47 protein-coding genes, 1 tRNA gene and 1 pseudogene are annotated in these 55,042 nt (G+C 65.8%); 20 read left to right on the plus strand and 29 right to left on the minus strand.

Features of this window, described 5'->3' with window-relative positions; all coding sequences use genetic code 11:
- The first annotated feature begins 214 nt into the window (after positions 1–214).
- Entirely contained in the window at positions 215–1,732 is a 1,518-nt protein-coding gene (locus tag V7066_RS17280; RefSeq protein WP_334184228.1) for a DEAD/DEAH box helicase, read from the plus strand.
- A gap of 102 nt (positions 1,733–1,834) precedes the next feature.
- On the opposite strand, the gene V7066_RS17285 is transcribed toward V7066_RS17280, so the two are convergent.
- Positions 1,835–3,169, minus strand: a complete 1,335-nt coding sequence (locus tag V7066_RS17285; protein WP_334184229.1) for a hemolysin family protein — start codon at positions 3,167–3,169, stop codon at positions 1,835–1,837.
- A gap of 193 nt (positions 3,170–3,362) precedes the next feature.
- Between V7066_RS17285 and V7066_RS17290 the strand changes: the two genes are divergently transcribed.
- A complete protein-coding gene (locus tag V7066_RS17290) occupies positions 3,363–4,037 on the plus strand; it encodes an OmpA family protein (protein WP_334184230.1) in 675 nt (224 codons plus the stop codon).
- Positions 4,038–4,280: 243 nt separating this feature from the next.
- Here V7066_RS17290 and V7066_RS17295 read toward each other — a convergent pair whose 3' ends face one another.
- Complete coding sequence (locus V7066_RS17295; RefSeq protein WP_334184231.1) at positions 4,281–5,075, minus strand: 3'(2'),5'-bisphosphate nucleotidase CysQ; 795 nt, start codon at positions 5,073–5,075, stop codon at positions 4,281–4,283.
- 164 nt (positions 5,076–5,239) lie between these two features.
- Here V7066_RS17295 and sucC point away from each other — a divergent pair, with 164 nt between their 5' ends.
- The 3 genes from sucC to V7066_RS17310 all read left to right on the plus strand — a co-directional run bounded on the left by sucC (position 5,240) and on the right by V7066_RS17310 (position 8,468).
- Positions 5,240–6,442 (plus strand): ADP-forming succinate--CoA ligase subunit beta, encoded by a 1,203-nt coding sequence (gene sucC, locus V7066_RS17300; RefSeq protein ID WP_334184232.1) that lies wholly within the window; start codon positions 5,240–5,242, stop codon positions 6,440–6,442.
- A 322-nt stretch (positions 6,443–6,764) separates the two neighbouring features.
- Positions 6,765–7,511, plus strand: a complete 747-nt coding sequence (locus V7066_RS17305) for an electron transfer flavoprotein subunit beta/FixA family protein (protein ID WP_334184233.1) — start codon at positions 6,765–6,767, stop codon at positions 7,509–7,511.
- A gap of 27 nt (positions 7,512–7,538) precedes the next feature.
- Positions 7,539–8,468, plus strand: coding sequence for an electron transfer flavoprotein subunit alpha/FixB family protein (locus V7066_RS17310; protein ID WP_334184234.1), 930 nt, complete (start codon positions 7,539–7,541; stop codon positions 8,466–8,468).
- Between the two features lie 99 nt (positions 8,469–8,567).
- Here the strand turns inward: V7066_RS17310 and V7066_RS17315 are convergent, their stop codons facing one another.
- From V7066_RS17315 to V7066_RS17340, 6 genes are all read right to left on the minus strand, one after another.
- Positions 8,568–9,116 carry a GNAT family N-acetyltransferase gene (locus V7066_RS17315; protein ID WP_334184235.1) on the minus strand — a complete coding sequence of 183 codons (549 nt, stop codon included), beginning with the start codon at positions 9,114–9,116 and terminating at the stop codon, positions 8,568–8,570.
- Positions 9,113–10,333, minus strand: a complete 1,221-nt coding sequence (locus V7066_RS17320; RefSeq protein WP_334184236.1) for a DUF445 domain-containing protein — start codon at positions 10,331–10,333, stop codon at positions 9,113–9,115. The genes V7066_RS17315 and V7066_RS17320 overlap by 4 nt, the downstream gene beginning before the upstream one ends.
- A gap of 97 nt (positions 10,334–10,430) precedes the next feature.
- Positions 10,431–13,871, minus strand: coding sequence for an efflux RND transporter permease subunit (locus V7066_RS17325; RefSeq protein ID WP_334184237.1), 3,441 nt, complete (start codon positions 13,869–13,871; stop codon positions 10,431–10,433).
- A gap of 14 nt (positions 13,872–13,885) precedes the next feature.
- Positions 13,886–15,115, minus strand: a complete 1,230-nt coding sequence (locus V7066_RS17330) for an efflux RND transporter periplasmic adaptor subunit (RefSeq protein WP_334184238.1) — start codon at positions 15,113–15,115, stop codon at positions 13,886–13,888.
- Positions 15,116–15,485: 370 nt separating this feature from the next.
- On the minus strand, positions 15,486–15,785 hold the full coding sequence (gene sciP, locus V7066_RS17335) for a CtrA inhibitor SciP (RefSeq protein ID WP_334184304.1): 300 nt from the start codon (positions 15,783–15,785) through the stop codon (positions 15,486–15,488).
- A gap of 2 nt (positions 15,786–15,787) precedes the next feature.
- Entirely contained in the window at positions 15,788–16,120 is a 333-nt protein-coding gene (locus V7066_RS17340; RefSeq protein WP_334184239.1) for a hypothetical protein, read from the minus strand.
- 186 nt (positions 16,121–16,306) lie between these two features.
- On the opposite strand from V7066_RS17340, the gene mnmA reads away from it, so the two are divergent.
- On the plus strand, positions 16,307–17,479 hold the full coding sequence (gene mnmA, locus V7066_RS17345; protein ID WP_334184240.1) for a tRNA 2-thiouridine(34) synthase MnmA: 1,173 nt from the start codon (positions 16,307–16,309) through the stop codon (positions 17,477–17,479).
- Positions 17,480–17,625: 146 nt separating this feature from the next.
- Here the strand turns inward: mnmA and V7066_RS17350 are convergent, their stop codons facing one another.
- Positions 17,626–18,081 (minus strand): hypothetical protein, encoded by a 456-nt coding sequence (locus V7066_RS17350; protein WP_334184241.1) that lies wholly within the window; start codon positions 18,079–18,081, stop codon positions 17,626–17,628.
- 32 nt (positions 18,082–18,113) lie between these two features.
- On the opposite strand from V7066_RS17350, the gene V7066_RS17355 reads away from it, so the two are divergent.
- Positions 18,114–19,295, plus strand: a complete 1,182-nt coding sequence (locus V7066_RS17355; protein WP_334184305.1) for a serine hydrolase domain-containing protein — start codon at positions 18,114–18,116, stop codon at positions 19,293–19,295.
- 69 nt (positions 19,296–19,364) lie between these two features.
- On the opposite strand, the gene V7066_RS17360 is transcribed toward V7066_RS17355, so the two are convergent.
- From V7066_RS17360 to V7066_RS17400, 9 genes are all read right to left on the minus strand, one after another.
- Positions 19,365–19,781, minus strand: coding sequence for a DUF3035 domain-containing protein (locus tag V7066_RS17360; protein WP_334184242.1), 417 nt, complete (start codon positions 19,779–19,781; stop codon positions 19,365–19,367).
- A 4-nt stretch (positions 19,782–19,785) separates the two neighbouring features.
- The gene (gene lspA / locus V7066_RS17365) at positions 19,786–20,319 is read right to left on the minus strand and encodes a signal peptidase II (protein WP_334184306.1); all 534 of its coding nucleotides are present in this window, start codon (positions 20,317–20,319) and stop codon (positions 19,786–19,788) included.
- An 8-nt stretch (positions 20,320–20,327) separates the two neighbouring features.
- The gene (gene ileS, locus V7066_RS17370; RefSeq protein ID WP_334184243.1) at positions 20,328–23,306 is read right to left on the minus strand and encodes an isoleucine--tRNA ligase; all 2,979 of its coding nucleotides are present in this window, start codon (positions 23,304–23,306) and stop codon (positions 20,328–20,330) included.
- A gap of 146 nt (positions 23,307–23,452) precedes the next feature.
- The gene (locus tag V7066_RS17375) at positions 23,453–24,385 is read right to left on the minus strand and encodes a bifunctional riboflavin kinase/FAD synthetase (protein WP_334184244.1); all 933 of its coding nucleotides are present in this window, start codon (positions 24,383–24,385) and stop codon (positions 23,453–23,455) included.
- Positions 24,386–24,397: 12 nt separating this feature from the next.
- The gene (locus tag V7066_RS17380) at positions 24,398–24,883 is read right to left on the minus strand and encodes a dihydrofolate reductase (protein WP_334184245.1); all 486 of its coding nucleotides are present in this window, start codon (positions 24,881–24,883) and stop codon (positions 24,398–24,400) included.
- Between the two features lie 7 nt (positions 24,884–24,890).
- Complete coding sequence (locus V7066_RS17385; RefSeq protein WP_334184246.1) at positions 24,891–25,955, minus strand: 5-(carboxyamino)imidazole ribonucleotide synthase; 1,065 nt, start codon at positions 25,953–25,955, stop codon at positions 24,891–24,893.
- 142 nt (positions 25,956–26,097) lie between these two features.
- Positions 26,098–26,586 carry a 5-(carboxyamino)imidazole ribonucleotide mutase gene (gene purE, locus V7066_RS17390; protein ID WP_334184247.1) on the minus strand — a complete coding sequence of 163 codons (489 nt, stop codon included), beginning with the start codon at positions 26,584–26,586 and terminating at the stop codon, positions 26,098–26,100.
- A 1-nt stretch (position 26,587) separates the two neighbouring features.
- Positions 26,588–27,274, minus strand: coding sequence for a 2,3-diphosphoglycerate-dependent phosphoglycerate mutase (gene gpmA / locus V7066_RS17395; RefSeq protein ID WP_334184248.1), 687 nt, complete (start codon positions 27,272–27,274; stop codon positions 26,588–26,590).
- A gap of 77 nt (positions 27,275–27,351) precedes the next feature.
- Entirely contained in the window at positions 27,352–27,642 is a 291-nt protein-coding gene (locus tag V7066_RS17400) for a hypothetical protein (RefSeq protein ID WP_334184249.1), read from the minus strand.
- A gap of 59 nt (positions 27,643–27,701) precedes the next feature.
- Here V7066_RS17400 and V7066_RS17405 point away from each other — a divergent pair.
- The 4 genes from V7066_RS17405 (at position 27,702) to V7066_RS17420 (ending at position 32,579) form a co-directional block, all read left to right on the plus strand.
- Positions 27,702–27,776, plus strand: a tRNA-Thr gene (locus V7066_RS17405).
- A gap of 187 nt (positions 27,777–27,963) precedes the next feature.
- The gene (locus tag V7066_RS17410; RefSeq protein ID WP_334184250.1) at positions 27,964–30,774 is read left to right on the plus strand and encodes a TonB-dependent receptor; all 2,811 of its coding nucleotides are present in this window, start codon (positions 27,964–27,966) and stop codon (positions 30,772–30,774) included.
- Positions 30,774–31,883: a phytase gene (locus V7066_RS17415; RefSeq protein WP_334184251.1), complete on the plus strand. Its 1,110-nt coding sequence runs from the start codon at positions 30,774–30,776 to the stop codon at positions 31,881–31,883. The genes V7066_RS17410 and V7066_RS17415 overlap by 1 nt, the downstream gene beginning before the upstream one ends.
- 54 nt (positions 31,884–31,937) lie before the next feature.
- The gene (locus V7066_RS17420; protein ID WP_334184252.1) at positions 31,938–32,579 is read left to right on the plus strand and encodes a lytic transglycosylase domain-containing protein; all 642 of its coding nucleotides are present in this window, start codon (positions 31,938–31,940) and stop codon (positions 32,577–32,579) included.
- 57 nt (positions 32,580–32,636) lie between these two features.
- On the opposite strand, the gene V7066_RS17425 is transcribed toward V7066_RS17420, so the two are convergent.
- Positions 32,637–33,518, minus strand: a complete 882-nt coding sequence (locus V7066_RS17425; RefSeq protein ID WP_334184253.1) for a UTP--glucose-1-phosphate uridylyltransferase — start codon at positions 33,516–33,518, stop codon at positions 32,637–32,639.
- A 149-nt stretch (positions 33,519–33,667) separates the two neighbouring features.
- On the opposite strand from V7066_RS17425, the gene murA reads away from it, so the two are divergent.
- Positions 33,668–34,951: a UDP-N-acetylglucosamine 1-carboxyvinyltransferase gene (gene murA / locus V7066_RS17430; protein WP_334184254.1), complete on the plus strand. Its 1,284-nt coding sequence runs from the start codon at positions 33,668–33,670 to the stop codon at positions 34,949–34,951.
- Between the two features lie 59 nt (positions 34,952–35,010).
- Positions 35,011–35,232 carry a hypothetical protein gene (locus tag V7066_RS17435; protein ID WP_334184255.1) on the plus strand — a complete coding sequence of 74 codons (222 nt, stop codon included), beginning with the start codon at positions 35,011–35,013 and terminating at the stop codon, positions 35,230–35,232.
- A gap of 93 nt (positions 35,233–35,325) precedes the next feature.
- On the opposite strand, the gene V7066_RS17440 is transcribed toward V7066_RS17435, so the two are convergent.
- A complete protein-coding gene (locus V7066_RS17440) occupies positions 35,326–35,556 on the minus strand; it encodes a ribbon-helix-helix domain-containing protein (protein WP_334184256.1) in 231 nt (76 codons plus the stop codon).
- A 77-nt stretch (positions 35,557–35,633) separates the two neighbouring features.
- Here V7066_RS17440 and V7066_RS17445 point away from each other — a divergent pair, with 77 nt between their 5' ends.
- The gene (locus V7066_RS17445) at positions 35,634–35,960 is read left to right on the plus strand and encodes a YnfA family protein (protein ID WP_334184307.1); all 327 of its coding nucleotides are present in this window, start codon (positions 35,634–35,636) and stop codon (positions 35,958–35,960) included.
- A 46-nt stretch (positions 35,961–36,006) separates the two neighbouring features.
- Here the strand turns inward: V7066_RS17445 and phbB are convergent, their stop codons facing one another.
- Both phbB and V7066_RS17455 read right to left on the minus strand, forming a co-directional pair.
- A complete protein-coding gene (gene phbB / locus V7066_RS17450; RefSeq protein WP_334184257.1) occupies positions 36,007–36,729 on the minus strand; it encodes an acetoacetyl-CoA reductase in 723 nt (240 codons plus the stop codon).
- A gap of 137 nt (positions 36,730–36,866) precedes the next feature.
- Entirely contained in the window at positions 36,867–37,637 is a 771-nt protein-coding gene (locus V7066_RS17455; RefSeq protein ID WP_334184258.1) for a hypothetical protein, read from the minus strand.
- Between the two features lie 326 nt (positions 37,638–37,963).
- Here V7066_RS17455 and V7066_RS17460 point away from each other — a divergent pair, with 326 nt between their 5' ends.
- From V7066_RS17460 to V7066_RS17480, 5 genes are all read left to right on the plus strand, one after another.
- Positions 37,964–38,431: a DUF3576 domain-containing protein gene (locus tag V7066_RS17460; RefSeq protein ID WP_334184259.1), complete on the plus strand. Its 468-nt coding sequence runs from the start codon at positions 37,964–37,966 to the stop codon at positions 38,429–38,431.
- Positions 38,432–38,507: 76 nt separating this feature from the next.
- Positions 38,508–41,039 carry a leucine--tRNA ligase gene (gene leuS / locus V7066_RS17465; RefSeq protein WP_334184260.1) on the plus strand — a complete coding sequence of 844 codons (2,532 nt, stop codon included), beginning with the start codon at positions 38,508–38,510 and terminating at the stop codon, positions 41,037–41,039.
- Complete coding sequence (lptE, locus tag V7066_RS17470; protein WP_442947342.1) at positions 41,036–41,548, plus strand: LPS assembly lipoprotein LptE; 513 nt, start codon at positions 41,036–41,038, stop codon at positions 41,546–41,548. Before leuS ends, lptE begins: the two co-directional genes overlap by 4 nt.
- A 34-nt stretch (positions 41,549–41,582) precedes the next feature.
- Complete coding sequence (gene holA, locus V7066_RS17475) at positions 41,583–42,641, plus strand: DNA polymerase III subunit delta (protein WP_334184261.1); 1,059 nt, start codon at positions 41,583–41,585, stop codon at positions 42,639–42,641.
- A gap of 146 nt (positions 42,642–42,787) precedes the next feature.
- Entirely contained in the window at positions 42,788–44,188 is a 1,401-nt protein-coding gene (locus V7066_RS17480) for a sugar transferase (RefSeq protein ID WP_334184262.1), read from the plus strand.
- Positions 44,189–44,290: 102 nt separating this feature from the next.
- Here the strand turns inward: V7066_RS17480 and V7066_RS17485 are convergent, their stop codons facing one another.
- The 3 genes from V7066_RS17485 to V7066_RS17495 are packed head-to-tail and all read right to left on the minus strand — an operon-like array spanning position 44,291 to position 46,097.
- On the minus strand, positions 44,291–44,812 hold the full coding sequence (locus V7066_RS17485) for an LptA/OstA family protein (RefSeq protein WP_334184263.1): 522 nt from the start codon (positions 44,810–44,812) through the stop codon (positions 44,291–44,293).
- Positions 44,809–45,456: an LPS export ABC transporter periplasmic protein LptC gene (gene lptC / locus V7066_RS17490; protein WP_334184264.1), complete on the minus strand. Its 648-nt coding sequence runs from the start codon at positions 45,454–45,456 to the stop codon at positions 44,809–44,811. Before lptC ends, V7066_RS17485 begins: the two co-directional genes overlap by 4 nt.
- Before the next feature lie 17 nt (positions 45,457–45,473).
- Positions 45,474–46,097 (minus strand): ribonuclease D, encoded by a 624-nt coding sequence (locus V7066_RS17495; RefSeq protein ID WP_334184265.1) that lies wholly within the window; start codon positions 46,095–46,097, stop codon positions 45,474–45,476.
- Positions 46,098–46,162: 65 nt separating this feature from the next.
- Between V7066_RS17495 and V7066_RS17500 the strand changes: the two genes are divergently transcribed.
- Entirely contained in the window at positions 46,163–46,852 is a 690-nt protein-coding gene (locus V7066_RS17500; RefSeq protein WP_334184266.1) for a uracil-DNA glycosylase, read from the plus strand.
- 26 nt (positions 46,853–46,878) lie between these two features.
- Here the strand turns inward: V7066_RS17500 and V7066_RS17505 are convergent, their stop codons facing one another.
- From V7066_RS17505 to V7066_RS17520, 4 genes and pseudogenes are all read right to left on the minus strand, one after another.
- Positions 46,879–47,187: a putative quinol monooxygenase gene (locus tag V7066_RS17505; RefSeq protein ID WP_334184267.1), complete on the minus strand. Its 309-nt coding sequence runs from the start codon at positions 47,185–47,187 to the stop codon at positions 46,879–46,881.
- Between the two features lie 146 nt (positions 47,188–47,333).
- Entirely contained in the window at positions 47,334–48,767 is a 1,434-nt protein-coding gene (locus tag V7066_RS17510; protein WP_334184268.1) for a glutamate synthase subunit beta, read from the minus strand.
- A 17-nt stretch (positions 48,768–48,784) separates the two neighbouring features.
- On the minus strand, positions 48,785–53,422 hold the full coding sequence (gltB, locus tag V7066_RS17515) for a glutamate synthase large subunit (RefSeq protein WP_334184269.1): 4,638 nt from the start codon (positions 53,420–53,422) through the stop codon (positions 48,785–48,787).
- Positions 53,423–53,673: 251 nt separating this feature from the next.
- Positions 53,674–55,042 (minus strand): annotated as a pseudogene (locus tag V7066_RS17520) (hypothetical protein); the annotation flags it as partial.

Raw genomic sequence — 55,042 nt, forward strand, 5'->3', positions numbered from 1 at the left:
CAGTGCACACTAAATGCCTCCTGACAACCGGCGCGTAGGGTTCTTCCCTGCCGCAATCCGTGAGCAGCGTGAGGTCCCGATGCGGACCGGCCCGGACGAGCGGTTGTCCTTTTGAACCAGCTTCCTTCTTCACGCAGGGTCGCCCGTAACGACACCTTGCTGTGTGCGCGGGCCAATAACCTTCCGCGTGCCCCGCACCTTGTGAAAGTGACACATGTCCTATTTCTCCGAACTTGGTCTGGCCGAGCCGATTCTCCGTGCGCTCGCGGCCAAGGGCTACACCGATCCCTCGCCGATTCAGCGCCAGTCGATTCCGGCGCTGCTTGAGGGCCGTGACATTCTCGGCATCGCGCAGACCGGCACCGGCAAGACCGCCGCGTTCTCGCTGCCTTCGCTGCACCGCCTCGCCAGCGATCCCAAGCCGCGCCAGAACGCCGGCTGCCGCATGCTCGTGCTCTCGCCGACCCGCGAACTCGCGGCCCAGATCGCCGAGAACATGCGCGGCTATGCCAAGTTCCTGAACCTCTCGGTCCAGTGCATCTTCGGCGGCGTGCCCGCCGGCAAGCAGGCCCGTGCGCTGGAGCGCGGCACCGACATCCTCGTCGCCACCCCCGGCCGCCTGCTCGACCTGATCGACAGCCGCGCGCTGACCTTGCGCCATGTCGAGATCTTCGTGCTCGACGAAGCCGACCAGATGATGGACCTCGGCTTCATCGTCCCGCTGAAGCGCGTCGCCGCGCTCCTGCCCAAGCAGCGCCAGAGCCTGTTCTTCTCGGCCACCATGCCGCAGGCGATCGCCGAGCTGGGCAAGCAGTTCATCAACAACCCGGTGAAGGTCGAGGTCGCCCCGCAGTCGACCACGGCCGAGCGTGTCGAGCAGTACGCCACCTTCATCAACCAGGCCGAAAAGCAGGCGCTGCTCACGCTGAGCCTGCGTGACGGCCTGGCCGAAGACGCTGCCGAGAAGGCCGAGCACGGCGCGATCGACCGCGCACTGGTCTTCACCCGCACCAAGCACGGTGCCGACCGCGTGGTCCGCCACCTCGTTGCCGCCGGTATCCCGGCCGCCGCGATCCACGGCAACAAGAGCCAGGCCCAGCGCACCGCCGCGCTCGGCGGCTTCCGCCAGGGCACAATCCGCATCCTCGTCGCCACCGACATCGCCGCGCGCGGCATCGACGTTTCGGGCGTTTCGCACGTCTACAACTTCGAGATCCCCAACGTGGCCGAACAGTACGTCCACCGCATCGGCCGCACCGCGCGTGCGGGCGCTGACGGCGTGGCGATCAGCTACGTCGCGCCGGACGAGAAGCCCTATATCCGCGACATCGAGAAGCTGACCCGCGTGAAGCTGGCCACGCTCGGCCTGCCGGAAGACTTCCAGAAGCAGGCCGCGCGCCTGCCCGCGCCTTCGCGTCAGGCTCCGGCCGCGCCGCAGGGTAACGGTCGTTCGCGTGACGGTCAGCGTCAGGGCGAAGGCCGCCGCGACGGTCGTGGCGGCGGCAACCGCAGCCAGCAGCCGCGCGGCGATCGTCGTGACCGGCCCCAGGGCGAGCGGTCGGGCGAAGGCCGCGGTGACGAGCGCCGTCGGGACGACCGTCCGCGCAGCGATGCGCCGCGTGGCGATCGCCGCGAGCACGGCGGCGAAGAGGGCGAGCGCAAGCGCCGCTTCCGTCCGCGCGGTGGCAAGACCGTCGGCACCCACAAGGGCGCCGTTCGCCGCGCCGGTTGATCCGATAAGGAAAAAGGCCGGCTTTCAAAGGGCCGGCCTTGCAGAATCGTTCCCTGTAACGATCGAGACGGCCCCCATGCCACCGGCATGGGGGCCGTTCCTTTATGCCTCTCCGGCAACTCCGTCGTCTCCGCCATTTTCGTCGATGCGGGAGACGAGAATCTTGTCGATCTTGAGGCCGTCCATGTCGACGACCTCGAAACGCCGGCCCTGGTCGATGAAGAACTCCCCTTCCTGCGGGACTTTCCGGAGCGCGGCGAGAATGTAGCCGGCGACGGTCGCATATTCGCGGTCGTCGGGCAGGGTCATGCCGAGGCGGTCGGCCAGCGCATCGGCGGGCATCGCGCCGGAGACCAGCAATGAGCCGTCGCCGCGTTCCACCACCATCGGCGCGTCGCCTTCGTCCTGATGGCCGACGAACGCGCCGGCCAGCGCGGCCAGCATGTCCGAAGTGGTGACGAGGCCTTCGAGGTGGCCGTATTCGTCATGAACCATCGCCATCGTCACTTCCGCCTGCTGCAGCTTGCGCAGCGCGTCCATGGCGTCGAGCTGGTCGGGGATGACTTCGGCCTTCTTCATCATCGCGGCAATCTCCACCGGACGCCCGGCGACGAGTGCGGCAAGGACCTCTCGCACCTTGAGAATGCCGACGATAGTGTCGGGCGAACCTTCCTCGGCGACCGGCAGCATCGAATGCGGCGAAGCCTCGATCTTGGCGCGCAGGGCGTCCTCACCCGCGTTGACGTCGATCCAGTCGATCTGGTTGCGCGGTGTCATCAGTTCGCGCACCGGCCGTTCGGCCAGGCGCATGACGCCGGTCATCATCGCGCGTTCCTCTTCCTCGATCACGCCGGAGCGGGTCGCCTCGGCAAAGATCATCTGCAGCTCCTCGGCGGTCAGCTGTTCCTGTCCGCCGCCGCGGATCGAGAAGAGGCGCAGGATCAGCGCGGAGGACGTGTCGAGCAGCCAGACGAACGGCGCCATGATCCGCGCCAGCCACGCCATCGGCCGGGCCATGACGATCGCCACCGGCTCGGCCATGCGCAGGGCAAGCTGCTTGGGGACCAGTTCGCCGACGACGAGGCTGGCGAAGGTCGTGGCGATGATGACCAGCGTGAAGCCCGCCTCTCCGGCAAAGCGCGCGGGCACGCCCAGTGCCGCCAGTCTTTCACCCACCGGCCCGCCAAGGCTGGCGCCCGAATAGGCACCGGCGATGATGCCGATCAGGGTGATGCCGATCTGTACCGTGCTGAGGAACTTGCCGGGATCGGCCGCCAGCTCCAGCGCGGTGCGGGCGGCGCCGCTGCCCTTGTCGGCCGAGACCCTGAGCCGGGCGGCGCGTGCGGACACGATGGCCAGCTCGGACATGGAGAACAGGCCGTTGATCAGGATCAGGCCGGCGATGATGAAAAGGTCGATCCAAGGAAAAGGTGTCACAGCACCCGTCGTTAGCAGAATTTCCCGCAACCGCGAAGGAAACCTGTGAACGCCGTTTGGACAGAACCGACGTAACCGACCGCTGCGGGAACAGATACGGGCAGCAATCGTTTCGCCGGGATCAGCCATCTGCTATTCATGTCCACTACCACACAGACACCCGTGGAAGTGTTTCTGAACAGGAGGGAAGACCATGAAGAAATCACGCCTGATGACCTCCGCCTTTGCCGCGCTCTCGCTGGTTGCGGTCTCCGCCTGCGTTACCGATCCGAACACGGGTGAGCGCAAGGTTTCGCGCACCGCCATCGGTGGGGGCGCCGGTGCGGGTCTCGGCTATCTTCTGGGCAGCGTGATCGGCGGCAAGACCGCCCGCATCGTCGGCGCCGGCATCGGCGGCGTGGCCGGCGGCGTGGTCGGCTACCAGATGGACAAGCAGATCAAGGAACTGAAGGAAGACACCGCCGGTTCGGGCATCGACGTGACCCAGGAAGGCGACGGCATCCTGCTCAACCTTCCGGACGTGACCTTCGCCGTCAATTCCACCGAGATCAGCCCCTCGTTCCAGGCCGCGCTCGACAATGTCGCGCAGAGCATGACGAAGTATCCGGACAGCCTGATCGACGTCTACGGTCACACCGACTCGACCGGATCGGACGCCTACAACCTCGATCTTTCCAAGCGCCGCGCCGATTCGGTGGCCCGCTATCTGATCATGCGCGGCGTTTCCTCTGCGCGCATCCAGACGCAGGGCATGGGCAAGAACTATCCGGTGGCGGACAACACCACCCCCGAAGGCCGCGCCAAGAATCGCCGTGTCGAAATCAAGATTACGCCGGTCACCAAGGACGAGGCCGCCGCCGCGCGATAATCGTAATAAAGTGTTTCCGCTGGGAAGCGGGATCGGGAAAGGGGTCGGCCTTCGGGTGCGGCCCCTTTTTTCGATTTTTCGTCCGACCTGACGGTCGGGTAAAGCCGCCTTCCGGCGACTTTACCCGGCACCAGCCCCATTTGGTTTCAGGCGCCCCCACCCGACCCCCCATCAGAATACATTAGTGGGAGGTCGGGTGGGGGCGTGGGCCGGTGCCGCTTCCGGGCGGTAAGCCCGGAAAAATCAAGCCGAATAGCGTTCAGCCCGATCCGCCAGGCGTTCGACCGCCGCCGCGTGAATCACGGGCGAACTCACCAGCACCCCGAAAGCCCGCGGGTCGTGCTTGTTGTAGTTGAGCGGCTGGCCGAAGGCGTCGGTGACAGCCGCTCCGGCCTCGCGGGCGATCAGCCCGGCGGCGGCGATGTCCCACTCGTAGCCCCAGCGCAGAGTTGCGAGCAGGTCCGCCTCGTCGGCGGCGACCATCGCCATGCGCAGGGCGATCGAGTTAGGCTGATCCACCAGCACGAGATCGGCATCTTCCGGTGCCAGCTTCTTCGCCGGAACCCGCGCGCCTGCCAGAGTCTCGCGGTGGCTCGCGCGCAGCGGTTCTCCGTTGCGCCAGCTGCCCTTGCCTGCCTCGCCGTACCAGAACTCGCCTCCGGCTTCCCGCGCCCGCGCCGGGGCGTGGAGCAGGCCAAGCAGCGGACGCCGGGTGTTCACCAGTGCTACAGAGACCGCCCAACCCGTGCGTCCGGCGATGAAATCGCGCGTTCCGTCGATCGGATCGACCAGCCAGACGAGTTCGTGATCCTGACGCGCCGGGGAATCTGCAGTTTCTTCCGAAAGCCATCCGGCCGAGGGCAGCAGGCCGGAGAGTTCCCGCTTGAGGAAGGTATCGACCGCGATATCGGCGGCGCTGACCGGGCTTCCAGGGATTTTTTCCCAGTGTTCACAGCGGTTCCCATCCCCCGGCCAGTCGGCCATGGCGATGCGTCCAGCCTCCCGGACAATGGCTTCCAGTCTGTCGCGATCGATCATGCGCGAGTCGTTCTCGTTAATCGGGTGTTTCAATGTCCCGCGCGACCCCATTGCGCAGGGAACGGGACTTTTCAAGCGCGCAGGGATGTGCTTATGCGGCCGGGATCAAGTTCGGGGCTACCCACGCCTTTTCACGGACACTCCAGCAGAAAGCGATTTCAGCGATGAACATTCACGAATACCAGGCGAAGGAACTGCTTGCGAAGTTCGGCGTCGGCATCCCTGCCGGCATTGCTGCCCTCACCGTCGAGGAAGCGGTTGCCGCCGCCAAGCAGCTCCCCGGACCGCTCTATGTCGTGAAGGCCCAGATCCACGCCGGCGGGCGCGGCAAGGGCAAGTTCAAGGAACTCGCCGCTGACGCCAAGGGCGGCGTGCGTCTCGCCAAGTCGGTCGAGGAAGTCGAAGCTTTCGCCAAGGAAATGCTCGGCAACACCCTCGTCACCGTGCAGACCGGTGAAGCCGGCAAGCAGGTGAACCGCCTCTACGTGACCGACGGCGTCGACATCGCCTCGGAATACTACCTGTCGATGGTCGTCGACCGCGCTTCCAGCCGCGTCGCCATGATCGTCTCGACCGAAGGCGGCATGGACATCGAGGATGTTGCCCACAACACCCCCGAGAAGATCACCACCGTCACCATCGACACCGCTGCCGGCTTCCAGGCCCACCACGGCCGTGCCGTTGCCTACGCTCTCAAGCTGACCGGCGACCTCAACAAGCAGGCGCAGAAGATCGCAAAGCAGCTCTACGAAGCCTTCGTGGCTCTCGACTGCGACATGCTCGAAATCAACCCGCTCGTCGAAACCAAGGACGGCAACCTGCTCGTCCTCGACACCAAGATGAGCTTCGACTCGAACGCTCTGTACCGTCACCCCGACGTGCAGGCCCTGCGCGACGAGACCGAGGAAGATCCGGCGGAAGTCGAAGCCTCGAAGTACGACCTGGCCTACATCAAGCTCGATGGCGACATCGGCTGCATGGTCAACGGCGCCGGCCTCGCCATGGCGACGATGGACATCATCAAGCTCAACGGCTCGTTCCCGGCCAACTTCCTTGACGTTGGCGGCGGCGCCACCAAGGAAAAGGTGACCGCGGCGTTCAAGATCATTCTGCGCGATCCGAACGTGAAGGGCATCCTCGTCAACATCTTCGGCGGCATCATGAAGTGCGACGTCATCGCCGACGGCATCGTTGCCGCCGCGAAGGAAGTGAACCTCTCGGTTCCGCTCGTCGTTCGCCTCGAAGGCACCAACGTCCAGCAGGGCAAGGACATCCTGGCCAACTCGGGCCTGCCGATCGTCCCCGCCAACGACCTGGGCGATGCCGCCAAGAAGATCGTGGCAGAGGTCAAGAGCGTCGCCGCCTGATAGGCGCCGTTTCTTGGGTCTCACGCGATCCCGTATCGGATAATGCAACGGCGGGGGTCTTCCGGACCCCCGCCGTTCGCATTTGAAGATCGGGTGAAGTGCGCCTTCGTGCCATCATAGTAATTCTCAGGCTGCCGTTTCTGCCGGGGCGATGCGCTTTCCCGCGGATTTGCGATATGGCACGCGCTGTGATCCCACCTCGGGCTCATCTCGCCGCCAGCAGGGCTTGACGCTTACGTCAATTGCCTATTAGGCGGGCCTTGAGTGGATTTAATCGAGCGGCTAAACAGGCCGCGCCTGAAACTGAAGAGGACCCGATCAGATGAAGATCCTCGTGCCCGTGAAGCGGGTGATCGACTACAACGTAAAGCCGCGCGTGAAGGCGGACGGCACGGGTGTTGACCTGGCCAACGTCAAGATGAGCATGAACCCGTTCGACGAGATCGCGGTGGAAGAAGCCATCCGCATCAAGGAAGCGGGCAAGGCTGAAGAGATCGTTGCCGTTTCGGTCGGCCCGGCCAAGGCGCAGGATACGCTGCGCACCGCGCTCGCCATGGGCGCCGACCGCGCGATCCTGATCGAGACCGATACCGAGGTCGAGCCGCTGGCCGTCGCCAAAATCCTCAAGGCGATCGTCGCCGAAGAGAATCCGGGTCTCGTGATCCTCGGCAAGCAGGCGATCGACGACGATTCCAACCAGACCGGCCAGATGCTCGCCGCGCTGCTGGGCCGCCCTCAGGGCACTTTCGCCAGCAAGGTCGAGATCGATGGCGATCACGTTGCCGTGACCCGCGAAGTCGATGGCGGTCTGGAGACCGTCAAGCTCGCGCTGCCCGCGATCGTCACCACCGACCTGCGCCTTAACGAGCCGCGCTACGCTTCGCTGCCCAACATCATGAAGGCGAAGAAGAAGCCGCTCGATGTGAAGACCGCCGCCGATTACGGCGTCGACATCGCCCCGCGCCTCAAGACCCTGAAGGTCTCGGAGCCGCCCGTCCGCTCGGCAGGCGTCAAAGTCGCCGATGTCGATGCGCTGGTTGCAAAGCTCAAGGAACTGGGCGTCGCCTGAGGGCACAGCCCGGGAAGGACTATGACTATGAAGACGCTCGTTTGGGTCGAACACGACAACGCGTCGGTCAAGGACGCGACGCTCCACACCGTCACCGCTGCCGCCAAGCTGGGTGAAGTTCACCTCTTGGTTGCAGGCGCGGGCTGCCGCGCTGCTGCCGAAGCCGCCGCGAAGATCGCCGGTGTCGCCAAGGTCCACCTGGCCGACAACGCCGCCTACGAACACGCGCTGGCCGAAAACGTCGCCCCGCTGATCGTGGACCTCATGGGTCACCACGACGCCTTCCTGGCGCCCGCGACCACCACCGGCAAGAACGTCGCCCCGCGCGTCGCCGCGCTGCTCGACGTCGCGCAGCTGTCGGACATCCTCTCGGTCGAGGGCGAGAAGACCTTCACGCGTCCGATCTACGCTGGCAACGCCATCGCCACCGTCGAATCGAGCGATGCCAAGCTGGTGATCACCGTGCGCGGCACCGCCTTCGAGAAGGCCGCTGCCGAGGGCGGCTCGGCTGCCATCGAAGACGTCGCCGGAGCCGGTGACGCGGGCCTCTCCAGCTTCGTGGGTGCCGAACTCGCGAAGTCGGAACGTCCGGAACTGACCAGTGCCAAGGTGATCGTCTCGGGCGGCCGCGCGCTGAAGGATTCGGAGACGTTCGAGCAGGTCATCCTGCCGCTCGCCGACAAGCTCGGCGCCGCTGTCGGTGCTTCGCGCGCCGCAGTCGATGCGGGCTATGTGCCGAACGACTACCAGGTCGGCCAGACCGGCAAGATCGTGGCACCGGAAGTCTACATCGCGGTCGGCATCTCGGGAGCAATCCAGCACCTTGCGGGCATGAAGGACTCCAAGATCATCATCGCCATCAACAAGGACGAGGACGCCCCGATCTTCCAGGTCGCCGACGTCGGCCTCGTGGCGGACCTGTTCACTGCCGTGCCGGAACTTACCGGCAAGCTCTGATCGGTACCGACAATCGCATAACGGAAAAACCCCGGCGCATTGCTGCGCCGGGGTTTTTTGTGCCCTCAGAGGGCATGATCGAGGTCTGTCGAGACAGTTCTATCCGGGCTGCCGCTCATAAAGATTGATGACGTTACTATGGCGGTCCTCGGGTTCATGGCTGTCGTAGAGCGTGAACCCCAGCGCGGCGGCCACGCGTTCGGACCCCACGTTGCCCTTCTCGATCATGCATGCGATGCGGCGTTGGCCGTGGACATGATCGAACCATTCCAGCGCGGCGCGCATGACTTCCTTGGCAAGGCCGATGCCCCAGTGATCCTGACGGACGATCCAGCCCGCTTCGGGCACGTCATCCATGCCCTTGCCGAAACCGCGCCAGGAGTGGAAGACGCCGCAGTTGGCGACGATCTCGTTCTTCCCGCGCAGGCGGATCGGGAAGGTGCCGTATCCGCGCAAGGCCCAGGACCCGGCATTGCGTTCAAGGCGTTCGTAGACGGGTTTCGCTTCGGAACTGGCGTTCCCGAGGAAGCGGCGCGTCTCCTCGTCGGCGAGCAAGCGGATCATGTCTTCGAGATCGCTTGCCTGGGGCTTCCACAGTTCGAAGCGCTCGGTGACGAGGAGCGGGCCGTCCAGCGTCGCCACGCTCATAGCCACTGGTCCACGACGTGGATGCAGACGCCGAACAGGCCGCCGACCAGGGTTCCGTTGATGCGGATGAACTGGAGGTCGCGGCCGACCGCGCCCTCGATACGATCCGTCACGGTGCGCGAGTCCCAGCGTTTCACGGTTTCCGACACGAGCCTCACGATTTCCCCCCCATAGCGCGACACCACGCCGACCAGCGTGCGCCGGGCGAAGCGATTGACCATGTACTGTAGGCGGGCGTCTTCGCCGAGTGCCAGCCCCAATTGCGCCAGACTCTCGCCGAGCGCGCCGGACAGCGCCTTGTCGGGATTGCGCACGGCCTTGAGCAGGGCGCTGCGGGTGCGCTCCCAGGTGCTGTCGAGCCAAGCGCCGACGGCGGGATTTTCGAGCAGTTCGGTCTTGATCCGCTCGACCTTGGCCTGAGTCTCAGGCCTGTTGCGGAGGTCGTCGGCGAGGCGGGTGAGGGCCTCGTCGATCCGGGCTCGCAAGGGGTGGTCGGGCTGGACGATGACTTCGGCGAGCAGGCGATAGGCGCCGTCGAGCACGCCGTTGGCGAGCCGCTCGTCGAGCCCGGTCCAGCGCATGATGGTGTTGGCGCGCTGGTGAATCATGTCGCGGATCATCGGCTCGTTGGCCTCGATGGCCTCGCCGATCTTGCGCAGCACGCTTTCGAGCAGGGGCAGGTGGCGCCGATCGGCAATGGCGTTCGACAGCATCTGGCCGAGCAGCGGGGCGGCCTCGACTTTCTCGATCTGGCGGCGGAGGCCCGCCTTGACCATGCCGCCCATCTGCTCGGGGTCGAGCGATTCCAGCACGTCGCCCAGCAGATTCGCTGCACCCGCGCGGATGCGGGACTGTTCCTCGCGCGCGGGGTTGGCCAGGAAGCCTCCGGCTGCGGCGGCGAGGTTGAAGCCCCGAAGGCGGCGGGCGACGACCTGGGGGGTCAGGAAATTGTCCCGCAGGAACGTCGCCATCGAATCGGCGATGCGGTCCTTGTTGTCGGGGATGATCGCCGTGTGCGGAATCGGCAGGCCGAGCGGATGACGGAACAGGGCGGTCACCGCGAACCAGTCTGCCAAGCCGCCGACCATGGCCGCTTCGGTGAAGGCGATCGCGTAGCCGAGCGGCCCGCTCCATTCCGGATGGAGTACCGAAACCCGCCGGAGGACGACGAAGGCTGCCGCCATGAACAGCAGCAGCCCGGTCGCGAAGATCCGCATGCGTCTGGCCCGATCGCTCACGACCGGGCCGGACCGGAAAAAGTCTTGCCGTGCCACGGGGATGCTACGCTTGAAGGCCGGCAATGTTCCTCCGATGCTATTCGGCAGCGATAGGCTGCGGCACGGCCACCGGACCATGCTCGCCGTGACCATGGGCGTGATGCGGCTCATAGGTCAACAGCTTGCGGCGCAGCCACGGCCCCAGACGCTTCTCGAAGCCGTCCGCGAGGCTGAAGGCGGCGGGGACGATCACCAGGGTCAGCGCGGTCGAGAGCAACAGGCCGCCGATGACGGTGATACCCATCGGTGCGCGCCAGGCGGCGTCGCCCGAGAGCGAGATCGCGGTCGGCACCATGCCCGCCGTCATCGCGACCGTGGTCATGATGATCGGCTGGGCGCGCTTGTGGCCGGCGTCCATGATCGCGGTGAGCTTGTCGACGCCCTTTTCCATCTCCTCGATGGCGAAGTCGATCAGCAGGATCGAGTTCTTGGCGACGATGCCCAGCAGCATCAGGATGCCGATGTAGACCGGCATCGAGATCGGCTGGCCGACGATCACCAGCGCCAGCAGGCCTCCGAGGGGGGCCAGCAGCAGCGAGGCCATGTTGACCAGCGGCGAGACGAAGCGGCGGTAGAGCAGCACCAGCACTGCGAAGACCAGGAAGATGCCGCTGATGACGGCGACGATGAAGCTGTTCACCATTTCCGCCTGCCACTTGTCCTCGCCGACGGGGGCGTTGGACACGCCGGTCGGCAGGTTCTTCATGATCGGCAGGTTCTGGATCTGCTCCATGATCGGGCCCTTGACCTGCCCGGTGCCGAGATCGGCACCGACGAAGATGCGGCGCGACTGGTTGTAGCGCTGGATCTGCGTAGGTCCGGCGCCGAAGCGGATTTCGGCGACGCGCTTGAGCGGCACCGAGCCGCCGCTGGCGGTCATCACCGGCAGGTTCTCGATCGTCGAGTAGTCCCGGCGCGAGGCGCGGGCGAGGATCACGCGGATCGGCACCTGACGGTCGCTGAGCGAGAACTTGGCGGCGTTCTGATCGATCTCGCCCAGGGTGGCGATGCGGATCGTCTGGCTGAGCGCGGCGGTCGTCACGCCGAGCTGCGCGGCGAGGTCGAGCCGCGGCAGGACGACCAGTTCGGGGCGCTGGAGGTCGGCGGCGATGCGCGGGGCGACGACGCCCGGAATCGTGCGCATCTGGTCGGCCAGCGTCTGCGCGGTCTTCTGGAGCAGTGCGGAATCGCTGCCCGAGAGCATGACCGAGATGTCGCGGCCGCTGCCGAAACCGCCCGACTGGGTGGCGAAGGTCACGCGGGCATCGGGGATGTCCTGAAGCTGCGGGGCCATGCGGCGCTCGAACTCGATGCTCGTCGCCTTGCGCTGGTCGGCGGGCTTGAGCGCGATGTAGAGCGATCCCTTGCCTTCGCGTGAGGCTTCCAGGATGTGCTGCACTTCCGGCTGGCTTTCCAGCAGGCGCGTCACCTTGTCGGCGACGGCGGCGGTCTGCTCGATCGTGGTGCCGGGCACCATTTCGAGATTGACGGTGCTGGTGTCGTTGTTGGTGTTCGGCTGGAACTGCGAGGGCAGGCCGGCCAGCAGCGCGAAAGTCAGCACCAGTGCATAGATACCGGCGCAGAAGGCGAAGAACCGGTGGTCGCGCATCCGGGCCGCGACGCGGTCGGAGAAGTAGCGATACCAGTCGCCGAAGCGGCCCATCGCGCCCAGCAGCAGCTTCAACGCCTTGCCCAGCGCAATGACCACGGCGGGGATCGCCAGCGGGGCGACGACTGCCGCCAGCACCAGCGCGGCCCGGTCGAGACCGGCCTTGGCGAGCACTGCCTTGGCGCCCATGAACAGCAACGAGGCGGCGGTGAGACCTGCGCCGAGGACGGCGAGGACCGCCACGGTCGCGACGAGGTAGTACCACCAGCGTGCGGGTGTCTTGACGAGGCGGGCCTTCAGGCGGTGCGCCTCGCTGGAATCGAGCGTCCAGGCCAGGATCTTCAGGTAGAAGTCCATGGCCTTGCCGCCGCCGTGCTCGGCATGGCCGTGGGCCTTGAGGAAGTAGGCGGCGACCATCGGCGTGATAAGGCGCGCGACGGCGAGGCTCATCAGCACCGCGGCCACGACGGTCAGGCCGAAGGCCTTGAAGAACTGACCCGGAATGCCCGGCATCATGCCCACCGGCAGGAACACCGCGACGATCGAGAACGTGGTGGCGACGACCGCGAGGCCGATTTCGTCCGCCGCGTCGATCGAGGCCTGATAGGCCGATTTGCCCATGCGCATATGGCGCACGATGTTCTCGATCTCGACGATGGCGTCATCGACGAGCACGCCCGCCACGAGGCTGAGCGCCAGCAACGAGAGGAAGTTCAGCGTGAAGCCGAGCAGGTCCATGAACCAGAAGGTCGGGATCGCCGAGAGCGGGATGGCGAGGGCGGAGATCATCGTCGCGCGCCAGTCGCGCAGGAACAGATAGACGATGACGATGGCCAGCACCGCGCCTTCGACCAGCGCCTCCATCGAACTGGTGTACTGCCCCTTGGTGTAGTCCACGTCGGAGAACAGGCGCGTGATGTGGATGTTCGGGTTGTCCTTGCGGATCTTCTCCAGCGCCTTTTCGGCACCGTCGTAGACCGCCACGTCGGAAGCCCCGAGCGCGCGGGTAAAGCCGAAGGTCACGACCTCGCGGCCGCGCAGCTTGGCGATGCGGGTCTGCTCGGAATAGCCGTCGTAGACTTTGGCGATGTCCGAGAGCTTGACCTGCCGTCCGCCGCCGACATTGATGCGCGTCTGCGAGAGATGGTAGGCGTCCTGGGCATTGCCGAGCACGCGCACGGACTGGCGCGATCCGGCGATTTCCGCCTGGCCGCCGGCCGCATCGGTGTTCACCTGGCGCAGCACGCCGTTGATGTCGTTGGCGGTGAGGCCGAGCGCGATCAGGCGCTCGGGATCGACCACGACGCGGATCTCGCGATCGACACCGCCGTTACGCTCCACCGAGGCGAGGCCCTGGATCGAGAGCAGGGTCTTGGAGATCGTGTCGTCGACGAACCAGCTGAGCTGCTCCATCGTCATGTCGTCGGCGCTGACCGCGTAATAGGCCAGGTTGTCGCCGTTGGCCTCGATCTTGGTGACGATGGGTTCCAGAATGCCATCCGGCAACTGGCCGCGAATCTGGTCGACCGCGTTCTTGATCTGGTTGGTGGCGACGTCGGGATTGGTGCCGACCGAGAAGAACACCAGCGTGGTCGAACTGCCTTCCGAGGCGGTCGACTGGATTTCCTCGATTCCCGGCACCGAACGCACGGCGCCTTCGACGATCTGGGTGATCTGCGTCTCGATCTCGGTCGGGGCGGCGCCCGGCTGCGAAATCTGGACATGGACGCCGGGGAATTCGACGTCCGGCATGTTGTTCACGTCCATGCGCATGAACGAGACCACGCCGGCGATCATCACGCCGATGAAGAAGACGATCGGAATGATCGGATTGCGGATCGACCAGGCCGAGATGTTGCGAAGGCTCATCGCGCTCTATCCGCTCAGTCGGCCGCTTTGGTCAGCCGGGGCTTGACCTTGTCGCCGTCGTTCAGGAACCCACCGGCGCGCAGGACGACCTTTTCGCTGCCGTCGAGGCCCGACTTGACCGTGATGCCGCGCGCCGTGACCAGCCCCGTCTGCACCGGACGGCGGTGGACGACGTCCTTGGCGTCGACGACGTAGACGAACGAGCCCTTGTCGTCGTTCTGGATGGCCGATTCCGGCAGGAGCGGGGCAACCGTCTGGCCGCTGTTGATCACTGCGCTGGCGAAACCGCCGGGACGCAGCGCGGCATTGTAGGCGAGGGCGATGCGGGCAATGCCCTGGCGGTTGGTGGCGTCGATCACCGGCGCGACCTGCCAGACCTGTCCGGTGAAGCTTTCGTTGCCGCCGGTGGGCGTCACTTGCGCTTGCACACCGACATGCAGGCGGGCGAGGTCGTCCTCGCTGAGCTGGGCGAGCAGTTCCATCTCGCCGCCCTTGGCAAGGCGGAACAGCACGGAACTGCCGCCACCGACGACCTGGCCAAGCTCGACATTGCGTTCGAGCACGAGACCGGCGGCCGGGGCGACGATGTTGAGGCGGGCAGTCTGCGCTTCGAGCTGACCGAGCGTGGCGCGGGCGACCTTGACCTGTGCCACGGCGGAATCGCGCGTGGCGGTCAGGCGGTCGACGTCGGCGGCCGAGATGAAGCCGCGATCCACCAGCTTGAGCGCGCGGTCGAGGTTGGCCTGGGCGAGGCGGGCGTCGGCCTGGGCCACGGCGATCTGCGCCGACTGGCCGGCCTGCTGCTGCGACTGGACCGAACGGTCGATCACGGCAAGTACCTGGCCCTGCGAGACCCAGTCGCCCGGTTCGACGAGGACGGCGCGTACCTGGCCGCCTTCGCCGACCGAACCGACCGGCATCGGGCGGCGGGCCGCCAGCGAGCCGGTGGCGGTGATGGCGCCTTCGACCGAGGCGCGGCCGGGCACGACGACGGTGACGGCAGGCATCTGGATGTCGGCGGCACCGGCCTGCTTGGCCTCGCCGCCGCCGCGCACGGCGAACCAGATGCCGGTGGCCAGCACGACCGCGGCGATGATGGCGATCGGCCACCAGCGACGCGAGCCGCCATCCTGCTCTTCCGCGCCGTCGAGCGGATTGCCGCCCAGATCCGCGCCGCCCAAGGTCGCACCTGTTGCTGCCAACCTCTCGTTCTCCGTCACGTCGATCCTGCTGTCGTAATTCATCGTGTCACCGCAAAAACTGCGATTGCCCCCAGTCCCCAATGCCTTGTCCGGAACCGGTTTCTCGCGACCCCGAGGGGTGCGCCGGGTGGCCGGAAGGCACGATCTGCCGCCGGAGCGCGGACACGTCGATCCGCGCCGCTGCAACGGCCAAATTTCCTGCGAAAGGACATATACCTGCGATGGACGGGTGGCAATCAGCAGTCGCTCTGACGCCGACCCTGATCGACCAGCGTCGACGGCAGTAACGGGCGGCGGTTTTCGTCCGGTTCCGAGAAAAGGTTGCTGGAAAAGCAGCCGGATACGAAAAACGGCGACGAACCCGAGGTTCGCCGCCGCTTGTCAGTCCTTTCGGACTTGATAGGCAGTGCACTCAATACTTCTGCTGGCGCTCGTAGAGATCGCGGTAGTGCTGGATCCGCGTGACCCGCAGACCCTGCATGCCGGAACGATCCACGGCGCGCTGCCAGGATGCGAATTCCTCCAGCGTCAGCTGGTAACGATCGCAGACATCGTCGATCGACAGCAGGCCGCCGTTGACGGCCGCCACCACTTCCGCCTTCCGGCGCACGACCCAGCGCGTGGTGTTCGCAGGGGGGAGCGTATCCAGCGTCAATGGTTCGCCGAGCGGCCCGATTACCTGGGCAGGACGGATTTTCTGGTTTTCGATCATCATCACCCTCGTACGCCGGTGCTTGGAATGCCGGCGACGGAAAGGACATTGGCCTGCGCTGGCTTGCGATTGCCTGAAGTATTTGGGTTAACAGGTATTGAGACTGGCGCATACGTATGAATCACATATGCGACCGAGCCCGCAAAACTGCCGAAGCGGTGGAGTCTGGCCGAAGCGGACGTGTCGTCGAGGGCCGTGCGCAGATCGTGCGCGGCAAAGAACCGGGAACGCAAGGAAAACCAGTCTATTGGCAAAGGGACCGGTATGAACTCCTCGCCGGCGCGACCCGACGCATGTCCCGCTTTGCAGGTTTCATGATCATGAGCGATGTTCATACGGACCGCTTGTAGCGAGGCTTGGTAAAGGGAGAGTAAGGGCCGTTTTTACCTTTTCTTAATAAATCTTAACGCCGCTTTCGGCATGAGCCTTAACGGTGCCGGGAAAATCCGCTGGAACGGGGCGGGGCAGGCAGATGTCGGGAAAGGTAGGAATCCGGTGCATTCGCCTGTATGGGGCGCGGCATGACCGCCCTTTCCGATCTTGAAGGACTGGTGGCCGGCCTCGACCCCGCCACGCTGTTCCAACTGCCTGCGCCGCTTTCGGCGCGCCGCATCGTCGTTGCCATGTCCGGCGGCGTCGACAGTTCCGTCGTCGCCGCGCTGGCCGCCGCGACCGGCGCCGAGACGATCGGCGTGACGCTCCAGCTCTACGACTACGGCGCCGCGACCGGCCGCAAGGGCGCCTGCTGCGCCGGCGACGATATCCGCGACGCCCGCGCCGTCGCCGACCGCCTCGGCATCGCCCACTACGTCTTCGACCATGAGAGCGCCTTCCGCGAGGAAGTCGTCGAGCGCTTCGCCGACGACTACATGGCGGGCCGTACGCCGATCCCCTGCATCCGCTGCAACATGGGTCCGAAGTTCACCGACCTGCTGACGATGGCACGCGACCTCGGCGCGGACTGCCTCGCCACCGGGCATTACGTCCGCCGCGTCGAGGGGGCTGCCGGTTCCGAACTGCACCGCGCCTTCGATCCGGCGCGCGACCAGAGCTATTTCCTCTACGGCACGACCGAGGCGCAGCTGGACTTCCTGCGCTTCCCGCTCGGCGGACTGCCGAAGAGCGAGACCCGCCGCCTTGCCGAAGCCGCAGGGCTGCGCGTCGCCGACAAGCCCGACAGCCAGGACATCTGCTTCGTGCCCGATGGCGACTATGCCAAGATCGTGCGCGCGGTCCGGCCCGAAGGCGAGGCGCCGGGCGATATCGTCCATGCCCTGACCGGCGAGGTTCTGGGCACGCACCGGGGCATCATCCATTATACGGTGGGCCAGCGCCGGGGTCTGGAAATCGGCGGCCAGCCCAAGCCGCTCTACGTCGTGCGCATCGATGCGCCGGGGCGCCGGGTCATGGTCGGTCCGCGCACTCTGCTGGGCGTCGCTGCCGCCACCGTCACCGAGACCAACCGCATCGGCCAGCTTCCCGATGGGCCGCTCACCGCCAAGGTCCGTTCGCTGGCCAAGCCGGTGCCGATCACCCTCGAAGGGCCGTTCGGCGAGGGTGCGGAGACGACGATCCGTTTCGAGAATCCGGAATATGGCGTGGCGCCCGGCCAGGCGGCCGTGATCTACGCGGGAGACCGGGTGGTCGGCGGCGGCTGGATCGAGGGAACCGAGGCCGCCATCCCGCTGGATTGAGGGCGACGTTTCCAAAGCCCAATTACCTTCGTCCTTGCGAGGAGGCAAAGCCGACGCGGCAATCCAGAGCGGTGTAGAACTGCCCCTGGATTGCTTCGCTACGCTCGCAATGACGATGGAAGGGGCGCGAGGCGGCTATGTGCCGCTCAGTTCGTCCAGGGTTCGAGCTGGCAGCCGCGGTCCGGCGAGAAAGTCGCGGTCTGGCTGGCGAGCAGGGGCACGCTGGCCTTGACCGTGCGGGCATCGGCATCTTCGGAGAGCCAGATCAGCGAGCCGGTGCGGCCAAGGCCCGCAACGGCGATCTGGCCCTTGCAACTGCCGAGGTCCTGCTGCGAGATGAAGCGGCAGGCGCAGGCGGCCCGTGCGCCGTAGGAAGTGCTCACCAGTGCCTCTGCGCGCAGGCCCCTCCACGAAAAGCCCAGCAGCAGCGCCAGAGCCAGCAGGACGAGGATCACGATGTTGCGCACCCAGCGGGTGGGCTGGCGGCTGTTCAGGTCTCGACTCCTGCGGTGAGGGTCAGTGCCACCGGGGCCATTGCCATCGCCGCCTTCGCCACGACCGTCTCCGCTGTCCCCGGTCCTGTATGTCGTGGCTGTTGCCATATTCCCGCGCCTCGCACATCACACCGCGCGTCATGCCGGTGCGCCGTCCTCCCCTTATCCTCGCCCTTTCCGTCCTGCCAGCCCTGGCGCTGACGGCGCTGGCAGGCTGTGGACAGGATGCGCAGCAAGGCCCGCCGCCGCCCAGTGCGGAGTCGCAGGCGGCGGTCAAGGATGACGGCGGTGCCTCGCGCGCGGCGCTCGGCCGGGCCATCGACGGCCTCTTCGCCGAGGATGTCGGCCGCACCCAGGCTCTGATCATCATGAAGCGCGGGTCGATCATCGCCGAGCGCTACGGCGAGGGAATCAAGCCGGAAACCCGGCTTGAGGGCTGGGGCATGGGCGAATGCGTCACGGCGCTGATGGTCGGCCAGCTGATCAGCGACGGGCGGCTGCGGCTGAACGAATCGGCGCCGATCCCGGACTGGCAGCGCCCCGGCGATCCGCGCGGCGAGATTACGCTCAAGCAGCTCCTCCAGATGCGCTCGGGCCTGCGTCATTCCGAATCGGTCGCTTCGGCGACCGGCGGTCCCCAGGTTCCGATGGCGCGGCAATCCGATCGCATGCGGATGCTCTACCTCGACGGCCGCGACGACATGGCCGCCTATGCCGAGGCGCAGCCGCTGGAAGCACCGGCGGGCGCGCGATTCGTCGAAAGCGCGGCGACGTCGGTGATTCTCTCCGATCTCGCGGCGCGGGTTCTCTCGCCGGACCACAATCCGGATCGCCGCCGCAAGGCCGTGGGCGACTATCTGCGCAACCGGGTCTTCGCGCCGATCGGCATGGATTCGGCCACGGCGGGGTACGACCGGGCGGGCACGATGATCGGATCTGCCGCGGTCCATGCCTCGGCGCGCGACTGGGCCAAGCTGGGCGAGTTCCTGCGCCACACCGGCTCGATCCAGGGCGCGCAGATCCTGCCGCGCCGCTGGGTGCAGTTCATGCTCGAATCCTCGCCGCGCAATCCGGGCTACGGTGCGGGGGTCTGGCTGAACAAGGCCAAGGCGAAAGGCGGGGCAGCGGGCGAGGAAGTGCTGTTCCCCGGCATGGCGCCCGCCAACGTCTTCGCTTGCGTCGGTGAATATGGGCAATACGTGATCGGCTCGCCCGACCAGTTGCTGACGGTGGTGCGCCTGGGCGAGAGTGATCCGCAGCAGGAGCGGCTGGTCCACGACCGGCTCGGCAAGCTGCTGGCGATGTTCCCCGGCGGAATCTGAAAGAGATACGAAAAGGGCCGGAGCAGCGAATGCCGCTCCGGCCCTTTTTCACGTCGATCGAAGCGGGAATCAGCCCTCGATCGTGGTCTGCGCGTCGCGCCCGTCGCCTTCGGGGGCGGCGAGGATCGCGCGGGTCACCTGACCCTTGGCGACCGTGTAAGTGGTCGGATCGCCGACGGTCGAACGGATCGACGGATCGGCCGGGCCGGCCATGCTGAGGGTCGACTTCTCGATATCGCTGCGGGCCTGCGGGCCGCCGAACAGGGCATCGAGCGCCTGCTGCTGCACCGAATCGTCGGCGGGGCGAGGCTGGCCCTGCTTCGGCGGGGCAAGGGTGAAATCGGGCGGCACCACCAGCGGCGACTGGCGCTGCACGGCGAACTCGTCGGGACCGGCGTGGTTCAGCAGGCCGGTGCTTCCGCAGCCGGACACCAGCGCCGCGCCCGCGGCCACGAGAATCAGGGCTCCGGTCTTCTTCATGGGCATCAACTCAAATCTCCGGGGCGGCGCCAGGCGCCGTGTCATGTCCGCCATTCGTTTCGGGCTTGTCGCGCGAAAGGAGGGAGCGGGCAAGGATAATCAGGACGCCGACCGTGATGGCGACGTCGGCGATGTTGAAAATGAGGAACGGACGCCATTCGCCGAAGTGGAGATCGGCATAGTCGATCACGTAGCCCATGGTGAAACGGTCGCGGATATTGCCCAGCGCGCCGCCCAGCACCATGGCGAGGGCAGCGATCTCGCCCAGCTTGCGCTCACGCAGCATCCAGATGAGGACGAAGAGCGCGATCAGGCCGGTCATCGCCACCAGTGCCCAACGGCCCTCGGGCGAATCCGCAGTGAACAGGCCGAGCGAAACGCCGAGGTTCTTGGTCCAGCGCAAGTTGAAGAACGGCGCGAGCTCGATCACGCCCACGTCGCGCAGCTTCAGGCCGGTGACGACCCAGGCCTTGAAGCCCTGGTCGATCATGAAGACGACCGCGGCGATCAGGAACCCGATCAGGCGTTTGCGCCAGACGGTCATGGTGCCGGTCACGCCGGGGTCTCCAGCGCGCCGACCACGTCGTCGCAGCGGTCGCAGAGGTCGCCGTCTTCCGAGACTTCGGGAAGGTGGCGCCAGCAGCGGCCGCACTTGTGGTCGGTGGAGGGGGTGACGGTCACGTCGTCTCCCTGCCCACGCGTGACTGTCGCGGTGATGAACAGTTCGGCCAGATCGCCCTCAGGGGCGGAGGCGGGAACCGTGACCGTGGCGGCGAGGCTGGAGCCGACGATCTTCTCGCGGCGCAGCGGTTCGATCGCTTCGGTCACCTTCACGCGCAGGGCACGCAGCTCTGCCCAGCGGGCGGCATCGGCTTCCACGGCGGGAACTTCCGGCCATTCGAGCAGATGCACGCTCTCGCTGTCGGGGAAGCGGCTCTGCCAGACTTCCTCGGCGGTGAAGACGGTGACCGGCGCGGCATAGCGCACCAGGGCGTGGAACAGCGTGTCCAGCACGGTGCGATAGGCGCGGCGCTTCGGGTCCGAAGGGGCGTCGCAGTAGAGGCAGTCCTTGCGGATATCGAAGAAGAAGGCCGAGAGGTCTTCGTTGCAGAAATCGAGCAGGGTGCGGACATAGGTGTTGAAGTCGAAGTCCGCGACCGCCTTGCGCAGCGTGGCGTCGACGCCCGCCAGCAGCGAGAGCACGTAGCGCTCCAGTTCCGGCATCTCTGCAACCGGCAGCTTCTCTTCGTCAGAGAACCCGTCGAGCGCGCCCAGCAGGTAGCGCAGGGTGTTGCGCAGCTTGCGGTACTGGTCGGCCACGCCCTTCAGGATCTCGTCGCCGATGCGGTGATCCTCGGTGTAGTCGACCGAGAGCGCCCAGAGACGGATGATGTCGGCGCCGTTGGTCTCCATCACCTTGATCGGGCTGATGGTGTTGCCGAGCGACTTCGACATCTTGAAGCCCTTGGCATCCATCGTGAAGCCGTGGGTCAGCACTGCCTTGTACGGCGCATGGCCGCGCGTGGCGCAGGATTCGAGCAGCGAAGACTGGAACCAGCCGCGATGCTGGTCGCTGCCTTCAAGGTAGAGGTCGGCGGTGGGGCCGACATGATCCTCGGCGGGCACCAGTTCGGGCCAGCGGCCGGATTCGAGCACGAAGGCGTGGGTCGAGCCGGAATCGAACCAGACGTCGAGAATGTCGACGACGCGCTCGTAATCATCGGCGCTGTACTTGGCGCCGAGGTATTCCTGCGCGCGAGCATCCGACCAGGCATCGACGCCGATCTCGCGGATGGCGTGGATGATGCGGGCGTTCACTTCGGCATCGACGAGGTATTCGCCAGACTTGCGATCGACGAACAGGGTGATCGGCACGCCCCAGGCGCGCTGGCGCGACAGCACCCAGTCCGGGCGGCCTTCGACCATGGCGCCGATGCGGTTGCGGCCCTTTTCGGGGACGAAGCGCGTCTCGGCGATGGCGTCGAGTGCGGCTTCACGCAGCGTCGGCGAGGCTTCGGCGGTCTCGTCCTGCGGATCGATGGCGCCGCCTTCACCTTCCCAGCGGCGCTCGGCGCGGGTCTTGGAGGGCAGGTGGCCGAGAACCTTGTCCATCGGCACGAACCACTGCGGGGTGCAGCGGAAGATCACCTTGGCCTTCGAACGCCACGAGTGCGGGTAGGAGTGCTTGTAGTCGGCCGAAGCCGCCAGCAGCGCGCCTGCTTCGCGAAGGTCCGAGCAGATCGGGCCGTCGGGGGCGTTGAACTTGGGGTTGATGACCGAACCCTGGCCGCCGAGCCAGCCCCAGTCTTCACGATACTTGCCATCGGCTTCGACCACGAACTTGGGGCCGATGCCGTTGGCCTTGCAGAGCAGGAAGTCGTCCTCGCCATGGTCGGGCGCCATGTGGACGAGGCCGGTGCCGCTCTCGGTGGTGACGAAATCGCCTGCGAGCAGCGGACGCGGCTCTGCGAAGAAGCCGCCCAGCGCGTGCATCGGGTGACGGGCGAGGGTGCCGGCGAGTTCGGAGCCAAGCAAAGTTGTATCGCCCGATTGCGCATTATCAGCCATCGGAGGGGTGATCGAAACGCCAAGGTTACGATACAGCAAGTGCAGTCGGCTGAGGAAGTCGGGAAGCAGTTTTGCTGCAACCAGAACGCGCTTCCCATTTAGCTGTTCAGCGACGGCTTGGCCCTTTGTGGCAAGCTCAACGTCATCCGGCTTTGTAGCTTGTGTGGCGTTCAAAGTGACAACGACGTACTCAACCTCCGGCCCATAGGCGAGCGCCTGGTTGGTCGGGATCGTCCACGGCGTGGTTGTCCAGATTACCGCATAAGCGCCGACCAGCTCAGGCACCGCGGATTCGGTGATCTCGAAAGCCACGTCGATCTGGGTCGAGACGATGTCCTCGTACTCGACTTCGGCCTCGGCCAGCGCGGTCTTCTCGACCGGGCTCCACATCACCGGCTTGGCGCCGCGATAGAGCATGTCGTGCTCGGCGAACTTCAGCAGTTCGGTGACGATGGTCGCCTCCGCCTGGAAGTCCATCGTCAGGTAGGGCTTGTCCCAGTCGCCGTTGACGCCGAGGCGCTTCAGCTGCTCGCGCTGCACGTTCACCCAGTTCTGGGCATAGGCGCGGCATTCGGCGCGGAATTCCTCGGCGGGAACCTCGTCCTTGTTCTTCTTCTTCTTGCGGTACTCTTCCTCGACCTTCCACTCGATGGGCAGGCCGTGGCAGTCCCAGCCGGGGACGTAGGGTGCGTTCTTGCCCAGCAGGGTCTGGGTGCGCACGACCATGTCCTTGAGGATGTGGTTCAGCGCATGGCCGATGTGCATGTCGCCGTTCGCGTAGGGCGGGCCGTCATGCAGCACGAACTTCTCGCGGCCCGCGCGGGCTTCGCGAGTCTTGGCGTAAATGTCCTGTTCCTGCCAGCGCGCAAGAATACCCGGCTCCTTCTGCGGGAGCCCGGCCTTCATGGGGAAATCGGTCTTCGGCAGGAAGACGGTCGATCGATAATCGCGCTGTTCGGTCATATGCGCTGCGCACTAGAGCAAATGCGCCGCTCTTGGAAGAGTTCGCGCACATGGCGACGTGTGGACTTGGGGTGGTCGTAGCGAAGGGAAAACCTCTCCCCACGCACGTTGCGTATTTGGCGGCCGAGTGTGTCGCGAGCGGGCGTTCACCCGATATGCGACAGCAGCTCCCGCGCGCGGTCGCAGTCGCGGCGCATCTGCGCGACCAGCGCGTCGAGCGAATCGAACTTGGCCTCGGGACGGAGGAAGTGGTGGAACGCCACTTCGATCTCCTGATCGTAGAGATCGCCGGAGAAGTCGAAGAAATAGGGTTCGAGCAGCTCGATCGGCGGCTCGAACGTGGGGCGCACGCCCATGTTGGCGGCGCCGGGCAGAATGCGCCCGTCCGGCATGCGGCCGGTTACGGCATAGATGCCGTAGCGCGGGCGCAGGTAGTGGTTCATGTTGATGTTGGCGGTGGGGAAGCCGATGGTCCGGCCCAGTTTGCCGCCGTGCTGCACCACCCCGCGCGCCGCGAAGGGGCGGGTGAGCAGGCGGGCGGCGGTCTCGCACTCGCCCAGCTTCAGTGCGTCGCGGATGCGGCTGGAGGAGATCACGCCCTTGTCGTCATGGACCGGGCCGACGGTGCGGCCGATCAGCCCGAAGCGGGCGCCGACTTCGCGCAGGACTTGCGGATTGCCGCCGCGACCCTTGCCGAACGTGAAGTCCTCGCCGGTGACGACGCCGGTGCAGCCGAGCTGGCGGCCGAGTACCTGCTCGATCCAGTCGGCCGCTTCCATGGAGGCCATGGCGCGGTCGAAATGAAGCACCAGCATGGCGTCTGCCCCGGCGGCCTCGAACAGGTCCTGCCGCTGGTCCAGCGTGGTCAGGCGGAAGGCGGGGGCGTCGGGCTTGAACAGGCGGACGGGGTGCGGATCGAAAGTCGCGACCACCGCCGGGCGGCCGAGTTCGCGCGCCCAGCGAATCGCTTCGCCGACCACGGCCTGATGGCCCTGATGAAACCCGTCGAAATTGCCGAGCGCCAGAATGGCGCCGCGCATCGATTCGGGAATGGCTTCGCGGTTGTCGAGACGAATCATGTCAGATCAGGCCTATATGTCCCGGACCAGCGTGACGAAAGCGTGTGCGGGAAATTCACCGGCGGCCGGATGCTCTTCGCGCGCGGTTTCGCGCCACTCGGGGCCGGTAGCGGGCATTGCGGTGTCGCCGGGGTAGTCGGCGTGGATCTCGGTCAATTCGATGCGGTGCGCGAGCGGCTGGAACAGCCCGTAGATTTCCGCGCCGCCGATCACGGCGACTTCGCCGTCACCGGCCAGGGCGAGGGCCTCTTCGACCGAATGCGCCACTTCCGCGCCTTCGGCCTGCCACGCCGCATCGCGGGTCAGCACGATATGGCGGCGGCCAGGAAGCGGGGAGGGGAAGCTGTCGAAAGTCTTGCGGCCCATGATCATCGGTTTGCCGATGGTCATGGCCTTGAATCGCCTGAGATCGGCAGGGAGGCGCCAGGGGAGGGCGCCGTCGCGGCCGATCACGCCGTTCGCGGCGCGGGCGTAGATAAGGAAGAGGTCCTGCGCCAAGGGCCGGTCAGTCGCGCTGGAAGGTCAGGCGGGTGACATGCCCCATCTTGCGCCCCGGACGCGACGCGCCCTTGCCGTAGAGGTGCAGGTGGTTGGCCGGATCGGCCAGGATCGCCTGCCAGTCGTCCGCCTCTTCGCCGATCAGGTTGCGCATTTCGACGGCGTCGGCAGCAAGGCCGGTATCGCCGAGCGGCAGTCCGCAGATCGCGCGGACATGGTTCTCGAACTGGCTGGTGACCGCGCCCTCGATGGTCCAGTGCCCGGAATTGTGCACGCGCGGCGCCATCTCGTTGAACACGGGGCCGTTCTCGGTCGCGAAGAATTCCAGCGTGAGCACGCCGACATAGTCCAGCGCTTCGGCCACTTTGGCGGCGAGTTCGCGCGCGGCGGGAACCTGTTCGAGCAGGCGCTCCGGCGCGGGTACGGTGCTGAGCGCCAGGATGCCGCTCTCGTGCACGTTGTGAGCCGAATCGAAATAGCGGATGTCGCCGTCCGCGCCGCGGCACAGGATCACCGAGAATTCGGCGAAGAAGGTGACGAAGCCCTCATAGATCAGCGGCTGGGCGGGAAGGTCGAGGCCCTCGGCGTCCCCCGGCGTCATGATCCGCCACTGGCCCTTGCCGTCGTAGCCGTCGCGCCGGGTCTTGAGGATGCCGGGCGCACCGATCTCCGCGATGGCCTTTGCCAGGTCCTCGGCCGAATCCACCGGCGCGAAGGGGGCAGGGGTGCCGCCGAGGTCCGTGACGAAGCGCTTTTCGTTCAGCCGGTCCTGCGCGGTTTCGAGCGCGAGGGGCTTTGCCAGCAGGGGCACGTCGCCGAGCGCGGCGAGCGGGCCGACCGGCACGTTCTCGAACTCGTAAGTGACGACCGCGCAGCCCGCCGCGAAGCGGGCCATGGCCTCGGCGTCATCCCAAGCGGCGCAGGTGAATTCGGCGCTGACTTCCGCGGCGATCGAATCGGCCTCGGGGGCGTAGATGTGGCAGCGGTAGCCGAGCTGGGCCGCAGCCATCGCGATCATCCGGCCGAGCTGGCCGCCGCCGAGAATGCCGATGGTTTCGCCGGGAGGGATCATCTTTGGAACTCGTTGCGTGCAGGCCCTTCGACAAGCTCAGGGCGAGCGGACTTCAATTCAATTCGGATAACACTGTTACCCGCTCATGCTGAGCCTGTCGAAGCATCATGCCCGAGCTGGCAAAACAGCCGGTCCGAAGCAATCAGACCGGCTTTTCCGCCACGCTGGCCGTCTGGTCCGCGCGGAAGGTCTTGAGGCGTTCGGCCAGCGCCGGGTCGGCGGTGGCGAGGATCGCGGCGGCGAGCAGGCCCGCATTGGCCGCGCCCGCCTCGCCGATCGCCAGCGTGCCGACCGGAATGCCGGCGGGCATCTGGACGATCGAGAGCAGGCTGTCCTGCCCCGAAAGCGCCTTCGACTGCACCGGCACGCCCAGCACCGGAAGGTGCGTCATCGAAGCGATCATGCCGGGCAGGTGGGCGGCGCCCCCGGCTCCGGCGATCACCACCTTGAAGCCTTCGCCGTCCGCACCCTTGGCGAAGTCCACCAGGCGTTCCGGCGTGCGGTGCGCCGAGACGATGCGGGCGTCATAGGCGACGCCCAGCTTGTCCAGCATGTCCGCGGCGCGCTGCATGGTCGGCCAGTCGGACTGGCTCCCCATGACGATGGCTACAGGAGTCCCCACCCCGCTCATCTCAACGCTCCGAGAGATAGTAGCGGTCGAGCACCGCGAGATCATCCGCCAGATCGTAGACGATCGGCTGGCCGGTCGGGATTTCGAGGCCGGTGATCTCGTCGTCCGAAATGCCCGAGAGATGCTTGACCAGCGCGCGCAGGCTGTTGCCGTGGGCGGAGATCAGCACGTCGGCACCGGCCTTGAGGTGCGGCACGATCGAACCTTCATAGTAAGGCAGGACGCGGGCGATGGTGTCCTTGAGGCTTTCGGTCTGCGGCACGTCGATCCCGGCGTACCGCGCGTCGGTGGAGAGATCGAACTCGCTGCCGATTTCCAGCACCGGCGGCGGCGTGTCGAAGCTGCGGCGCCAGATCTTGACCTGTTCGTCGCCGTGCTTGGCAGCGGTCTCGGCCTTGTTGAGGCCGGTGAGGCCGCCATAGTGACGCTCGTTCAGGCGCCAGTCCTTGGTTTCCGGAATCCACAGCAGGCCCGCCGCTTCGAGCGCGAGATGCAGGGTGCGGATCGCGCGGGTCTGGAGCGAGGTGAAGGCGACGGTGGGCGCGATGCCCTTGTCCTTCAGCAGTACGCCAGCGGCGCGGGCTTCTTCCTCACCCTTTTCGGTAAGGTCGACATCCCACCAGCCGGTGAAGCGGTTTTCGAGATTCCATTGGCTCTGGCCGTGGCGGACGAGGATCAGGCGAGGCAAGGCGTACTCCCAGGTCTCAGCGGCGATCCCCTCGGGAAACGCCCGTTGGCAGACTGACTCTATGTCTGGCGCAGCCCCTAGCTTTCCGATGCCGGTTTGGAAAGACCGCCCGATTCGTTTTCGCTGTCGTTTTCGCTTCCTGATTCGGCCACCGGCAGGGCTTCGTCGCTCCCTGCCTCGAAGGCTCGAGCCTGGACCTTGCGGCGACGAAGATTTTCACGGAGCTTCGCAGCGAGCCGTTCCTCGCGGGATTGCTGGGGTTGCGTCATGGTTCGGGCATCTTTCGGAGGGCCTTTGATGTCCTTCGAAATGGCTTTCTGAAAAAGAATGCGCAAGTGTCGCTTGACAATCTTCGCGGTCACGGACATTAGCGCGCCCCTGCCCCGGGTCGCCGGGACAAGCGCTTTCCGGAGACGGAAACTCAGGCGCTGCTGTAGCTCAGTGGTAGAGCGCGTCATTGGTAATGACGAGGTCGGGAGTTCAATCCTCCCCAGCAGCACCATTCTCCCCCACATCGAGAATTGGTGATCCCGCGGGCAAGCTGCGGATGTTCCACGTGAAAACCCGTGGAACTGTGACTTTTATGTTGCACTGCAACGTTGTCACGAAAGTGCCATTCCGTTGGCATGTAACTGTCATGAACCCTGCCTAGACGCGCCGCAATTCGTCGCAAAACAGGGTTCTAGTTCATGAAAACCTCCCTCCGGATTGCAGCCGGACTGCTCGCTTCGGCATCGTTCGCCACGATCGCGCACGCCGGCGAAGTCGCAGGCAGCGTCCACGACGCATCGGGCAGCCGCCCGTTGCAGTCGGCTTCGGTACGCATCGTCGAACTGAACCGCGCGGCCGAGACCGATCGCGCAGGTAACTATGTGTTTGGCGACGTGCCCGCCGGCACCTACACTCTGGAAGCGCGCTATGTCGGCGCCGAAGTGACCACGCAGTCGCTCACTGTTCCGGCAACCGGCCGCATCTCGGGCAACTTCGATCTTCCCGCGATCGGCGGCGGCGACATTCTCGTCACCGGCCAGACCGCGAACCTCACCAGCGCCCTGTCGCGCCAGAAGGCCGCCGACGGCGTGGTCTCGGTGCTGACCCGCGACGCCGTGGGCCAGTTCCCCGACCAGAACGTCGCCGAATCGCTGCGCCGCCTGCCGGGCGTCAACATCCTCAACGACCAGGGCGAGGGCCGCTACGTTTCGGTTCGCGGCCTCGATCCGGACCTCAACGGCACCTCGATCAACGGCGTGCGCATGCCCGCGCCGGAATCGGACGCCCGCTCGGTCGCGCTCGACGTGGTTTCCTCCGACACCATCGAATCGGTGGAAGTGAAGAAGTCCTTCACGCCCGACATGGACGGCGACTTCATCGGCGCCTCGGTCGAGATCAAGACCACCAGCGCCTTCGATTCGAAGAAGAACCGCTACTCCCTCAGCGCCGAAGGCAGCTGGAACGACTATTCGGGCAAGGTCACGCCGAAGGGCGCTTTCGACTTCACCCAGAAGCTGGGCGACGATTTCGGCATCGCCGGCTCGGTCAGCTACTACAAGCGCAAGTTCGAGACCGACAACGTCGAGACCGGCGGCTGGAATGTCGACGACGACGGCAATGCCTGGGCCGAATCGGTCGAGTACCGCGACTACGACGTCGAACGTACCCGCATCAACGCGGCGCTTTCGGCCGACTGGCGCGTATCGGACTCAACCAAGGCCTATGTCCGCGGCAACTGGGCGCAGTTCGACGACCATGAATATCGTCGCCGCACGACGCTGGACTTCAGCGACTTCGACGGCCCGAGCGGTGTTTCCGGTTCGACCGCCAGCTTCGACGGCAGCGACGAGCGCATCACCGTAGAGCGCGACCTCAAGGACCGCTTCGAGCGTCAGCGCATTCGTTCGGTGGCCATCGGCAGCGACACCGACACCGGCACCTGGAAGTTCAACTGGCAGGGCAGCTATGCCAAGTCGAGCGAGAAGGAGACCTTCTCCATCGACCCGACCCGCTTCCGCGCTCGTTTCCGCGCCGGCACCGTGGTCGACATGGATTACTCCAAGACCTACTATCCGACTTATTCGGTGAGCGAGGGCGCGGACGACTTCAACGACGCTTCCAGCTACGAATTCAACAAGACCGAACTCACCACCCTGTCCGACAGCCAGGACGAGGAATGGGCGATCAAGGCCGACCTCGCCCGCACCTTCGCCGGCGACAACGGCGACTTCACGGTCCAGGCCGGTGCCAAGGCGCGCTGGCGCAAGAAGTCCTACGACTTCAACATGAACTACTACGAGCTGGCCGACGATGCGCCGGACTACACGCTGGCCGACGTGCTGGGCAAGCAGACCTACCGTCTGGTCGACATGGGCCCGGTCGCCAGCAAGGGCGGTCCCGCCGACTACCTGCTGTCCAATCCCGATTCCTTCGTGGTCAATCCTTACGAAAGCGGCATACCTTCCGCCCAAGGCGACTATTCGGTACGTGAGGATATTGTTGCCGGCTACGCCATGGCCCGCTGGGACAGCGCCACGCTGCGCGTGATCGGCGGCGTTCGCGTCGAGCGCACCCACAACGAACTGAACGGCAACGATGTGACCGACCTCAGCGAGGAGGAGGAATACTCCGTCACGCCGGTCAGCCTGAAGCGTAACTACACCAACTGGCTGCCCAGCCTGACGCTGCGCTACAGCCCGCAGCAGAACCTGGTGGCACGCCTTGCCGGTTACAAGACGGTTGTGCGCCCCAAGCTTTCGCAGCTGGCGCCGCGCAACTTCATCACCAAGGATTCCAGCAGCAACAATGCCGAGCTCGAAGCGGGCAACCCCGAGCTGAAGCCCTACCAGGCCTGGAACTTCGACGCCGGGTTCGACTATTACTTCTCGAACAACGGTGCCTTCACGGTCGGCGGCTTCTACAAGTCGATCAAGGACTACACCTACAGCTATAACTCGAAGGAAAGCGGCGTCTACAACGGCATCGCCTACGACGAGCTGACCATACCGATGAACGGCGACACCGCCACGATCGCCGGCCTGGAAGCCAGCTTCAGCCAGGTCTTCACGATGTTGCCATCGCCGTTCGATGGGCTGCTGACCCAGATCAACTACACCTACACTTACGCCCGCGGCACGGTGTTCAGCGACGATGACGGCACGCAGATCGCCCGCCGTATTTCGCTGCCGAACGCCTCGAAGAACACCTTCAACGTCGTGCTCGGCTACGAGAAGGGTCCGATCAGCCTGCGTGCAGCCGGAACCTTCCGCGATAAGTATCTCGACGAGGTGACCAGCTCGGCCGAGACCGACCGCACCGTCAACCAGCACTTCCAGCTGGACCTCTCGGCCAAGTACAAGCTGACCGACAACATCCGTCTCTTCGCGGACTGGGTGAACGTCAACAACGCCAAGTACTTCGCCTACCAGAACCTCGGCGGCGTCAAGCGCGCGCTCCAGTACGAGGAATACGGTTCGACCGTGAAGTTCGGCGCACGAGTGACCTTCTGATGAAGGCTGTTTTCACGAACCTCGCCGGAATCGTGAAGCAGGGGTCGGGAGCATTGCTCCCGGCCCTTCTGCTTACCGGTTGCGCGACGACGGGCGGAGCGCCTGCCGCCGTTCGCCTGCCCGCCACCGATGTTCCCGCCGAGGCGGAGACCGATCCGGTCGGCACGGCCAACGTCGATGCCGCCGATGATCCGGCGATCTGGCGTAATGCCGCAAATCCCGCGGCCAGTCTGATTCTCGGCACCGACAAGAAGGCGGGGCTCTACGTCTACGGTCTCGACGGCAAGGTGCGCGATTTCGCGGCGGCGGGTGCGCTCAACAACGTCGACTTGCGCGAGGTGCGCATGGCGGACGGGGCGAGGCGCATTCTCGTCGGTGCCAGCGACCGCACCGACAGGGCCGAACCGCGCATCGCCTTGTTCGCCCTTGACGGCGCGAGCGGCAAGCTCTTGGCGCTCGGCGCGGAGACTTTCCTTCCCGCGGGACACGCTCCGGCCGAGGCCTACGGCTTCTGCATGGGCAATGCCCTGGCGCGAGACGAACTGGCGCGGGCCTATGTCGTGCTCAAGGACGGCTCGGTGGCGGAAAGCCGCCTGGTCGAAAAGGACGGGCGGATCGCGGCGGACTATGTGCGGCTGGTGAAGTTCGCCACCCAGTCCGAGGGCTGCGTGGTCGACGATGCGGGCAAAGTGCTGTTCGTGGCCGAGGAAGATGTCGGAATCTGGAAAGTCCCGCTCACGGGCGCGAATCTCGTGGCGGAGCCTTTCGCCCGCGTCGGCGCCGAGGACGGGCTGGTGGCGGATGTCGAAGGCCTGGCCGTGGCGCGCGAAAGCGGTGGACGGGCCTGGCTCGTCGCCTCCAGCCAGGGCGACAATGCCTATGCGCTGTTCGATCTGTCCTCGGGCAAGCCGGCTGGTCGCTTCCGCATCAACGGCGGCGCGATCGGCGGCACCAGCGACACCGACGGCATCGAGGTCATGCTCGGCGATTTCGGTGCGCAGTTCCCCGAGGGTCTGATGGTCGCGCAGGACGGCGATAACGCTCCCAAGGCGCAGAACTTCAAGATGCTGTCCTGGCGGGCGATCCGCACAGCGCTTGGAATCGAGTGAGCGTCAATGGCCCGGCTTGAGAAACCGTGCTCCGCTGGAGTATCAGGGCGGGCGATGACACGCTTTTCGAATCGCCTGAAACTCTCTGTCGGCGCGGCCGTTCTGGCCGTGTTCGGCATGCCCGGCGCGGCTTCCGCTGATGTGCTGGAAATCGGCACGAACGGCTACCAGTGGGTGGCCGGTGGTCCGGCAGGGCAGGGCCGTGACACCGTGGGCGCGGAAGTGGCTGCGATGGAGGCGGTTCCAGCGGCACTCGAAGCCTCGCAGCTTCATCCACAGTCGATCACCGATGCGCTCGATGCCGCCGGGCCGACCCGCTGGCGCGCGCGCGTGGCGGAACTGGCCGCCAAGTACGACATCAGCCCGGCGTTGTTCGAGGCGGTCGTCTGGCAGGAGAGCCGCTGGAACGAGGCGGCCCGCTCGCCGGTCGGCGCGCGCGGGCTGGCCCAGCTGATGCCGGGCACGGCAGCCCAGATGGGCGTGAATCCCGGCGATCCCACGGCCAATCTCGAAGGCGGCGCCCGCTACCTGCGGATGCAGCTCGATGCCTTTGGCGGCGATATCGAGAAGGCGCTGGCGGCCTACAACGCCGGTCCCGGCCGGGTGCAGAAGGCGGGCGGCATCCCCCGCATCCGCGAGACCCAGGCCTATGTCGCCTCGATCATGGCCCGTCTGACGGGCCCGGTTCGCCGATAGAAAAAGCGCGCTCCTTGCGGGAGCGCGCTCTTGTCATCACCGTGTTCCGAAGACAGCTCAGCCGAGCAGCTTTTTCGCGATGGTGCGCACTTCTCCGCCCATGTCGGGACGGTCGAGTGCGATGGCGAGGGTCGCTTCGACGAAGCCGACCTTCGAGCCGCAGTCGAAGCGCTGGCCCGCGAACGTCACGGCGTGGAACGGCTGCTGGCCGATCAGCTTGGCCATCGAATCGGTCAGCTGGATCTCGCCGCCGGCGCCCTTGCCCTGGTTGGCGAGCAGGCCCATCACTTCCGGCTGGAGGATGTAGCGGCCCGAAACGATCTTGTTCGAGGGGGCGTCGGCCACCTTGGGCTTTTCGACCAGGCCCTTCACTTCGGTAAGTGCGCCGTTCACCGCGCCGGGGGCGATGACACCGTAGCTGGAAACTTCCTCCATCGGCACTTCCAGCACCGAGACGAGGTTGCCGCCGACTTCGTTGTAGGCATCCACCATCTGCTTCATGCAGCCGGGCGAGCCGTACATCAGCTCGTCGGGCAGGAAGATCGCGAAAGGTTCGTCGCCGATGACGGCACGGGCGCACCAGATGGCATGGCCGAGGCCAAGCGGCACCTGCTGGCGCACGGTGACGAGATTGCCGGGCTGGATGCGGGTGGGTTCCAGCGGATCGAGCGACTTGCCGCGCGCGGTCATCGTCGCTTCCAGTTCGTAGGCCGTATCGAAATGCTCGACGATCGCGGTCTTGCCGCGGCCGGTGACGAAGACGAATTCCTCGATCCCCGCCTCGCGCGCTTCATCGACCGCATATTGAATCAGCGGCCTGTCGACGACGGGAAGAAGTTCCTTCGGAATTGCCTTGGTGGCGGGAAGAAAGCGGGTTCCAAGTCCTGCGACCGGAAACACGGCTTTGCGGACGGGCTTTTTAAACTGGGGTGCAGACATGGTTAACGGTCTGGCTCCATTTGGTTACGGTGCGGTTAAAGCTGGACTTATTTCCTATAAAGCCTGCTTTGCAGATGCAGCGCAACAGTCCATCCGTCTTTCTCCGAGGTGTGCTTGCTGCGCGGCCAAATCCCGCTAAATAGCGGCGCATGGACAAGATCATCATCCAAGGCGGCAAGCGCCTCTCCGGCACCATCCCCGTTTCCGGCGCGAAGAACGCCGCATTGACGCTGCTGCCTTGTGCCCTGCTGACCGAAGAACCGCTGACGCTGCGCAATTTGCCGCGTCTGGCGGACATCGACGGCTTCCAGCACCTGATGAATCAGTTCGGCATTTCGACGATGATCGCGGGCAGCCGTCCGGAAGACTTCGGCCGGGTGATGACGCTTCAGGCCACCCGCATCACCAGCTCGGTCGCGCCTTACGATCTGGTCCGCAAGATGCGCGCCTCGATCCTGGTGCTCGGTCCGATGCTGGCGCGCATGGGCGAGGCGACAGTCTCGTTGCCCGGCGGCTGCGCGATCGGCAACCGCCCGATCGACCTGCACCTGAAGGCCCTCGAAGCGCTCGGCGCCCAGATCGAGATGGCGGCGGGCTACGTCCGCGCCATCGCGCCTGACGGCGGCCTTCCGGGCGGTCGCTATTCCTTCCCGGTGGTTTCGGTCGGTGCGACCGAGAACGCGCTGATGGCCGCCGTGCTCTGCAAGGGTAAATCCACCCTGCACAACGCCGCGCGCGAGCCGGAGATCGTCGACCTCTGCAACCTGCTGGTCGCCATGGGCGCGCAGATCGAGGGCATCGGCACGTCCGACCTCACGATTCACGGCGTGAACCGCCTGCACGGCGCCACCTATATGGTCATGCCGGACCGCATCGAGGCGGGTTCCTATGCCTGCGCCGCTGCCATTACCGGCGGTGAAGTCCTGCTGAAGGGCGCCAAGATCGAGGACATGGAGGCCACGGTGCAGGCGCTGCGCGATGCCGGCGTCCATGTCGAGGCGACCGCCGACGGTCTCCACGTCGCCGCCGACGGCCCGCTGAAGCCGGTGACGCTCTCCACCGCGCCCTATCCGGGCTTCGCCACCGACATGCAGGCCCAGCTCATGGCGCTGCTCTGCCGTGCCGAGGGTTCGAGCGTGCTGACCGAGACGATCTTCGAGAACCGCTACATGCACGTTCCCGAACTCAACCGCATGGGCGCGCATATCGAGACCAAGGGCCGCACCGCCGTCGTCCACGGCGTGCAGAAGCTGACCGGCGCCGAAGTCATGGCGACCGACTTGCGGGCCTCGATGAGCCTTGTCATCGCCGGTCTTGCGGCAGAGGGCGAAACGCAGGTTCACCGCCTCTACCACCTCGATCGCGGCTATGAGCGGCTGGAAGAAAAGCTGGCGCTGGTCGGCGCGCAGATCGAACGGGTCGGCGGCGAATAAGGCAACCGATCGGTCCCGCGGTGCGTTGCCCCTTCGAATAAGCGACAGGAGCAACGACCATGGGCTTGATCAAGTTGGCAGCAGCCGGTGCCATCGGTTACGCACTCTACAAATATGCCAATCGCGACAAGGAGCAGGTAGCCGCCGCAGGTGGCGCCGACAGCTATCCCGTTCGCGATGCGGGGCCGGAGAACATGACTCACACCCCGCCGCGCTGGTCCAAGACCGACGAGGCGATCGACGAAAGTTTCCCGGCCAGCGACCCGCCGGCCACGTACTGATCTTTAGCGAAACCGACGCAGTGTAGCCGAGGGGGCGGAGCCGCAAGGCTTCCGCCCTTTTCCGTTCTCGGACGCCAGTATCAGGCGCCAATATCAGGTTCGCGCTGCAACCAGCCAGACGCGAATCGCGCTGGCCAGGCCGGGCGGTGTGTCGGCCTCGAGCCGCTCGGCATCGATTCGCGCGACCAGGGCGTTGATCGGAACCGCCTCGTGCGTGGCAACCTGTCGCAGCAGATCCCAGAACACCGGTTCGAGGCTGATCGAGGTCTTGTGCCCGGCGATTTCGATCGAGCGCTTGATCGGCGGATGGTAGATCGACGTCATCACCGAAGTCTAGCAGCGGGCAGGCAGACAAGGAAAGGTGGGAGACACGCCGGATGCCGGGCGCTATCTACCGGGGAATGCAAGGCATTATCATCTACATCGGCGCGGCGCTGGCCGAGATCGGCGGTTGCTTCGCGTTCTGGGCCTGGCTGCGGATGGGCAAGTCGCCGTTCTGGCTCATTCCGGGCTGCGCATCGCTGGTGCTGTTCGCCTGGCTGCTCACTTTGGTCGACAGCAGCCATGCCGGGCGCACTTACGCGGCTTATGGCGGCGTCTACATCACCTCGGCGCTGTTGTGGCTGTGGATAGCCGAGGGCGTCCGCCCGGACCGTTGGGATCTTGGTGGAGCGATGATCTGCCTGGTCGGGGCGGCCGTGATCCTGTTTGGGCCCCATCGGGCCTGAGCGGAAGAACCGGCCGGGCACAGCGCCGGGCCGGTCCTCCAACCCATCAATACATGTGCTGGCCGCCGTTGATGCTCAGCGTCGAGCCGGTCACGAAAGCGGCGTTCTCCGAGCAGAGGAAGGCGCAGCCGCGCGCGATTTCGTAAGCGCTGCCGAGGCGGCCGACCGGGATCTTGGCGACGATCTTCTCCAGGACCGGCGGGGGAACGGCGGCAACCATGTCCGTATCGATATAGCCCGGGGCGATGGCATTGACGGTGACGCCGTACTTGGCGCCTTCCTGGGCCAGCGCCTTGGTGAACCCGTGGATGCCGGACTTGGCGGCGGCATAGTTCACCTGGCCGTACTGCCCGGCCTGGCCGTTGATCGAGCCGATGTTGACGATGCGGCCCCAGCCGCGCTCACGCATGCCGGAAAACGTGGCCTTGGCCATGTTGAAGCAGCCGCCGAGGTTGATGCGCATCACCTCGTTCCAGTCGTCGAAGGACATCTTGTGGAGCACGCCGTCGCGGGTGATGCCGGCGTTGTTGATGACGATATCGACAGGGCCGACTTCTTCCGTCACCCGCGCCACGCCTTCCAGAACGGCTTCATGGTCGCCGACGTCCCATTTGTAGGCGGCAATCCCGGTCTTGTCTGTAAAAGCCTTAGCCTTTTCGTCATTGCCTGCGTAATTTGCAACTACAGTGTGGCCCCTCTCCTGGAGAGCCAATGAAACGGCCTCTCCGATACCCCTGGTTCCACCGGTAACGATAGCAACGCGCGCCATTATAAAGCCTTTCGCTTAGTGAGCATCCACCGAGCACAGGCTAGAAAATGGAATGGGACGGGGCAAGCGAAGCCTTGGGGCGATGACGGTTATTTAAGCTGAAGTGATTGAGAGAAATGCACCCATGGTTGCAAAAATCAGAACTTGAACTGGGTTCCTACGTAGACGGCCTGGCTATCCTGTCGCCCGTCCGTCAGCGGCATCAGTCGCTCGCGCTCCTGCGAGTAGCGCAGGCCTGCGGTGAGATCGAGATTGTTCGTCACCCGGTAGGAGCCGCCGACGTCGACTTCGCCCGCTTCGCCCGCGAAAGTATGGGGCGCGCGGCCCGGCGCGCGCTTCTCGTCGATGGAGAGGCGGGTGGTGAAGCGCGGCTCCTTCTGTTCGGCCGTGCCCGCCTGGAGGCTGAACTTCCTCAGTTCCGGTGCGTCGGAAATGCTGCGCGCGGCAGCGGGGGCCGTGGCGGCGGCGATATCCGGCGCGAAGTTCTGGTAGCCGCGCGCCACGCCGAGGTTGAACGCGGTCGGCGCGATCTTCAGGCCGCCGATTCCGGCCATGTCATTGCGCGCGATCGGAGTGCGATTGCGCACGATGATTGCCTGTGCCGCTTCGCGATCAATGCGGACGGCCACGGTGACCGCGCGGTCACGCCGGGCGGTGGGGCCGGCGGGGGTGAAGGGGAAGTTCTCGCCGTCGCCCAGCGACCGCATCGCGATGGCGCGCGACAGATTTTCGGGAGAAGTCTCGGGATCGAGGGCACCGAAGGAGCGGGAGGAGGAGTTGGTCTTGAACGTGGTGGTAAAGGCCAGCACGGCGCTGGGCAGAGCGAGCACGACCACACAGCACGTCAGCATCAGGCTGGTCCGCATGCCGCCTTTCGAGATGGCCCGATCCGAGAGGGTTCCATCCATTGGTCTTGCGCTTTCGCTATTCATTACCGATTTCCGCCATTCACGGCTCTCAGGGGCCTTCCGTCTACCTGTCTGAACAGGTCCGCTATCCTCATCGGCGCAGCTTAACACAGGATGATCGCCGGGGGGAGGGGGCGCCGAGCGCGTATCGGCGTCCGTCCGCAAACTGCCGCTGCCCGTTCAGCAAGCGTTTAGCCCTGCCTCGCTTATGGCGGCAAGCTGATGAAGCCGCACTTGCCGCCCCGGCAGTGGCGGCTATAGAGGCGTTTCACGGCAGGCGCGCGGAAAGTCCGGCACCTTCGCCAAGACAGGAACTGGGAATTACGATGACAGGCAGCACCCATACCGGCCTTCTCTCTGCTCGATCGCTGGCAACCGCGGGCTTCTGCGCCGTGGCCGCGCTTGCGCTGGCCGGCTGTGGCGGCGGCCGCAAGCAGGTGAATTCCTCGATCGCGCCTTCGGCGGTAACGACCATCGGCGTGAACAGCTACCTGTGGCGTGCCAGCCTCGATTCGCTCTCGTTCATGCCGCTGCTCCAGTCGGACAGCGCCGGCGGCGTCATCGTCACCGACTGGTACGTCAACCCCAAGCAGCCGGGCGAGCGCGTCAAGGTCACCGTGATGATCCTCGACAAGGACCTGCGCGCCGACGCCCTGCGCGTGACGGCTCAGCGCGAAGTTTCGGCGAACGGCGGCTGGACGGCGGCTCCGGTCCAGGCGGCCACCGTGCAGAAGCTGGAGGACATCATCCTCACCCGCGCCCGCGATCTTCGCCGCGATTCGATCGGCGGCTGATTTTTCCCCTGCGGGCTGATCCGGCCCGCAGTTTCAATTGCGCGGGTGACATGCGCCCGCAGGAGACTTGACTGAGATGACCGAGCGGTTCGATCCGGCTCAGGCGGACACGCGCTGGCAGGCTGCGTGGGACGACGCGCAGTGCTTCAAGGCGGACGACACCTCGTCGAAGCCGCGCAGCTTCGTGCTTGAGATGTTCCCCTATCCTTCGGGACGCATCCATATCGGCCACGTCCGCAACTACACGATGGGCGACGTGCTGGCGCGCTACAAGCGCATGACCGGGCACGAAGTGCTTCATCCGATGGGCTGGGACGCCTTCGGCATGCCCGCCGAGAACGCGGCCATGGAAAAGGGCGTCCATCCCGGCGGCTGGACGCGCGAGAACATCGCCAACATGAAGGCGCAGCTGAAGCGCCTGGGCTTCGCGCTCGACTGGAGCCGCGAGATCGCCACCTGCGAGCCGGAATACTACGGCCACGAGCAGGCGCTGTTCCTCGATCTCTACGCAAACGATCTGGTCTACCGCAAGGAATCGGCGGTGAACTGGGATCCGGTCGACATGACCGTGCTCGCCAACGAGCAGGTGATCGACGGACGCGGCTGGCGCTCGGGCGCGCTGGTGGAGAAGCGCAAGCTCTCCCAGTGGTTCCTCAAGATCACCGACTTTGCCGACGAACTGCTGGAAGGCCTCTCCACGCTCGACAAGTGGCCCGAAAAGGTCCGCACGATGCAGGAGAACTGGATCGGCAAGTCGCAGGGCCTGCAGTTCAAGTTCGATCTCTCGGCTGAAATCGGCGGCATCGGCTCGGTCGAAGTCTACTCGACCCGTCCGGACACCATCTTCGGCGCCAGTTTCGTCGCCGTCGCCGCCGATCACCCGATCGCGCAGGCGGTTGCTGTCGGCCGTCCCGAGGTCGAAGAATTCATCGCGCTGTGCAAGCAGGGCGGCACCACCGCGGCCGAACTGGAAACGGCGGAGAAGCTGGGCTTCGACACCGGAGTCAGGGCGAAGCACCCGTTCACGGGCGCGGAACTGCCGGTCTACATCGCCAACTTCGTGCTGATGGACTACGGCACTGGCGCGGTCATGGCCGTTCCCGGCCACGACCAGCGCGATTTCGAGTTCGCCACCAAGTACGGGCTGCCGATCCTGCGCGTCGTCGCGGCGAGCGAAGCCGATGCCGACAAGCCGTTCGACGGCGAGTCCGAAGCCGGTGACGGCGTCTGCGTCCACTCCGACTTCCTCAACGGCATGGCCGTGAAGGATGCCAAGGCTGCCGTGATCGCGCGCGCCGAGGCCGAAGGCTGGGGCGAGGGCAAGACCGTGTGGCGCCTGCGCGACTGGGGCGTTTCGCGCCAGCGCTACTGGGGCACGCCGATCCCGTTCATCCACTGCGAGGTTTGCGGCGTGGTGCCGGTGCCCAAGAAGCACCTGCCGGTCACGCTTCCCGAGGACGTCGATTTCACGACCCCCGGCAACCCGCTGGTGCGTCATCCGACCTGGAAGCATGTCGATTGCCCGCAGTGCGGCCATGCCGCGCGCCGCGAGACCGACACGCTCGACACTTTCGTCGACAGCTCGTGGTACTTCCTGCGCTTCGCCAGCCAGCCGGAGGATCGCCCGTTCGATCCGGCCAAGATCGCCGAATGGCTGCCGGTAGAGCAATACATCGGCGGCATCGAGCATGCGATCCTGCACTTGCTCTATGCCCGCTTCTGGACGCGCGCTCTGGCCCGCATCGGCAAGATCGAGGTGAAGGAACCCTTCGCCAGCCTGTTCACGCAGGGCATGGTCACGCACGAGACCTATTTCCGCATCAACGATGCCAACGGCCAGCCGATCTACTTCTCGCCCGGCGAGATCGAGCGCGGCGCGGAAACCGCCACGCTCAAGGCCGATGGCGCCCCGGTCGAGATCGGCCGCGTCATCAAGATGTCGAAGTCGAAGAAGAACGTCGTCGACCCCGACGAGATCGTCGCGACCTACGGTGCCGACGCGATCCGCTGGTTCATGCTGTCGGACAGCCCGCCGGAACGCGACCTGCCGTGGTCGGAAGCCGGTATCGAGGGCTGTGGCCGCTTCGTGCAGCGCCTGTGGCGCCTGTTCGCCCAGTACGACGCTGCGGCGACCGGCGAAGACAAGGCGATCGACCGCAAGGCCCACCAGACGGTGGCCGCTGTCGCTTCGGACATCGAATCGCTGGGCTTCAACAAGGCCGTGGCGCGCATCTACGAACTGACCGGCGCGGTCGAGAAGGCGGCCCCTTCGGCCAGCCGCTCGAACGCGATCCGCACGGTTCTGCTGCTCGTCTCGCCGATGATGCCGCACCTTGCCGAAGAAGCCTTCGCTACCTTCGGCGAAGGTCTGGTCGCGCAGGCGGCATGGCCCGAAGTCGATCCGGCGCTGCTGGTCGAGGACGAAGTGACCGTCGCGGTCCAGGTGAAGGGCAAGCTGCGCGACACCCTGACCGTGGCCAAGGGCACGTCGAAGGAAGAGCTTGAAGCGCTTGCCCTTGCCAGCGAGAAAGTGCAGCGTGCACTGGATGGAGCCGAGGTGAGGAAAGTGATCGTCGTGCCCGACCGCCTGGTCAATCTCGTCGCGTGAAGCGTTTCCTGCGCCTCTTCGGCCCCGCCCTGATGGGTGCCGCGCTGCTGTCCGGTTGCGGCCTCAAGCCGATGTATGCGGGCGGCGGCAGCGGTGCCGTGGCACAGGGCCTTAAGGGCGTGCAGGTTGCGGCGATCGAGGGGCGTGCGGGCTGGCTGGTCCGCAACGCCATCGTCGACCAGCTCGGCGCGGACAAGGGCGGCACGGCGCCGCGCTACCGCCTCGACATTCGCCTCGACGACAAGCTCGAAGGGTTCGCGCTGCTCTCCGACGATACCATCGGCCGCGAGCGCCGGACCCTGCGCGCGCGCTACCAGCTGGTGGACCTGTCGAGCAACGAGACCGTGCTCGACGCCACTGCCGGTTCGGACGCGGGCATCGACGTCGTGTCTTCCGACTATGCGACGATCGCGGGCGAGCAGACCGCATTGGAAAACATGTCGAAGGACGTGGCCACCCGCATCGTCAACGCCGTGGCGCTGCGCCTGCGCGGCGACACCAAGCAGTGATGCCGATGCGAGTCTCGGGCCGGATCGTGGCAACGTGAAAGCCACCCAGAAGGATTTCGGCGGCCTTGCAGCCCGCGCCGCACAGCAGGCGCGGGTTTTCTTCTTTTGCGGGCCTGATGAGGCCGGTGCCAGCGATGCGGCGGCCAGGATCGTCTCCTTCCTCGCCGACCCCGGCGAGCGGGTCGAGATCGCCGGTTCGGAGCTGCGCCGAGACCCGGTGAAGCTGGGCGACGAGGCGCGATCCAACTCGCTGTTCGGCGGCACCTCACGCCACATCTGGATTCGTGCCCAGGGCGACGAGGCCCACGATGCGGTCCAGATCCTGCTCGAAAGCGATGTCGATGCCTGCCCGGTCCTGATCGTGGCGACCGGGGCCACGGACAAGTCGCGCACGGCCAAGCTGCTTGCCGCCCGGCCGGACGGCTTGGTGGCGATGTTCTACCCGCCGGACCTTGCGGCGGTGACCGGCGCCGTGCGGACGATGGCCAACGGTGCCGGACTCAAGATGGGCAGCGATCTCGCCCAGCGAATCGCGCGGGCCTCGGGCCTCGATACACGGCTGGCGCGCTCGGAAGTGACGAAGCTGGCGCTCTATCTCGATGCCAGCGCGGAAACGCCCCGCGCGGTGTCGAGCGCCGATCTCGACGCCGTTGGGGCGGCGACCGAGGACGACGATTTCGGCCCGCTGGTAGACGCGGTGCTGGGCGGCAAGCGCGAGGCGATCGGGCCTGAACTCAAGCGCCTGCGCGATCAGGGCATCAATGCCGTCGGCCTGCTCCTGGCTTTCGAGCGCCGCGCGGCGCAACTGGCCGGCCTCAATTCCCGGCTCGGAAGGGGCGGGGACCCCGCAGCCCTGATCGAATCGGAAGCGGCCGCCCGCCGAATTTTCTGGAAGGACAAACCAGCCCTCGGGGTGCAATTGCGTATCTGGCGTGGTAATCGTCTCGAACGCCTGGTGGCCCGTCTTATTGCGATGCACCAATCGCTGCTGGCCAATAGCCAGGACGCCGACCTTCTGCTGGCCGAAGGGTTAGTCGAAATAGCCAGAATTTCTACGTTCGATGGCAAACAACGGATAAAAAGAACAGCTTAACTGAATCGGCTTTCCTGCACGGATGGAATGATCATAAGTGCATTCGTCTACCGCAGTGCAGCACGGACATCGAATCCGTGGCTGTGGCGATAGACGGAAGAGGGGATCCGGGGGGCATGAGTTCGACAATCGGGAGTGTTGAACGCATGAATGCGCCATTTGCAGTTACGACCCAAGCCGTTCAGCGCTCCGAGGCAGACGAACTTCTCGTCGCACCTTCGCTCGAACGCCGACGGCTTCAATGTTATCTTGCCTTGCTCGTGGGGGACCTCGTGGCCCTTCTGGCAGGCTTTGCGCTTGCCGGCTGGCTTTACGACAGCGGCCAGGGAATGGAGATGGCACTCGTCTACGGACAGGTGCTGTTGCCGATCTTCCTGACGCTGGCGTTGTACAACGCCGCCTATTCAACCGACGCGCTTCGCGACGGCTGGCGGGGCATTTTCCGAGCGGAAGTCTCGATGGTGGTGGCGGTCGTCGTCGTCGTCTTCGTGCAGTTCCTCATGAAGTCCTCGGCAGACCTGTCTCGCGGTGCCTTCAGCGGCGGGGTGATCTGCGCCATGGCGCTGATCGCCTGGTCGCGGCTCCAGCTTCGCAGCTTCGTGCAATGGCGCTGCGGTGCCAATGTCATCAATGAGCTCATCATCGACGATGGCGGGCCTCAGCTGCGCATGCCCGGCGCGATCCGCGTCTCGGCGGCGGCCATGGGGCTGCGTCCGAATCTCAAGGACCCCGATTCGCTCGATCGCGTGGGCCTGGTCCTGCGCAATATCGACCGGGTGGTGGTGAGCTGCCCCGCCGACCGCCGTGCCGAATGGGCCATGGTGCTCAAGGGGGCCAATGTCGACGGCGAAGTGCTCGACGACGAAGTGGCCCGTCTCGGCGCGCAGGGTGCCCGGGTGACCGGCCAGCACGGGCTGTTGCTCGTCTCGGCCGGGCCGCTGGGAATTCGCGAGCGTGCGATCAAGCGCATCTTCGACGTCGCATTTTCCGGCGGCGCGATCCTCGCGCTCTCGCCGTTGCTGCTGGTCGTGGCCCTCGCGGTCAAGCTTCAGGACGGCGGGCCGGTGTTCTTCGTCCAGCGCCGCATGGGCCGGGGCAACACCTTCTTCAACATGTACAAGTTCCGCAGCATGACGCAGGCCCTCTGCGACACCAACGGGAACGTCTCGGCCTCGAAGGGCGACCAGCGCATCACCCGCGTCGGCCGCTTCATCCGCGGCACTAGCATCGACGAGTTGCCGCAGCTCTTCAACGTGCTGCTGGGTGATATGAGCCTTGTCGGGCCGCGTCCCCATGCCACCGGCTCGCTGGCGGGCGACAAGCTGTTCTGGGAAGTCGACCGCCGCTACTGGCAGCGGCACAGCCTCAAGCCGGGTCTGAGCGGACTGGCCCAGGTGCGCGGCTATCGCGGTGCCACCGACCAGGAATCGGATCTCATCAACCGCCTCCAGTCCGATCTGGAGTATCTGGAAGGCTGGACCATCATGCGCGACCTGCACATCATGTTCCTGACCGCGCGGGTACTCGTTCACGACAAGGCGTTCTGATCGAGGCGGGGCCTGTCCCGAAGGCCGCCCAAAACGAAAAAGGCCGGTTACGACGAGGTGTCGTAACCGGCCTTTTTCGTTTCCTCCGGAGAGGGTCCGGGATCAGTTCTTCTTCTTGGGGACGTTGAACGTGCCCTTCACCCGGCCGCCCGAGGCCGAGGAGACGCCGCTCTTGAGGTCCATTACGAAACGTCCGCCGCGCAGGGTATCGCCGGTGCCGCGCTTGAGCGTGGCATTGCCGACCATCGTCACGATGCGCTGGTTGAGATCGTAGATCGCGGTATCGCCGGTGGCGACCTGATCCTGGCGGGTCACGACGACATTGCCGCTGGCGGTGATGCGCTGGACCTGGGTCTGGTCGCCCTTGATGAAGTCGATCACCGTGCGGGCACCGCGCAGGCGCAGGTCGGCCTGGGTGATGTCGACATTGCCGGTCAGCACGACGCGGTTCTGCTTGTCCTGGAGTTCGATGCGGTCGGCACCGAAATCGACGGGCGCGTCGGAGTTATGACCCGAGATCGCCTGGGCGCCGAGCTGCTGCCCGGCGACGATCAGGGCGAGTCCGGCCACCGGCACTGCGAGGGCGATGCGGAACTTGCGGGATTCAAACAAGCGGGGGGTCATTGCGGCATCCTCAGCTTGCCGGGCGTGATGCGCATCCGGGCATGGCCTTCGAGTGTAACGGTGCGGGTGTCGAGATCGGCGTGCATCGCATCGGCCTTGAAGGTGCCCGAGGGCACGGTGCCCTGGACGCCGCCCGATGCGACCGCCGTCTTCTGCTTGATGTCGACGTCGACCTTGCTGGTGGTCATCGTATAGCCGTCGGACGACTTGAAGTTGACCGGGCCGTCGACCGCCATCGTGTCGTTGTCGAAATTGTAGGCGCCGCGCGGCGCTACGATATCGGCGGGGCCGTCACGCAGGGCCATCTGGGCGACGAGCTTCTGCATCTCGACGATCGGAATCTCGGGCGAGCGCTGGACGGCGGTGCCCGCCGTCACCACGAAGTCGCGGCCCTGGTTGTCCTGTCCGCGATAGGCGGCGTCCGCCACGGCGATACGCTCGCCGGTCGTCGCCACCTTGTTGCGGTCCAGCAGGAAGCTGATCTCCCCGCGCGGGGAGAGCGGAACCAGGATCATGACGGCCGCGACAAGGCCGATGCCCGCGGGCAGGACCTTGGCGAGAATCGCCACCATGCGATCGTGCGAGCCGCCGGGCGCGGCAAAGTGCCGGCGGCGGTTGCGGACCTGGTTGGCTTCGACCGACATGCCTGGTTACGCTCCGATCAGGCGGCTTCGTGGCTGAAGATATCGTGGTCCGGCCAGCCGGCCAGATCGAGCCGGGCGCGGGCGGGCAGGAAGTCGAAACAGGCCTGGGCGATCTCGGTGCGGTTCTCGCGGGCGAGGCGCACGACGAGAATCTGGTGCATCGCGTGAAGGTAGCGCACGTCCGAGGCGGCATATTCCTTCTGCGGCTCGGTCAGTTCGGCTGCGCCCCAGTCGCTCGACTGCTGCTGCTTCGACACTTCCTTGCCGAGCAGTTCGCGCACGAGGTCCTTGAGCCCGTGACGATCGGTGTAGGTGCGGGTCAGCTTGCTGGCGATCTTGGTGCAGAACACCGGCGCGGCGGTGACGCCGAGATAGTGCTCGATCGCCGCCAGATCGAATCGCGCGAAGTGATAGAGCTTCAGCCGGGCCGGATCGGCCAGCACCGCCTTCAGGTTCGGCGCGGCAAAGTCGCTGCCGGGCGCAAAGCGAACGAGATGCTCGTCGCCTTGTCCGTCGGAAATCTGGACCACGCAAAGGCGGTCGCGCGGGGTGATCAAACCCATCGTCTCGGTGTCGACGGCAACGGGTCCCGGCGCAAGCACGCCTTCGGGGAGATCTTCTTCGTGGAGATAGACAGCCATGGTCCTAAAATGCTTAGGGACTGGGCCTCGGTTTCGCAAATGGTTTAGGCGGGAGTAGGGCTCGAATGGACGTCTCGGGATCGCTTCAGGGTGTACCGCCGTCGTGGCAACCGGCTCTGGGGCCCGTGCTCGATTCCCCGCAATCGCGCCAGCTCGGCGGTTGGCTCAAGGCCGAGGAAGCGGCCGGCAAGCGGATCTATCCGCCGCGCGGCACGCGGCTGCGGGCGCTGGAGCTGACTCCGCTCGATCAGGTCCGCGTCGTCATCCTCGGGCAGGACCCCTATCATGGGCCGGGACAGGCGCATGGTCTGTCGTTTTCGGTGACGGAAGGCGTGAAAGTGCCGCCCTCGCTGGTCAACATCTACAAGGAGCTGGCGACCGACTGCGGCGTGACCCCGCCCGGGCACGGCAATCTCGAACACTGGGCGCGGCAGGGTGTGCTCCTGCTCAACAATGCGCTGACGGTGGAAGAGGCGCAGGCCGGCTCGCACCAGAACAAGGGCTGGGAAGCGATCACCGATGCCGCCGTCGCGGCAGTCGCGGCCAAGACGGAGCCTTGCGTGTTCCTGCTATGGGGCAGTCACGCTCAGAAAAAGGCGATGCGGGTGCCGGGCCTGGCTTCGAGCCATCACCTGGTGCTGACGGCGCCGCATCCCAGCCCGCTGTCGGCCCATCGCGGCTTCCTGGGTTGCCGTCATTTCAGCAAGGCGAACGAATTCCTGGAAGCGAACGGCCGCGGCCGGATCGACTGGTAGTTCCTCCCTTGAGAGGGAGGAATGAGTCATCCCGAAGCGCCCGGGATCGCCTCGCCCATCAGATAGTGGCTCATCGTTCCGCTGAGGCCCATGTCGCCGAAGGCGGCGCGGAAACGTGCGAAAGCGTCCAGTCCGCGCGCTGCGTCATGTGCTTCCATGGAAGTCCAGACGACGTTGAAGGTGAATTTCGACGGGTTCTCCACCCCGCGCCCGAAGCGGATCGAGACGACGCCGTCGCAGGCGGCCAGATCGGTCAGCCCGGATTCGTGCATGGCTGCGGCGAAGCCGTCCTCGGCGCCGGGACGCACTTCGATTTCCGCGATTTCCAGCAGCATTCGCTTGTTCTCCCTCTCGCCGACAGAATCCCGAAGCGGGGAGCACCGGTCAACGGCGGGACCTCAGGGATCGCCGGGGCGAGGGCGCAAACGAAAAGGGGCGCTCCTTGCGGGAGCGCCCCTTCCGATATCGATTCAGACCCGGCTCAGCGCGGCAGTTCGGAAGCGCCCATGAGTGCTTCGTCCACTGCGCGGGCGCACTGGCGGCCTTCGCGGATCGCCCAGACCACCAGCGACTGGCCGCGGCGCATGTCGCCGCACGAGTAGATCGCGGGGTCGCTGGTGCGGTAGTCGACCATGGTGGCCTTGACGTTGCCGCGCGCGTCCAGCGTGACGCCCGACTGGTCGAGCATGCCGGCCTTGCGCGGGCCGACGAAGCCCATGGCGAGCAGGATGAGGTCGGCCTGGAGCGTGAACTCGCTGCCTTCCACTTCCTGCATCCTGCCGTCCTTCCACTCGACGCGGACGCATTCGAGGGCGCGGACGTCGTTGTCGCCGACGACGCGCTTGGTCAGTACGGCCCAGTCGCGATCGACGCCTTCCTCGTGGCTCGACGAGGTGCGCAGCTTGAGCGGCCAGTTCGGCCAGGACATCGCCTTGTTCTCATGCAGCGGCGGCTTGGGCATGATTTCGAGCTGGGTGACCGAAGCGGCGCCCTGGCGGTTCGAGGTGCCCACGCAGTCCGAACCGGTGTCGCCGCCGCCGATGACGATGACGTGCTTGCCGGTGGCCGAAAGCGTGCCGCGCGGGGCGGCGCGCAGCTCGTCGTCGCCTGCGTTGCGCTTGTTCTGCTGGGTCAGGAATTCCATCGCGAAGCGCACGCCGGGCAGTTCGAAGCCCGGAATGTTCAGCGGACGGGGATCCTCGGCGCCGCCTGCAAAGACGACGGTGTCGAAGTTTTCCTTCAGCGAGGCGACCGACACGGTCACGCCCACTTCGGTGGAGGTGCGGAATTCCACGCCTTCCGCCATCATCTGCACGAGACGGCGGTTGATGAGGTGCTTTTCCATCTTGAAGTCGGGGATGCCGTAGCGAAGCAGTCCGCCGACGCGGTCGTTCTTTTCGAACACCGTCACCGAGTGACCGGCGCGGGCAAGCTGCTGCGCGCAGGCCATGCCCGCCGGGCCGGAACCGACCACGGCCACCGACTTGCCGGTCTTCTTCTCGGCAGGCTTGGGCGTGATCCAGCCTTCCTGCCAGCCCTTGTCGACGATCGCGCATTCGATCGACTTGATGGTGACGGGCTGGTCCACGATGTTCAGGGTGCAGGCCGCCTCGCACGGGGCGGGGCAGATGCGGCCGGTGAACTCGGGGAAGTTATTGGTCGAGTGGAGGACTTCCAGCGCGTTGCGGAAGTCGTCCTCATAGACCAGGTGGTTCCAGTCCGGGATGATGTTGTTGACCGGACAGCCGGTGTGGCAGTGCGGCACGCCGCAGTTCATGCAACGCGAAGCCTGGTCCTTGAGCGCCTGCGGCGCCAGCGGGACGACGAACTCGTTGTAGTTCTTGAGGCGCTCCTTGGCATCGCCATAGGTGCGGTCCTGGCGGTCCAGTTCGAGGAAGCCGGTTTCCTTGCCCATCTTACTAATTCCCGATCTTATTCTGCTGCGACCGAAGCGGCTTCGAGGCGCTCGGCCTCCTGCTGGCGCAGAGCCTTCGCGTAGTCGCGCGGCATCACCTTGACGAACTTGCCCAGCGCGTTCGACCAGTCGTCGAGCAGTGCGCGGGCCCGCTTCGAGCCGGTGTGCAGGTGGTGGCGTTCGAGCAGGATGCGCAGGCGCTCCGCATCGTGGCGCAGCATGTCGCCCATGCCGAGGTCGCGGACCGAGACGGTACGCTGCTGCGGACGCCCGGTGCCCTCTTCCTCGCCGGCTTCCGGCGAGATGCGGATGAGATCGACCATCGCCGGGTTCACCAGCCTGTCGAACTCGCCGTCCTCGTCGTAGACGTAGGCGATGCCGCCGGACATGCCCGCCGCGAAGTTGCGGCCGGTCTTGCCGAGCACCATCACGACGCCGCCGGTCATGTATTCGCAGCCGTGGTCGCCGCAGCCTTCGACGACCGCGATCGCGCCCGAGTTGCGGACCGCGAAGCGCTCGCCGCCGACACCGTTGAAGAACGCCTCGCCGGAGATCGCGCCATAGAGCACGGTGTTGCCGACGATGATGTTCTTGAGCGGATCGCGGTTCACATGGCCGGGCTGGCGCACGATCACGCGGCCGCCGGACAGGCCCTTGCCGACATAGTCGTTGGCATCGCCGGTCAGGTCGAGCGTGACGCCGTGGGCAAGCCAGGCGGCGAAGCTCTGGCCGGCAACGCCGGTGAGCTTCACGTTGATGGTGTTGTCGGGCAGGCCGTCATGGCCGTAGCGACGGGCCACTTCACCCGAGAGCATCGCGCCGACCGTGCGGTTGACGTTGATGACGCTCTTTTCGAGGCGCACCGGCTGGCGGTTGTCCAGCGCATCGGCGGCGCCCGCGATCAGCGCGTTGTCGAGCGCGTTTTCGAGGCCGTGGTCCTGCACTTCGCTCCAGCCCAGCGAGGGGCTGTCGCCCAGCGGGGCCTGGTAGAGCACCTTGGACAGATCGACGCCCTTGGCCTTCCAGTGCGAGATCGCCTTCTTCATGTCGAGCTTGTCCACCCGGCCGACCATTTCGGCGATCGTGCGGAAGCCCAGCTGGGCCATGATCGCGCGCAGTTCCTCGGCGACGAAGAAGAAGTAGTTGACCACATGCTCGGGCTGGCCGGTGAAGCGGGCGCGCAGGACGGGGTCCTGGGTGGCGACGCCGACCGGGCAGGTGTTGAGGTGGCACTTGCGCATCATGATGCAGCCCGCCGCGATCAGCGGGGCAGTGGCGAAGCCGAACTCTTCCGCGCCGAGCAGCGCGGCCACGGCCACGTCACGGCCGGTACGCAGGCCGCCATCGGCCTGGACCACCACGCGGCTGCGGAGGTTGTTGAGCAGCAGGGTCTGCTGGGTTTCGGCGAGACCGATTTCCCAGGGTGAACCCGCGTGCGTCAGCGAGGTCAGCGGCGAAGCGCCGGTGCCGCCTTCGTAGCCCGAGATCGTGATGTGGTCCGCGCGCGCCTTGGAGACGCCCGCGGCAACCGTGCCGACGCCCACTTCGGACACCAGCTTCACCGAGACGCGGCTGGTCGGGTTCACGTTCTTGAGATCGTGAATGAGCTGCGCGATGTCTTCGATCGAGTAGATGTCGTGGTGCGGCGGCGGCGAGATCAGGCCGACGCCCGGCGTCGAGTGACGGGTGGCGCCGATGGTCTTGTCCACCTTGTCACCCGGCAGCTGGCCGCCTTCGCCGGGCTTGGCGCCCTGGGCCATCTTGATCTGGATGTCGTCGGCATTGACCAGGTACTCGGTGGTCACGCCGAAGCGGCCCGAGGCGACCTGCTTGATCGACGAACGCATGGTGTCGCCGTTCGGCAGGGGCTTGAAGCGCGAGGGATCCTCGCCGCCTTCGCCGGTGTTCGACTTGCCGCCGATGCGGTTCATCGCCAGCGCCAGCGTGGTGTGCGCTTCCCACGAGATCGAGCCATAGCTCATCGCGCCGGTGGCGAAGCGCTTCACGATCTCGCTGGCGGGTTCCACCTCGGAGATGTGGATCGCCTGGCTGGGCGCGAAGTCCATCAGGCCGCGGATGGTGAGCATCCGGGTCGACTGGTCGTTGATGGTGCGGGCGAATTCCTCGTACTTGGCGGGGATATTGCCGCGAACCGCGTGCTGGAGCGCGCCGATGTTCTCGGAGGTCCAGGCATGTTCCTCGCCGCGCACGCGTGCACCGTAGATGCCGCCGACGTCGAGCATGTTGGCGTAGATCGGGTTGTCGCCGTAGGCAGCGTTGTGGCGCTGCACGGTTTCCGCCGCGATTTCGGCCAGTCCCGCGCCCTCGATCGAGGTGGCGGTGCCGGTGAAGTACTTGTCCACGAACGCGGTCGAAAGGCCGACGGCGTCGAAGATCTGGGCGCCGCAGTACGACTGGTAGGTCGAGATGCCCATCTTGGACATGACCTTACGGATGCCCTTGCCGATGGCGTAGACGTAGTTCTTCGCCGCCTGCTCCGCCGTCACCGGCAGGTTCTTGCGAACGCGCACGGCTTCGATGGTTTCGAGCGCCAGATAGGGGTTGATCGCTTCCGCGCCGTAGCCGGCCAGAGCGCAGAAGTGATGCACTTCGCGCGCTTCGCCGGTTTCCACGACGAGGCCGGTCTGCATGCGCAGGCCCTGGCGGACGAGGTGGTGGTGGACGGCGGCCGTTGCCAGCAGCGCCGGCATCGGGATGCGGTCCGGGCCCTGGGCGCGGTCGGACAGGACGAGAATGTTCTTGTCCGCCAGCACCGCTTCTGTCGCGGCCCAGCACATTTCCTTGATCGCCATCTCCAGCCCTTCGACGCCCGAAGCGGCATCCCAGGTCATGTCGATGGTCTCGGTGCGGAAGGCGCCGTCGAGCGCGGCTTCCACCGAGCGGATCTTGGCGAGGCCAAGGTCGGTCAGGATCGGCTGGCTGACTTCCAGGCGCTTGTGGCTGCCTGCGTCATGGCCGAGCAGGTTCGGGCGCGGGCCGATCATGGTGACCAGGCTCATCACCAGTTCCTCGCGGATCGGGTCGATCGGCGGGTTGGTGACCTGCGCGAAGTTCTGCTTGAAGTAGTCGTAGAGCAGGCGCGCCTTGTTCGACAGCACCGGGATCGGCGTGTCGGTGCCCATCGAGCCGAGCGGGTCGTCGGCATTGACGGCCATCGGTTCGAGGAAGCGGCTGACGTCTTCCTGCGTGTAGCCGAAGGCCTGCTGGCGATCGAGCAGGGTGCCGGTCGGCTGGGGCAGCTCGGCCAGTTCCGGTTCGATCACGTCGAGATCGGCCAGCTTGTACTGCGCCTGCTCAAGCCACTTTTCGTAGGGCTCTTCGTTGGCGAGCTGGGTCTTGATCTCTTCGTCTTCGATGATGCGGCCCTGCTCGAAGTCGATCAGGAGCATCTTGCCGGGCTGGAGGCGCCACTTGCGGACGATGTTGTCTTCCTTGATCGGAAGCACGCCCGATTCGGAAGCCATGACGCAGATGTCGTCATCGGTGACGAGGAAGCGTGCGGGGCGCAGACCGTTACGGTCGAGCGTGGCGCCGATCTGGCGGCCGTCGGTGAAGGCCACGGCGGCCGGGCCGTCCCACGGCTCCATCAGCGCGGCGTGATATTCGTAGAACGCGCGGCGTTCCGGCGTCATCAGTGCGTTGCCCGCCCATGCCTCGGGGATGAGCATCATCATCGCGTGGACGAGCGGATAGCCGCCGGCCAGCAGCAGCTCGAGCGCGTTGTCGAGGCAGGCGGTGTCCGACTGGCCGTGCGGGATCAGCGGCCACATCTTGTCGAGATCGGCGCCGAGCAGCTCCGATTCCATGGTGCGGCGGCGCGCGTTCATCCAGTTCACGTTGCCGCGAACGGTGTTGATCTCGCCGTTGTGGGCCATGAAGCGGAACGGGTGCGCCAGCTTCCAGCTCGGGAAGGTGTTGGTCGAGAACCGCTGGTGGACGAGGCCGAGTGCCGAGACGAACTCGGGGTTGCGCAGGTCGTCGTAGAACGAGCCGACCTGGGTCGCCAGCAGCAGGCCCTTGTAGACGATCGTGCGGCTGGAGAAGCTCGGCATGTAGAGCTCGGTCAGGCCGGGCAGGTCGTGCTTTTCGGCCATGGCCTTGAGCGGGTTCTGCGTCTGCTTGCGGATCGCCAGGATCTTGCGCTCGAAAGCGTCCTGGTCCGCGCAGTTCTCGCCGCGGCCGACGAAGCACTGGCGGATCACCGGCATCGATTCGATCACGGTCTTGCCGAGGCCGTCGAGCGTGACGGGCACGTCGCGCCAGCCGATCAGGTGCTGGCCTTCCTTGGCGATGAACTTCTCGAACGTCTGCGTGATCAGGTCGCGGCTGGCGGCGTCCTGCGGCAGGAAGCACATGGCGACGGCATAGTCGCCGGCCTTGGGCAGTTCGACGCCGGTGGCGGCAGCCCAGCTGCGGAACAGGGTGTCGGGAAGCTGCGTCAGGATTCCTGCGCCGTCGCCCAGCAGGGGGTCGGCGCCCACCGCACCGCGGTGGTCAATATTTTTCAGGATTTCCAGCGCCTGAGTAATGATTGCATGCGTTTTCTGGCCTTTGATATGGGCTACGAAACCCACACCACAAGCATCGTGTTCATTACGCGCATCATAAAGGCCCTGGGGCTTAGGAAATCCCATCGATAAAAACCCATCCTGTCATTTTTTGCCGGGGACCTTTCGTCGCGCCCGCCGCGCACGAATCGTGCGGCAGCAAGGTGCGTCATGGTGGTCCCAAGCGCCCCCATGACGATTACGGGACGCTTTTGCAATGGCGAAGGCAGGGGGTTGCGCAAAATTTAGTGCGTGTGCGCGGTAAAAAAGGGAATTTTGTTATGCGAGAATGGGTCTCAATTGCGTGAAACGCATTCTCGCAGGGCAAGGGGCCGGTTTCAGGCGGCCCCGCTCATCCGCTGGAGCGTGGCCAGAGCAGCACGCAGGGCCTTCTCGGTTTCGCCGGGATCGGAGCGAGCAGGCGGATCGAACGGGCGGGCGCCGCTTCCTTCCGGGATGGCTGCCGAAGCGTCATCGGCGACCTCGGTTGTCCGGTCATCATCGCCGAGCCGGACGAAGCTCTGCCGGGGTGCCTGACGCGAGAGGTTGAGGAGCGAGGAATAGCCCTTGGCAAGGACGGTTTCTTCCTCGTCATCCTCCGGCGTTTCGTCATAGTCGAAACCCTCGGAAAGCGTGTCGAAGGCTGCGTACTGGCCGCGATCCTCGGCTTCGTTCTCCGGTTCGCCTGCGATCTCTTCCCCCGACAGGATGGGCGCCTGCGGCAGGATCGCAACCGGATTGGTCAGCGCCAGACTGATGTGGCGGGGCGGGACATAGCCGGGCAGGGCATCGTCGTCTTCGTCATGGCCGAAGGCGTCGAAGCCGATGGGGCGTAAGGCAGCGGGAATGGGGGCAGCGGAAATCGGAGTCGGAATTTCCGCTTTCGCCGAAGGTTCGCTATCCTGCCGATCGAAGTCCTGCACGTCCGGCACCGATCGCAGCGGAGCCACAAAGGGCGATACCGAAGCGAGGCGCGGAAGCGGGGAGTCAGCCAGGCTCTCGGCGGGAAGAACGACGGCTTCGGCGCTTGGCTGTGCGGGGGCGGCAGAGATAGCCGTTTCATCCAAAACGGGCTGATCTTCCGATACGGTGTCGGTCGCGGCAGAAGCGGCGGCACGGAGGCGGCGCTGCCGCTCCATGGCCAGCGCGAGACGCTCCAGCAGTTCGACTTGCGACAGGTCTTCGAGGTCCGCCCCGGCAATCCGTTCCGCAGCCTGAAGGCGTTCCTCGGATGCGGCGGTCTCTTCAAGGGGATCGGCTCCCCTGTCGGTCCCCATGCCCGCATCCGGGCCGGAGAAGAGCGGCTGGATTTCCGGCGCCTCGGCCGGTTCGCCCATTGCGCGCGAGTAGGCTTCGAACAGGCGATTGCTCAGGGCTTCGGGTGCCGGTGCGGGCGTTGACGGCTCGGAAACCTCTTCGTGCGCGGCACCCCAGCGGGCGGGGGAGAAGCTGTGCATGTCCTGGCGCGGCTCCAGCCATTCGGGAATGCGGCCGAAGGGGCCGTGTTCGTCCGTTTCGGCGGAAACGATGGTCTGGGGGGCGGCTTCCTCTGCCGCGGCAGACCACTCGGCCGCAACCGCTTCCGGCGTTTCGAGGCTGCCTGACACTTCCCTGTCGCTTTCGCCGAGATTCGGCTGGCGATAGGATTCCTCGGTGGGAAGCTCCGGGTCGGCAGGGCCGGGGACGTCGATGCCTTCGAGGTCGGAG

It is taken from the genome of Novosphingobium sp. (assembly GCF_036820275.1).
Lineage (GTDB): Bacteria > Pseudomonadota > Alphaproteobacteria > Sphingomonadales > Sphingomonadaceae > Novosphingobium.

Coding starts and splice junctions, on each gene's coding strand:
- V7066_RS17280 (WP_334184228.1), top strand. CDS start 215: ATGTCCTATTTCTCCGAACTTGGTCTGGCCGAGCCGATTCTCCGTGCG.
- V7066_RS17290 (WP_334184230.1), top strand. CDS start 3,363: ATGAAGAAATCACGCCTGATGACCTCCGCCTTTGCCGCGCTCTCGCTG.
- V7066_RS17295 (WP_334184231.1), bottom strand. CDS start 5,075: ATGATCGATCGCGACAGACTGGAAGCCATTGTCCGGGAGGCTGGACGC.
- sucC (WP_334184232.1), top strand. CDS start 5,240: ATGAACATTCACGAATACCAGGCGAAGGAACTGCTTGCGAAGTTCGGC.
- V7066_RS17305 (WP_334184233.1), top strand. CDS start 6,765: ATGAAGATCCTCGTGCCCGTGAAGCGGGTGATCGACTACAACGTAAAG.
- V7066_RS17310 (WP_334184234.1), top strand. CDS start 7,539: ATGAAGACGCTCGTTTGGGTCGAACACGACAACGCGTCGGTCAAGGAC.
- V7066_RS17315 (WP_334184235.1), bottom strand. CDS start 9,116: ATGAGCGTGGCGACGCTGGACGGCCCGCTCCTCGTCACCGAGCGCTTC.
- V7066_RS17320 (WP_334184236.1), bottom strand. CDS start 10,333: ATGCGGATCTTCGCGACCGGGCTGCTGCTGTTCATGGCGGCAGCCTTC.
- V7066_RS17325 (WP_334184237.1), bottom strand. CDS start 13,871: ATGAGCCTTCGCAACATCTCGGCCTGGTCGATCCGCAATCCGATCATT.
- V7066_RS17330 (WP_334184238.1), bottom strand. CDS start 15,115: ATGAATTACGACAGCAGGATCGACGTGACGGAGAACGAGAGGTTGGCA.
- sciP (WP_334184304.1), bottom strand. CDS start 15,785: ATGATCGAAAACCAGAAAATCCGTCCTGCCCAGGTAATCGGGCCGCTC.
- V7066_RS17340 (WP_334184239.1), bottom strand. CDS start 16,120: ATGAACATCGCTCATGATCATGAAACCTGCAAAGCGGGACATGCGTCG.
- mnmA (WP_334184240.1), top strand. CDS start 16,307: ATGACCGCCCTTTCCGATCTTGAAGGACTGGTGGCCGGCCTCGACCCC.
- V7066_RS17350 (WP_334184241.1), bottom strand. CDS start 18,081: ATGGCAACAGCCACGACATACAGGACCGGGGACAGCGGAGACGGTCGT.
- V7066_RS17355 (WP_334184305.1), top strand. CDS start 18,114: ATGCCGGTGCGCCGTCCTCCCCTTATCCTCGCCCTTTCCGTCCTGCCA.
- V7066_RS17360 (WP_334184242.1), bottom strand. CDS start 19,781: ATGCCCATGAAGAAGACCGGAGCCCTGATTCTCGTGGCCGCGGGCGCG.
- lspA (WP_334184306.1), bottom strand. CDS start 20,319: ATGACCGTCTGGCGCAAACGCCTGATCGGGTTCCTGATCGCCGCGGTC.
- ileS (WP_334184243.1), bottom strand. CDS start 23,306: ATGACCGAACAGCGCGATTATCGATCGACCGTCTTCCTGCCGAAGACC.
- V7066_RS17375 (WP_334184244.1), bottom strand. CDS start 24,385: ATGATTCGTCTCGACAACCGCGAAGCCATTCCCGAATCGATGCGCGGC.
- V7066_RS17385 (WP_334184246.1), bottom strand. CDS start 25,955: ATGATCCCTCCCGGCGAAACCATCGGCATTCTCGGCGGCGGCCAGCTC.
- purE (WP_334184247.1), bottom strand. CDS start 26,586: ATGAGCGGGGTGGGGACTCCTGTAGCCATCGTCATGGGGAGCCAGTCC.
- V7066_RS17400 (WP_334184249.1), bottom strand. CDS start 27,642: ATGTCCGTGACCGCGAAGATTGTCAAGCGACACTTGCGCATTCTTTTT.
- V7066_RS17410 (WP_334184250.1), top strand. CDS start 27,964: ATGAAAACCTCCCTCCGGATTGCAGCCGGACTGCTCGCTTCGGCATCG.
- V7066_RS17415 (WP_334184251.1), top strand. CDS start 30,774: ATGAAGGCTGTTTTCACGAACCTCGCCGGAATCGTGAAGCAGGGGTCG.
- V7066_RS17420 (WP_334184252.1), top strand. CDS start 31,938: ATGACACGCTTTTCGAATCGCCTGAAACTCTCTGTCGGCGCGGCCGTT.
- V7066_RS17425 (WP_334184253.1), bottom strand. CDS start 33,518: ATGTCTGCACCCCAGTTTAAAAAGCCCGTCCGCAAAGCCGTGTTTCCG.
- murA (WP_334184254.1), top strand. CDS start 33,668: ATGGACAAGATCATCATCCAAGGCGGCAAGCGCCTCTCCGGCACCATC.
- V7066_RS17435 (WP_334184255.1), top strand. CDS start 35,011: ATGGGCTTGATCAAGTTGGCAGCAGCCGGTGCCATCGGTTACGCACTC.
- V7066_RS17440 (WP_334184256.1), bottom strand. CDS start 35,556: ATGACGTCGATCTACCATCCGCCGATCAAGCGCTCGATCGAAATCGCC.
- V7066_RS17445 (WP_334184307.1), top strand. CDS start 35,634: ATGCAAGGCATTATCATCTACATCGGCGCGGCGCTGGCCGAGATCGGC.
- phbB (WP_334184257.1), bottom strand. CDS start 36,729: ATGGCGCGCGTTGCTATCGTTACCGGTGGAACCAGGGGTATCGGAGAG.
- V7066_RS17455 (WP_334184258.1), bottom strand. CDS start 37,637: ATGGATGGAACCCTCTCGGATCGGGCCATCTCGAAAGGCGGCATGCGG.
- V7066_RS17460 (WP_334184259.1), top strand. CDS start 37,964: ATGACAGGCAGCACCCATACCGGCCTTCTCTCTGCTCGATCGCTGGCA.
- leuS (WP_334184260.1), top strand. CDS start 38,508: ATGACCGAGCGGTTCGATCCGGCTCAGGCGGACACGCGCTGGCAGGCT.
- V7066_RS17480 (WP_334184262.1), top strand. CDS start 42,788: ATGAATGCGCCATTTGCAGTTACGACCCAAGCCGTTCAGCGCTCCGAG.
- V7066_RS17485 (WP_334184263.1), bottom strand. CDS start 44,812: ATGACCCCCCGCTTGTTTGAATCCCGCAAGTTCCGCATCGCCCTCGCA.
- lptC (WP_334184264.1), bottom strand. CDS start 45,456: ATGTCGGTCGAAGCCAACCAGGTCCGCAACCGCCGCCGGCACTTTGCC.
- V7066_RS17495 (WP_334184265.1), bottom strand. CDS start 46,097: ATGGCTGTCTATCTCCACGAAGAAGATCTCCCCGAAGGCGTGCTTGCG.
- V7066_RS17500 (WP_334184266.1), top strand. CDS start 46,163: ATGGACGTCTCGGGATCGCTTCAGGGTGTACCGCCGTCGTGGCAACCG.
- V7066_RS17505 (WP_334184267.1), bottom strand. CDS start 47,187: ATGCTGCTGGAAATCGCGGAAATCGAAGTGCGTCCCGGCGCCGAGGAC.
- V7066_RS17510 (WP_334184268.1), bottom strand. CDS start 48,767: ATGGGCAAGGAAACCGGCTTCCTCGAACTGGACCGCCAGGACCGCACC.
- gltB (WP_334184269.1), bottom strand. CDS start 53,422: ATGGGATTTCCTAAGCCCCAGGGCCTTTATGATGCGCGTAATGAACAC.